The following is a 51243-nucleotide window of genomic DNA, read 5'->3' as shown; positions in this document are numbered from 1 at the left end:
GCCTGCCGGTGACCGCGTCCCAGACCCGCACCGTCTTGTCGTTTCCGGCGGAGACCAAGCGTTCACCGTCCGGACTGAACGCCACCGAGTACACCGAGTACAGCAGGCCGGTGTCGCCGATGAGGAGGGCACCGAGCTGCCTGCCGGTGGCCACATTCCAGATCCGCACCGTCTTGTCGTCTCCGGCGGAGACCAGACGTTCACCGTCCGGACTGAACGCCACCGAGCGCACCGCGCCGGTGTCGCCGGTGAGGAGGGCACCGAGCTGCCTGCCGGTGACCGCGTCCCAGACCCGCACCGTGCCATCGTCTCCGGCGGAGACCAGACGTTCACCGTCCGGGCTGAACACCACCGAGTTCACCGCGCCGGTGTGGCCGGTCAAGACAGCGCGGGCGGGTCTGCTGAGAAGCACGGCCAGGCTCACCTGTGCCTCGTCGGTGTCGGCGATGGCTTGCGCCGCGATGGCGAGCCGCGCCGATGCCACCGGGTCGTCGGGCAGGGCTTGGCTGTAGGTCGCCGCATTCCGGGAGGCGGCCTGGGCGCTGCGGGTCAGCGCCCAGGCGCGTTGCCGGTCGGCCTCGGCGCGTTGCCGCTCGGCGTCCTGGCCGAAGCGCACCGCCGCCACCGCGGTGATGACCGCGACCACCAGCAGCCCCGCCAGCACCGTGAACCGGAGCTGCCGACGGCGCCGGGCCCGGGTGGCGACGCGGGTGCCCGCGTGCAGGAAGGCCGCGGCGGGGCCGGGCAGACCGAATCCGTCGTAGCGGTCCGGGTCGGCCCGCCAACGCGCGACGGCTTCTTCGGCGGCCTGCAGACGGATCCCGCCGTACAGGAACGACGCGTCCCGATCGCGCTGATCCCATTCGGCGGCGTCCTCCAGGATCTCGGTGTGCAGGGCGCGGTCGGCGCGCTCGTCGGCCAGCCAGCCGCGCAGCCGCGGCCAGGAGCCAAGCAGCACGTCATGGGCGATCTGGACCCGGCCGGCGTCGACGACGACGAGCCGCCTCCGGGCGAAGACCTCCAGAACCTCATCGACGGCGGCACGCTCGGCCTCGGAACGGCCGGCGTGCAGAGCGGCGCGCTCGACGGTACGGCGGGCCAGAGTGCCGTCGCCGGTGACGGCCGTCAGCTGCTCGAACACCCGCCGCGCCGTCTCCCGGCGATCCGGGGCCAGATCGGTGTAGGCGGAATCGGCGCTGGAGGCCACCGCCTTGGTCACCCCGCCGGTGCGGGCGTATCCCCGGCTGGTCAGCCGCTCGCCGTCGCGGTGTTCCCAGACGGTCAGCATGGTCTGCGACAGCAGCGGCAACGCCCCCGCCTCATAGCCGCCGCCCGGCGCGCGCAGCTCGCCGAGGACGACGTCGACCAGGCCCGGCTCGATTTCCAGGCCGGCTGTGTCGGCGGGGCCGGTGATCACCCGCCGCAGGTCCGTCTGCGTCATCGGGCCGACGACGAACGCCCCGTCCTGCAGGGCGGTGACCAGGTGGGGGTGGGCGGCGCAGCGGTCGACGAAGTCACCGCGCACCGCGAGCACCACCAGCGCCGCCGCGGCGCCTTGCGGCCCGCACGGGACGGTCGCGGCCGCGTGCAGCGCGGTGACGAACGCCTCCCGCTCCGCCACGGCCGGCTCGGCGGTGTCGGAGACGAGGGTGAAGACCTCCTCGAACTGGTCGACGACCAGTACGAGCCTGCCCTCGGCCACGGCAGGGAGGGTACGGCGGCGGGCGTCGGCCTCGACGGCCTGACGCACCAGCAGCGGCGCCTGTCCGGGATCCTCTCGCAGACCGCGCACCATGTCAGGGGCCGGAACACCCGCCAGCGCGGCCAGGGCGGTCGCCAGACGGACCAGCGGGGAGCCGGTCGGCTCCAGGATCTGCACCGGCCAGTCCCGGGCCGCCGCCGTCAGCTCACCGCGGCCGATCGCCGGCAGCAGGCCCGCGCGCAGCAGTGAGGACTTGCCCGCCCCCGAGGCCCCGGTCACCACCACCAGGCCCGGGGTGGTCAGCCGCCGGGAGACGGTGGTGACCAGCTGCGCGGTGGTCACCTCCCGGCCGTGGAAGATCTCGGCGTCGGCCTCGCCGAAGGGCACCAGCCCCCGGTACGGGCTCCCGCCACTCCAGCGTGCCCGGCCGGCGCCGGGCGTGCCGCCGGGGTGCGGCCGGGGAAGCTCCGACACCAGCTGCAGCAGTAGCCGGATGTCGGTCGCCTGCCGATACTGCAGATCCACCACCAGGCCGAGCTGCGCCCCTTGGACGTCCTGGCCGTCCCGCAGCACCCGCAGCCGATCTTCTACGGCGGCCAGCGTGAAGGCGAACTCGACGAACTCCCGGCCCAGGCCGGCCAGGCCACGGGTCAGATGCGCCTGCAGGTCGCGGTCCCCTGCCTCGATCGTCGCCTCGATCGCGGCGCCGACCGCGCCGACCTCCTCCAGCAGGCGCGCGATCTCCGCGCGCAACTCCTCGGCCTCGGGCCCGCCGCTCTCCAGGATCCGCTGGATGCGCTGCTCCAGCTCGGCCTCCAGCGCCTCCCGCGAGGACTCGCCGCCGACGGCATCGTCACCGCTGTTTCGGCCGAGGCGGGCGATGCCCGTCTTGACGATGTCGGTCAGCAGGTTGCCGCCGACCGCGGTGGCGGCTCCGAGCATCGCGGCCCCCGCCGTGGCCTCGCCCGGTTCCAGGAACGCCCCGAACGCCCCGGCCGACAGTATCGCCAGCAGCGCCGGAGTCGACCAGCGGCGCGCTCCGGAGACCGAGGTGCGGGCCAGCCGTGCCACCCGGGCCCGTACCCCGGCCCGCATCAGCTCTGACCGAGCCTCCTGCCCCTCCTGCCCCTCCTGCTCCTCAGCGCTCACCCCGCCACTATCACCCACCCGGGGCCGGAAAGTCCGCACAATCCCCGATCCCCGGTCAGACACCCCGAACCGGGTCGTCGTCGGCGACGTGGAAGTGGACGCCGTCCCGCATCGGGTGGCCGGCACCCGGTGACGGAAGGCGGGACGGATCGCGGATCCGGGTGTGGTGAGGCTGGTGACCGATCAGCCGCGGCGGCGCAGTTCGTCGTTGATGCGCAGGGCTTCGGTGAGCTGGTCTTCCAGGATGATGATGCGGCAGGCGGCCTCCAGGGCGGTGCCCTGGTCGACCAGTTCCCGGGCGCGGGCGGCCAGTCGCAGTTGGTAGCGCGAGTAGCGGCGGTGGCCGCCTTCGGATCGCTGCGGCTCTATCAGCTTGGCGGCGCCGAGGCTGCGCAGGAAGGCCGGGGTGACGCCGAGGATCTCCGCTGCCCGGCCCATGCTGTAGGCGGGGTAGTTCTCGTCATCGAGTTTCCGGCCGGGCCCGTCGTCGGCCGCGTCCTTGCCGCCGGCCACATCGGGTGACGTCCGGGCCGCCTTGCCGCCGGTCGCATCGGGGGGTGTGCGGACCGCCTTCGTCTTCGCTTTCTCGGCGGTGTCCCGGGGATGAGAGCCCGGGGATATGACCGATTGATCCATAAAACCTTCCCTAACGCGGACAGGGGCCCCGGCGCAATGATGCGCCGGGGCCCAGTTGAGGTTCAACACCATCTACCGGTCCTGTGACCGGTTCACTGCTTCCGCGCCGACCGCCCGAGAGGGCGGGGGTGCGGGGATCGCGTATGCGTGACCGTGAACCACCGTCCAATCCGTGGAGGTGCGGTACCCGTGCGGCGAACTGCAGCCGGCGACGGGCGATCCTGATGGCGTTCAACGCTCCCTTCGGTATCTCTACTTCTACTTCGACTTCATCCGCCACTGCTTCGGCAGCGCGTCCACGGCCAGGACCCTTCCACTTCGTCGGCCCCGGCACGTCCGACCTTCTGCCGTCCATCTACCTCGTCTTCTGCTGTCCACGTGCGTCCGGGCAGTTCGTCGTGGTGCTTCGTACTGCTCTGCCCTCGTGGATCCGTCCCTTGCGATGGCAGAAACCATACCGTCCCTCATCGCGAATGTCTACCGCCGTCACTACAGATTTTCGGCACCGAGGAGAGCAGGCCCTCCATCCGGATCCGCGCGATCAGGGGCGACGTCGGCGGCATGGCCGCCATGCGAGCCGAAGCCGACGAGGACCGCCCCCCGATCGCCCCCATTCTTCGTAAGCCGCCTTGCAATATATTCGTAAGGCGGCTTACGATTTTCGCATGATGGACGTCTCCACGCCTTCCGCCTACACCGCCCTGGTCAACCGGTACGGCGCCCCGCTCGGCGTCGAGGAAGCCCGCACCCACTGGGGGGCACTGGTGCGCGCCGCCCGGGAGGGCCGCACCACGCTGATCACCCGCGAACACTGGGAATGGGCCGCCCTCGTCCCCATGAGCGAGGTCACCGGCCCGATGATGGGCCTGCCCACCTGGCCCGCGACCTCGGCCCGCGCCAAGCTCGGCGACCTCGTCCGCCAGGCCGGCCGCCCCAGCGGCTCGGCGATCCTGCTGACCCGCCACCGCACGCCGATCGCCGCCCTGTGCCCCGCCGACTCCCTCGCCCCGCGCCCGGTCCCCCCCGACCTCCTGGACGCCGAGGCGCTACTGCGCGACGGCGCGCAGATCGTCCTGCGGTTCGGCCCCGAGCGGACCGGTCGCCTCGATGACGACGGAGCGGCGGCCGCCGGGCCGGTCGAGCCGGTCTACCACGCCAGCGTCCGCGGCCCCGCCGGCATCGAGGTCGCCGCCGGCTCCGGCGCCGGCATCAACGAGGCGCTGCAGAGCCTGCGACCGCACCACCGCCCCGGCATCACCGACCACCCGTCCCTCTGAGCGCCTTCGATCCACCCGGACTCCGGCACATCCGCGTGATCGCCTCGGAGACCAGCCGTCTGAAGAATGGGCACCGCGGCTTCCGCCGCATCCACCATCTCCCCCGTGAAAGGCCACTCCCTCCCCCGTGAAAGGCCACCCCCGCATGATCCCCGCCGACGGCTCACAGCCCAGCGCCGCCCGCATCTACGCCTGCCTGCTCGGCAGCAAGGACACCCACCGCGCCGACCGCGAAGCCGCCGAGACGCTCGTCAGCGCCTTCCCCAGCGTCCGTGACAGCTGCCGCGCCAACCGCGGGTTCCTGCTGCGCGCCGTCCGCGACCTCGCCGCCGCCGGCATCACCCAGTTCCTCGACCTCGGATCGGGACTGCCCGTCCACCCCAACGTCCACGACCTCGCCCGCGAAACCCATCCCGACGCCCGCGTCGTCTACGTCGACAACGACCCCGCCGTCGTGTCCCACAGCCAGGCCGTCGTCGACGGCGGCGGCGTCGTCACCGTCTCCGGCGACCTCCGCGACCCCGAGGCCGTCCTCGGCAACGCCGACGTACGAGCGACCCTCGACTTCACCCGGCCCCTCGGCGTGCTCGCGGTCGGCGTCCTGCACTTCATCCCCGGCGACGTCCACGCCGTCATCGCGACCCTCCGCGACGCCCTCGCCCCGGGAAGCTGCCTGGCCGCCACCCACGCCTGCTCCGACACCATGTCGGAGCAGGAACTCGATCTCGGCAAAGCCGTCTACGCCCAGACCGCCAACCCCGTGCATCCCCGCACCCGGACCGAGATCCACGACCTGTTCGACGGCTTCGACATCCTTCCTCCCGGCATCGTCTTCCCCGCCGACTGGCGGCCCGCCCCCGACATCGAGCTCTATCCCGAAACGGCCCACGAGATCCTCGCCGGCGTCGGCCGGCTCCCTGCCCGCTGAACCTCCGATGAGCGGGGCGGGCCGACAGCGAGGTCGGTTCACCATCGTCGGACGGGGATGGAGCCGGGGCCCGCTATGCCGAGGCGGCGCGCAGCGTCGCGGTGACGGCCGCCGCGTGACCAGGATCGAACATGACCTGATCCCCGTAGACCAGGGCGAAGTGGGTGCCGTAGGCGGCTTGCCTGGCGTCGGGTGACAGGGCGCGGCGTGTCGCCGTCGCGGCCTGCCAGCGCGGCCGGATCGCCTCCCGCTCCCGCTCGTCCGGGCGGTGATGCCACCTGCAGCTCGGGCAGTACGGCATGCCGGTCGCGTTCTCGAAGGAGAAGATGTTGCGCCCGCCGTCCAGGGAGCGGTGCGGCTCCTCGGACGGGTTCGCGGACGGGTTCGCGGACGGGTTCGCCATCCACTCGCCGGTGGTCTCGTCTATCGGATGGCCGGTCAGCTCCGACACGTAGCCGCGGATGAGCTCGGCGAGCAGGGAGTCATGCCCGGCCGTCGTCTCGTCCGGCCCCGCCGAAGCCGGCCCAGCCGGTTCCGGCCCGGCCTGCACCGGCTGCACGACGCCGTCCTGCCCGGCCGCGCCGGCGTCAGCCGGTGCCGGCTGGATGACCCCGCCCTGCTCGGCCGATGCCCGCTCAGCCGACGCCAGTGCGGCGGCGAGCACCGGGTGATCGGCCACCCCGGCCAGCTCGCACTGGCGGCGGGCTTCGGCGACCGCCACCCGCCGCTGGAGGCCGGGGGAGGCGTTGTCGATGGCCTCGGCGAGCTCCCGGTTGATGACCCACAGGGCGTGCCGGGTGGGCCGGCCGCCTTCCCGGGGGTCGTCGGGCACCGGGTCGGTGATGACCCCGCCCAGCAGCGGCCCCTTCAGCAGCGCGGGAGTGAACAGCACTCCGGTGATACGGGAGGCCAGGGCGAGGGCCGCCGGAACGGAGCCGGACAGGTACTGGAACTCCTCGTCCGGTTCGGGCTCCAGGCCCAGCTCGCGCATGTCCTCGTTGAGCGCGTCGGGGTGGCCGCCCCAGCGGTCCTGGGGTGTCTGCGGGCGGAAGGCCGTCCGGATCCGGCCGTCCGCGGCGTGTCCGAAGTGATGCGAGGCCGCGTAGTCGTGGCGCATGACGGAGACGGCCTCACCGCCGTCGCGGGTCAGTTCACGCAGGGTCTCGGGCCGGGTGCCCGCCCAGCCGCTGTGTTCGAAGGCGATCGTCCAGTCGCCGGCCCGGGTCACCAGCACCATGTCACAGCAGCCTTCGTTCACTCCGATGCGCTCCATGACCTCCCCGTCTTCCACCGGGTGGATGTTGCCGTCGACCACGCCGAACCTCCGGAGCGTCTCGCGCTCGTCCGGGCCGCGGACGAAGGTGACGGTGTAGATCTCCTCATGCCAGTCGTCCTCCCAGGCGTAGTCCGCGAGCATGATCTTGCGCATGGGTCTCCCCGGCTCTCCCCTTTTCATGATCGCGGTGAGTGTGGCAGGCGGATCCGACATTCCCGGCGGCAGGAGGGATCGGCTCGCCGTACGTCCGGTTCAGGAGTCGCCGCCCGGCCCCTCGGGGACCAGGCGGCCCGTTCCCTCCGGCACGTTCAAGGAGCGCGGCGCCGGGCGGACCCTCCGCGCCGCTCCCCCGGCCATGCTCCGGGCCCGATCGGCGGGAGCTCGCGGGGCATTGATTTTGTCGCAAGTTATGACGCACACTGTTAATACAAATATTGCGACAAAAGGAGGCGCCATGATCCGCGAGTCATCGCCGGACGCCGGCCCGCCGGCGCGTGCGGCAGATCTGCGGTCGGCCGCCGAATGGCTGGCCGGGCACGACCTGGGCGACTCCCAGCCGACCCCGCTGCTGGCCGGCCGGCTGGCGGTCCGCAGACGCGCCCGCCTCGCCACCCACGTCGTCCTGGCCGCGCTGATCCTCGTGAGCGCGCTCGTCACGGCCCTCAGCGGCTTCCAGCCGTATCGCCCGCTGCCGCTGCTCGCCCTGACCGCGTCGATGGCCGGGCTGCTGCTGGCGCAGTCGCTGCTCGACCGGTGGGTGCGGCGCGTCGACCAGCGGGCGGGCGCGACGCTGTCCCGCAGGGCCACCCACCTGGTCCAGCCCGGCTGGCGCGCCGTGCTCGGCCGGCCGTACGCCGTCTTCGCGGTCGCCACGTCCGCCGGCGCGGTGGTGCTGGCCGGGAGCGCCCTGGCCGTTCCCGACCCCGCCGTACGGCAACCGGCCGTCGTCCTGCTGATCGGCCTGCTCGGCGTGACGGCCATCATCGCCGTGCAGCTGCGTCACCTGCTCGGGCACCCGGTCGTGGCCGAGGACGAGGAGTCGCTGACCGCCGACGTCATCATGCGCGTCGAGGACGCCCGCGACCTCAACCTGCCGGCCGTGCAGTGGGCGCTGCCCGTGGTGCTGCTGTTCGGCACCGCGCCCGGCTGGTGGAGAGCCGCCGCGATCGCCTACCTGATCCTGAGCCTGGTCACGGGCGTCGCGCTCCACGCCAGGACGCCGTCGAGCGCGACGACGGCCCGGCGGGCCATGGGCGTCCGATGATCGTCATCGACGCGGCCTCGCCGGTGCCGCCGTTCGAGCAGCTGCGGGCCCAGCTCGCCCGGCAGATCCAGGACCGCACGCTGGCCGTGGGCGCCCGGCTGCCGACCATCCGCCACCTCGCGGCCGACCTGGGCCTGGCCGTCAACACGGTCGGCCGGGCCTACCGGGAGCTGGAGGAGGCGGGGCTGATCGAGACGCGCGGGCGGGCGGGCTCGTTCGTGTCGGCCGCCGGCGAGGAAGGCCGGGAGCGGGCCCGCCGGGCCGCCGCCGACTACGCGGCCGTGATCGCCAGCGTCGGCCTCGACGCGGGCGAGGCGATCCGCATCGTGCAGGCGGCTCTGGCGTCCGGCACGACGGCACCGGCCTCGCCATGACCGCGACCCCGGTGACGGGGTCACGTCGCCGGGCGCACGACGCCGGCCCGGCCTCGGCCATGGCCCGGGGCGACGGGCGGACGGCACGTTCGGCGTCCGGTCGTGCCGTCGATCGGTTCGCGGAGGACGTCCGCGTGGCCGACGTGCCGGCCGGCCTTCTCGATCATGGAGGTGAGCGCCCGGCGGACGCGCGCCGCCGGACAGGTCCGGCATCGTCACCCGCTCACGGCCGGATGTGTTCGGCGGCGATTTCATCGACGGTCGTTCCGGCGATCAGCCGGTCCAGAGGTTCGATCATGTTCGCGCATTCGCTGACCGGATGGTCGGCAGGGCAACCCAACGCGCTCGTCAGGAACGTCTGTGCCGCTTGTGCTTGCCGAATCAACTGCTCCAGCTTGGCGAGCTGTTCCTCCGCGGCCTGCCGCCACTGCGGTCCGGGCGCGTTCAGGACGGCGGCGGCGGCGTCCAATGGCAGCCCGAGCGAACTCGCGATCTTGAGGAACGCGAGCCGGCGCAACTCGTCGGCGGAGTACATCCGCCGTCCGCCGCGCCGCGCCCGCGGGGACACCAGCCCACGCTCGTCGTAGTAGCGAAGCGTTGACGCGGCGAGTCCGAGCTGCTCGGCCACCCGGCCGATCGGTACGAGTTCCATGCGTCCTATTTGACTTCAAGTCGGCTTGAACCTCCACCGTGGAGACATGAGCGCGATGACACACGCGGAGCGCGGCGGGTGGGGCCGCGGGCTGCCGCCAGGGTTGATCACCGACCTGCCCGTGCTGGGGTTTCTGGTGGCCTGCTGGCTGCTGGTACCGGTCGCGTGGGCTCACCTGGCGACAGGGGTCGCGTTGGCCGGCCTGGTCGGGGTGCATCTGCGGACTCGTTCGAGGCGGGTCGCACGCCTCCGCCGGCGCGGCTCCCGGCCGAAGTCGGCTCGCGCACAGGCCCGGCGGTGGGGATACCGGTTGTTGCTCGCCTCAGTGGGCGCGATGGCGGTGACCGGGTCGCTGCGCTGGGTGGGTGCGCCACCGGAGCACACCTGGCATGGAGGTTTCAGCTATCTGATGCTGACCGCGGTCGTGGCGCATCTGTGGTCGGTCCGGCGTCCGCTGCGGGCTCGCCTGCGCCCACCGGGTCACGGCGCCGAACCCGCCAAGTGGGGAGACATGGGAGCGGGGTGCTCGTGATGAGCGATGAGCGGTTCGACACGGTGGTCATCGGCGGCGGACAGGCCGGGCTGGCCGCCGGCTACCACCTGAAGCGCCGGGGTCGCGACTTCGTCATCCTGGACGCGGCACACAGCGTCGGGCAGAGTTGGCGTAGCCGATGGGACTCCCTGCGGTTGTTCACCCCGGCGCACTTCACCCACCTGCCCGGCCTGCCGTTTCCCGCCCCCCGCCGGCACCTGCCGTCCAAGGACGAGATGGCCGGCTACCTGGAGGCGTACGCCACACGGTTCGAACTCCCGCTCCGGCTGGGCCGGCGGGTCGATCGGCTGCGCCGGGCCTCCGACCGCGGCGGTTACGTGATCAGCTCCACCGGCCGGATCGTGCGGGCCGGCAACGTGATCGTGGCGACCGGACCGGCGATGACTCCGCGGCTGCCCGGCTTCGCGGGGCAGGTGGATCCGGCGACCGTGACGCTCCACTCCAGCGACTACCGCAACCCCGGCCAACTGCCCAACGGTCCGGTCCTCGTCGTCGGTGCCGGGAACTCTGGTGCCGAGATCGCGCTCGATCTCGCACCCGCACGCCGTACCCTGCTCGCCGGCCGCTCCACCGGCCGCTTCCCGATCGGCATCGGAGGGCCGGTCTACCGGGTCATGAACCGGGTTCTCAGCACGGACACCGCATGGGGCCGCAAGATCGCGGCCAAAGGGTCGGGGAAGGGCACCCCGCTGGTGCGCGTGCGCGAGGAAGACCTGGCCCGTGCCGGCGTCGAACGCCTTCCCCGGGTGACCGGCACGAGCGACGGATGTCCCGCGCTGGAGGACGGGCGCGTCTGCGATGTCGCCGCGGTCATCTGGTGCACCGGTTATGTCCCGGACTACTCATGGATCGAGCTGCCGCGGTTCCCCGCTGCCGGCCCGCCCGACCACCACCGCGGCGTCGTGTCCGGCCAGCCCGGCATGTATCTCATCGGGCTGCCGTTCCTTTCCTCCATGGCCTCCTCGCTGGTCGGCGGCGTGGGACGCGACGCACGGCACATCGTCAGCCAACTCGACGCCAGGAGGGCCGGTTCTGGTTGGAGGTGATTCCGGCAGGAATTCAGGCGTCACCCACGGAGCGGCTCAGCCCCGAGAGCCCCGGCCGCGGGACGAGCATCTGACGGATCACCGCGGAATCCCGGCCGGCGGCACACTGGGCGGGTGTCCGCTCCCGACACCGGGTCACCCTGGCCGATTTGACCTCAATCATGGTTCAGGTTGAAGAGTGGACCGCACGTTCTCCCCTATGAAGGGTGTCTGCTCATGCGTGCGATCCAGGTGGCCGCGTTCGGCGGTCCTGAGGTGCTGTCCCCGGTGGAACTGCACGACCCGGCGCCCGGCCCCGGCCAGGTCGTCGTCGGCATGGCCGCGGCGGACGTCATCTTCCTCGACACCCTGCTGCGCAGCGGCTGGGGCCGGGACTTCTTCCCGCGCGAGCTGCCGTACATCCCGGGCGGCGGCGGATCGGGGGAGGTCGTGGCGGTCGGCGAGGGCGTGGACCCGGCGTGGGCCGGCCGGCGGGTGGTCGCCCGTACCGGCACCGGCTACGCCGAGCGGGTCGTCGCCGACGTCGATGAGATCATGCCGATCCCCGACGGAATGACCTTCGAGACGGCGGCGGCGCTGGTGCACGACGGCACGACCGCGATCATGATGGAACGGCTGGGTGCGGCGCAGAAGGGCGAGTGGGTGCTGGTGACCGCGGCGGCCGGCGGAGCGGGCTCGCTGCTGGTGCAGCTGGCCGTCGACGCCGGCGCGCGGGTGGTCGCCGCCGCGTCCAGCGACGCCAAGCTGGCGCAGGCCCGCGAGCTGGGCGCGGAGGTCACCGTCGACTACACGCGGCCGGACTGGGTCGAGCGGGTCCGCGAGGCGACCGGCGGCGGCGCCGCGCTGGTCTACGACGGCGCGGGCGGCCCGCTCGGCACGGCCGCGCTGAACGCGCTGGCCGACGGCGGGCGGTTCGTCACCTACGGCACCGCCGAGGGCTTCGCCGCCCCGGACCGGGAGCTGGCCGCGCGCCGCGACCTGCGGGTGTTCACCCCGCTGGCCGACGGCCGGCCGACCCGGGAGGCCGCGCACGAACGGCTGGCCCTGGCGCTGGAGCTGGCCGCGGAGGGACGGCTGCGGCCCGCGATCGGCGCGACCTACCCGCTGGAGCGGGCCGCCGACGCCCACCGCGCACTGGCCGCCCGCACCACGGTGGGCAAGTCACTGCTGCTGCCCGGCGCCACCGGGGCCTGACCGGCCGCCGGACCGGGGGTCGCGTGACGACGACGGCACCGGGGTGGCGGGAACGACGGCGGAGGCCGGCCCGCACTCCGCGGTGAGCGGTGCGCGTTCCCGGGTCTGACCGACCAGGTCCTCGGGGCCGGCGGAAGCGGGAAACCCCGTGCCGGCCCCCCACATCTCCGCGAAGCGGCCGTCCTCGAAGCGGAAGATCTCGAACAGTGCGGGCCGCGCGTCGCCGTCCGGGACGGCGATCCCCTCGACGACCGAGCGGACGGCGGCCCGGTCGCCGTCGACCAGGATGTCCTCGGCGACGACGCGCATGCCGGGGAACCGGGTGGTGACCGCCCGCCATGCCTCCCTGCCCGCCTCGAACCCGGCGACGCCGAGCGGGTGGCTGAAGAAGCCGGGGGTGTGCAGGTCGGCGGCCTGGTCGAACCGCCGGCTGTTGAAGCACTCCTGCATCCGCCGGATCAGGTCGGCGGCGTCCTCGCGTGTGGTCATCGGCGTGCTCTCCTCGCGGTCGGCGGATCGGGGCACGGGAAACGGCGCGCACTCCAACCGGTGCGCCGCCCCGCTTACGACCACACTATACGGTGCGACGCCCCGGTTATACTGATCCCGACATGTCCAACCAGCCACCCGAGCCCGTTTCAGCGTCGACCCCCGGCAGCGACCGGGAGCTGCGGGCCGACGCGCGCCGCAACCGCGAGCGGGTCCTGCGGACCGCGCAGCGCCTCTTCGCGACCGAGGGTCTCGGCGTCCCGCTCGACGAGATCGCCCGCCGCGCGGGCGTCGGCCCCGGCACCGTCCACCGGCACTTCCCGACGAAGGAAGCGCTGTATCTCGCCGTCGCGACCGACCAGATCCGGCAGTTGGTGACGGAGGCGGAGGCACTCGCCGCGTCCGGCGATCCCGCGGCCCTGTTCACACTGCTGTCCGCGATGATGACCAGCGGCGCCGAGAACGTGGCGGTGAAGAGCGCCCTCGTGGCCGCTGAGTTCGACCTGCGCACCGCCGCCCCCGACCTCGCGGCAGACCTCACCCGCCACGTCTCGGACCTGCTGGACCGCGCGCACGCGGCCGGCGCCGTACGGCCCGACCTCGCCGCCGACGAGGTGATGGCGCTGGTCGCCGGGGCCTTCGCCGCGATCCGCCACGCGGGCGCGGAGACCAGCCGCGAACGCTCCGCGCACCTCGCCCGTCTCATCCTCGACGGGCTCCGGCCCCAGGCCCGGTGAGCGGCCCACGACCCACGGCCTCAGACGCGGTGAGCGGCCCACGAGCCGTCCGCCCGGCGACACCGGCGTGCCCGGCGTTCTCCCCGCGAGCCCCCATCGGACCTCTTGCGAGTCGGCCCACCTGACACGCCGGTCCGCGTGCCCAGGAAAGCCGGCGCCCAGATGTACGGCGGGCCGTACGCGATCTGTGGCATTTCTGTGCTTTTCTGCGGTGGGGCCCGAGTTTCGGCTCGGCGGCCGGCCTCCTTTCGGACGTCGGTGACCGACGGCTTCGGGGACCGGAGAAAGGCACTCAGGGGGCGGAGAAAGGAACGAACATGTCCGAACGAGAAGTCAGCCGGCGTCGGCTCCTGGCCTCGGCGGCGGGGGTCGGCGGTCTGTCATTAGGGCTTTCACTCGTCCCCGCCGGGGCGAACGCCGCGTCCTCAGCCGGCAGCCATATCCGCCGGGCCGGCGGCTCGTGGGAGAACGTCATCGAGCGGTCCTCCTTCAGTAGTCCCTCGGCCTTCAACCGGAGCTGGAAGCATCTCTACCCCTGGAACGACAGAGTCGACACCCACAACGGCGCCGCCAGGATGCACGCCGACAAGGTCTCCCTCGCCCAGGGTGTGCTGACCCTGACGGCGACCAGGCTGACCGCACCTGATGGATTCAGCCAGAACGCGCCGTACGCTCCGCTGTGGTATCTCTCAGGCGCCGTCCACTCCAAGGAGCCGATCGTCGTCGACGACAGGTTCCCCGAGTACGACATCGAGGGCGAGTTCCGCACGCAGACCGGGCCGGGCATCTGGCCGGCCTTCTGGACCACCGGGATCTGGCCGGTCTTCCCGCCGGAGAGCGACATCCTCGAATACGTGGGGGATTCCACCAACCTCTTCAACACCTGGAGCAAGGGCGCCAACGGCGAGGAACTCGTCGAGCGTGAGCGGGTCAGCGTCCGCGACCCCGATGCCTGGCACCGGTACCGCGTCCGGATGTCCAAGCAGGGAGACGACGTCGTGCTCGACTACTACTTCGACGGGGCCCGGAAGGCGACCCACCGGGGGATCGGCTGGGCCGGCGCCCCGCAGTGGCTCATCATCAACCTGCAGATGGGCTCCTGGGCTTCGGGACTCGAACCCCTCGGTCCTGACTGGAGTCGCCAACCGGGCCCCTCCGGCGACACCTACTTCCGTGCCCGCAACGTGTGGGTCCGCCGCATGCGCGCCCGGTGACACGTCGCCCCGGGGGTCCACCGGGGTGACGCGTCACCGGGCTTCTCTGGCTATCGGGGGCCGGTCCGAGCCCCGGGGGAACGGCTTCGGGAGGCCGGTTCGGGGTTCGGGGAGCAGAGCCGCGGATCGCAAGACGAGGTGTCCGTCCCACGAGGAGGAAACTCACGGCGGGCCGTACGCGATCTGTGACGTTCATGTGCTTTTCTGCGATCAGGCTCGGGTCCGGCTCGGCGGCCGGCCTCCCTCCGGACGCCGGTGACCGACGGCTTCAGAGTCCGGAGCCTTCGAGGCCGGAGACTTCGGAGTCCGGAGACTTCAGGGGCCGGAGGCTTTGGGGGCCGGAGACTTCGGGGGCCGGAGAAAGGAAAGAACATGTCCGAACGAGAAGTCAGCCGGCGTCGGCTCCTGGCCTCGGCGGCGGGCGTCGGCGGCCTGTCGTTAGGGCTTTCGCTCGTCCCCGCCGGGGCGCACGCCACGTCCTCAGCCGCCGGCCGCCCCCGCCGGACCGGCGCCTCGTGGGAGAACGTCATCAAGAGGTCCTCCCTCAGCAGCTCCTCGGCCTTCGACCGGAGCTGGAACCACCTCTACCCCTGGGACGCCGACGCCGACACCCATAACGGCGCCGCCAGGATGCACGCCGACAAGGTCTCCCTCGCCAAAGGTGTGCTGACCCTGACGGCGACCCGGCTGGCTCAGCCCGACGGAGACAGTCCGCACGCGCCGTACGCTCCGCTGTGGTACCGCTCGGGCGCCGTCCACGCCAAGGAGCAGATCCTCGTCGACGACCGGTTCCCCGAATACGACATCGAGGGCGAGTTCCGCACGCAGACCGGGAAGGGCATCTGGCCGGCCTTCTGGACCATCGGGATCTGGCCGGACTGGCCGCCGGAGAGCGACATCCTGGAATACGTGGGGAATTCCACCAACCTCTTCAACACCTGGAACAGAAGCGCCGACGACAATGAGCTCGTCGAGCGTAAGCGGATCAGCGTCCGCGACCCCGATGCCTGGCACCGGTACCGCGTCCGGATGTCCAAACGGGGAAAAGACGTCATGCTCGACTACTACTTCGACGGGGCCCGGAAGGCGACCCACCGGGGAGTCGGCTGGGCCGGCGTCCCCCAGTGGCTCATCATCAACCTGCAGATGGGCGCCTGGGCTTCGGGAATCGAATCCGACGACCCCGGCTGGGACAAGCAGCCGGGTCCCGCCGGAAACACCTATCTCCGCGCCCGCAACGTGTGGGTCGGTCGCACGCGCGCCCGGTGACGCGTCACCCCGGCCGGCCGCACGCGCGCGCCCGGTGGTCACCCGGGCCGGCCGCATGCGCGCCCGGCGACGCGTCAACCCCGGACGTTCGCCCGCGGTGAGCGGCCGGCAGGCGACCGGCCACCCGTCAGCTGGTGAAACGTCCCTCACGGGTGTACTTGCAAGCCCCACTGAGGCAGTTGGGGTTGGACCCCCAGTTGTCGTCATAGGTGACCTTGCGGTGGTACTTGGCAATGCCCTTGACCTCTTCCGCCTGAAGCCCGGGGCCGACCTTCTCCTCCTTCTGCTTCCACCAGCTTGTACCGTTCCAGTAGTACAGCCGGTGCCGGGCCCACAGGTGGCTCGGCGAGCCCTCCGGCAGGCAGTTGAAGATGAAGCTCTCCGCGCGACGCTCCTTGAAGCCGCCGAAGTCGTGGGTGGTGTACGACTTGGGAGCCATGCCGGCCTTGGCGTTGTCGTGCCAGAGGTACCAGCTCCAGTATTCGGCGGTGCACGAGGCGGAGAGCACGGCGCCGGCCGGAGCGGTCAGGCCCCGTACGGTGACCGGCTCGCTGGTGATCCGCCGCCGCTGTAACTCGGCGGGAAGGTCGGGGCCGTGGTCGTCGACGAGACGCTGGGGCACCGGCACGTCGGGCGGGGTGATCTCCAGGTAGGTCTGCAGGTAGCTGTTGCTTCGGTCCCAGGCGATGAGCGGCGCGCGGCCGATGATCCCGAGCTGGGACATCCCCACTTCGTTGGAGGGCTGGCTGTCGGAGAAATCCACGGTGAGACCGCTCGTGTATTCGATGTGCGCCAGGGGGATCTCCCGGTCGCTCTCCTCGGATTCGGCCGCGGCCGGGGAGGAGACGAGCACCATTGTGGCGGCGATTGCTGCGATTGACCTCATGTCACTCCTTGCGGTTGAAGTTTCCGCGCAGAACGTTAGGAATCGCCGCTTTCAGCGGCCTTGAACATGAGCTGAACACATACTTTCAACGCGCTGACACCGGATCGGAGCATATGTCGAGCCTGTCCCTGTCGGCGTCTTCCGTACTCGGCGGCCTCGCGCTCGATCTCCAGGGCCTACGCTCGGCGAGCCGGGACGCCGGCTGACCCCGGCAGGCCGCGCGGGTCCGCTCCATCCTGCTTTATCCTGCGCGCATGCTGATCACAGACGGGGAGCTGGCCCTGACCGCCGCCCAGGCGGGAGCCACCGTCGTGCACGCCCGGTACGGCGCGCCGCTGACACGCTTCGAGAAATCCGCGGGTGACTTCGCCACGACAGCGGACATCGAAGCGGAGAAGGCCATCCTCGACGTCCTCCGTACGGCCCGGCCGGATGACGCCGTGACGGGCGAGGAGAGCGGGCGCACCGGCTCGGACGACGCGGAACGCATGTGGCTGGTCGACCCCCTGTGCGGCACGCTGAACTACGCCGCGCGGAACATGCTGGTCGCGGTGAACGTCGCCCTGCGCACGAGCTCGGGCATCACGGCGGCGGCCTGCGCCGACCCGTTCTCCGGCGAGGTGTTCTGGACCGACGGCGAGCGCGCCCACGTCCGGCGCGACGGCACGGACCAGGAACTCACGCCGTCGCCCGACTCACGGCTGGTGGACGTCAACCTCGACCCGCCGTTCCCGAACGAACCGCGCTTCCGGGCCGTCCGGCTCCTCGCCGAACCGGGATTCGCCGAACGGTTCCGCCCACGTGTCGTTTCCACCACCCTGGCGCTCGCCTGGGTGGCCGCCGGACGGCGCGCCGCGTACGTCACCGACGGCCGGCTGCGGGACAACGTGCACTTCGCCGCCGGCATCGCGGTGTGCCGGGCCGCCGGATGCGTGGTGACCGGCATCCACGGCCAGCCGTTGCACACCGGCGCGGGCGGCCTCGTCGTGGCGGCCGACGCGGAGACCCACGCGGCGCTGCTGAACCTCATCGCCGACCAGTCCCCACCCGACCGGTAGGCCGCGCGTCCACCCGGCCCCCGCCACGGCTGGGCTCTCGCCCCTGCCACGGCTGGGCTCTCCCCCGTCCTGCCATGGCGGTACGCTCCGCCGTCCTGCCTCGTGTCCTGCCCCGGTGGGACGTCTCCCCGTCCGGCGCCGCAGCCCGATGACGAAACACCGCGGCACCGGTCAGGCGGGGAGGCCCCAGCTCGGACCATCCGGGTCGCCCAGCCAGACGTACTGGCGGCCCGGGGTGACGGTGAGCCCGAAGGCCATCCGGTTGCGCCCACAGGAGGGGACGGTGTGGATCACCGCCGGACGCCCGGCGGACTGGCCGTCGGGCGAGACGTACCACCTGGGCACCGACGACATCATGGTGGTCTTCACCGCCGAGTTCGCGGGGGCGCGGCCATTCGCGCGCGAGGAATCAAACTCGGTCAGAACTTCGAGATGCCGGGACCGTAGCCCAGGCTAGAGGATCTATTCGTCCGGCTGGATAGGTGTGCCGGCAATGGGCGGTGCGGTCTCTGATCCCGCGGCCCCGATCGCGCCCTCCACGCCGGCCGTCCGGCCGCCCGAATCCATGGTTATGGGTTCCGGCCCGTTGCGGAACCGGTAGCCGACCGACCGGAGGTGCCGGTACTCGAACGCAGCCAGCACCAGCACCGTGGCCGCGCCGCAAAGGTTCAGCGTAAGCCACAGCCCGTCGGGCACGCCATTGGTGTCGTGAGTGATGATCTCCTGGCCGCTGATCAGCAGCATGAGACTCACTGCGCCGATCGGTGCGAGCAGCGGATGCATATGGCCCATCCAGAATCCGGTGCGCGCCGCCCAGTAGAGCGTGCAGTACCAGAAGCAGCAGAACCAGAGAACGAGGACGATCGCCAAGGCTATCGCGACGAGCAGCCAGAATCCTGCTTCCCCCTGGACGTTGAGGTCGATGTCATATCGAAGCTGGATGTCACTGTCAGCGAGGGGGTCGGTGTTACGCTCATCGGCCGCGACGATGAGCAACCCGATCGGCAGGTAGATGACGGCCAGTGTGAGCAACGCACGTCTCATCAGGAGCAGCACGCCGGGCAGAAGGCTGGCGCGGCGGCCGGAGCGGGTCACGATGAATATCGCGAGGATCGGCAGCGGCAGCAAAAGGAAGGCAAGCCACCCGGTGTCCCCCATCTTTCGGAAGGTGTTGACCCAGACGTTCTGGTAGCGGGAGGTCGCCACCAGGACCACGCCGAGACCGATCGTCGATCGCCAGAACGCGAGCCGATCCAGCATCCTGTCTTCGCGCGATGGGCCGACCCGGGGTTTGAACAGGAACCTGGCGGCCATCCATGGAAAGAGCACGGTGACGATGACACGCCTGAAGCCGTTGCCATTATCCGGTTCGAGGCTGCGGCCGTGTTTCGATCGTACTGCGGACATCCGGCTCCCTTGTGTTATCGACTCGGTGCCGTGGACGCTCCGATGGTCGCGCTGCGGGGTCAGAGTTCGCAGGAGGTCGGAGCGCGGCCCCACCAGGGTCAGACGATATCGACGGCTGTGAGCACGCCGAGGGTCGCGAGAAGGCCGAGGCCCGTCAGGATCCACCCCATGGTGGAACCGCGCTGACCGCCGGTGTCGATGCGAGCATGTCGCGGCTTTTGAGGGTCGTAGAGAATCATGACGCGATCTCCTGGTCGAGGGGGTTGGCTTCGTCGAACTTCGAGGTGACCTCGACCTCGTGGCCTTCGAGCGCGGCGAAGCGGAAGATCGGACTGCACGTAGAGCTATCGGGGTCGCGACTCCGCACCAGGTCAGACTTCTCCTTCGGGCACGTGGTGTGCAGATGTGAAATGACTTCTTCAGCTGGTCGACTGAGGTATCGGAGGGTTTGTCCATAAAAGTGATCAGAGCGCGGAAGGAGTCTCAATACTTTTCCGGGCTAATCGATCCGGACCAAAAGGAACTTTTCGCTGAAATAGGTCAGCTCTGGGAGGCGGTCCGGCACTGATGGCCATGTCAATCTCCATGGCGACGGCATATACGTTTCTCATCACAATACGTCTTCACGAGGGTGAACGAGCGCCGATGAGCCGGATGAAGACGCCCTCGTCGCGCCGGACGGCGAAGTACCAGCCCACGGAGCGCTTCCCATCCTGAGTAGCGGCCCTTTTCGATGAACTGCGGGACGACGATGGCCTGGACCGCGGTGGCGCGGCGCGGGCGGCAGCGCGACCAGCCGGCACCTTCCAGGTCTTCAAAATCACGGCGACGCGTTCCCCGACAACCCGGATACGGGCGTGGGAACGGTTGACGAACTTCTGGTGGCGCGACAGGCGCGACAGGCGCGGCCGGTGCCGGTGGTGCTCCACCCCGATCAAGCACCGGCCCTCGGACCGGACCGTCCCGAACCGCTGGGCCCGGGCCGCTTCCCCGAGCAGCCGGACGACGCGGCCGTAGCGGACGCCTGGCGGGGTGTCCCACCAGCGGGGACGAACACGTGCCGGGGGACGTTCATTACCGGCTGCCGCCACCGTGAACTGCGTGGAGTGGCGGTCACGGCCAGCTCGGCGGCGTGAGACTGCCAGGCCATGCGCTACTCCTTGCTGAGCTTGCCGGGCTCCTCTGGCTTTCGGGAGCCGGTTCGAGCCCCGAGGAACGACTTTGGGTGGCTGGTTCGAGCCGTTGCCAGGCCGGCTGCGGAGGCCGGTGACCGCGACGGCTCCGCCGTACCGATCAGGCGGGGAGGTCCCAGTTGGGGCCGTCCGGTTCGCCCAGCCAGACGTACTGGCGGGCCGGGGTGACGGTGAGCCCGAAGGCCGTCTGGTCCGGAGTCCCGGCGGCCCGCCAGGTCAGCACGGCGTCCTCCACCGCGTCCCACAGCCGCAGCGGCCCGCGCTGCCGTACGGTCCCGGAGGTGACCTCGGCGAGCGAGCCGGTGCCCACGTCCCACAGCACGACCTCGTCTCCACCGCCCAGCCGTACGGCGGACGGTACGGCGAGCTGCGCCACGAACACCCCGGTCCGGTCGTCCAGGACCCGCGGGTCCACCCGGCCGTCCCGGACCTCACCCATCCCGAGGTGCGGGGAGGCCACCGGAGGACGGCCGTGGGGCCGGGCGGTCATGAAGTGGAGGTCGTCCGGGAGGAACCGCCCGCAGGCCGTACCGTCATCGGCGAGCGTGAGGTGCGCGAACGCGCCGCCGCCCAGCCACCCGGACAGCGGCGCGGTGATCGTGCCGCCGTCGCGGACCTGCCACAGCCACGGCAGGGGGACGTAGCGGATCGAGCAGGTGGCGATCAGCCGGTCGTACTCGGCGTTCCCGTCGTACCCGGCGAGGCCGTCCCCGGTCACGAGCGTCGGCGCGTACCCGACGGCGGCGAGCGCCTCACGTGCCCGGCCGGCCACCACCGGGTCGTACTCGACGGAGGTCACGGCGGCCGGGCCGAGCCGGTGGCACATCAGCGCGGTGGAGTAGCCGGTGCCGGTGCCGATCTCCAGCACCGTGTCACCGTCGGAGATCTGGGCGGCCTCCAGCATCCGTACGACCAGGTTGGGCATGGTGGATGAGGAGGTGGGCCGGCCGGAGACGACTTCCCGGCTACCTCGGGTTTCCGATGCTCCTTCGGTTTCCGGTACGGCTTCGCCCTCCGGCCCGTCCTTGGCCATGGCGGCGCCCCCGGCCCTCGGTGCGCTCTCGACCATGGTCTCGTCGAGTTGGGTTACCCAGGTCTCGTCGCGGTAGACAAGCTCCAGCCACTCATCGGCCATCACATCGTCCCGCCGCACCACTTCCCACCGATCACCGTGCCCGGTGGGCCCGGCGATCGCCGCCCCGAGGAACACCTCCCGCGGCACGGCCTCGACGGCCGCCCGCCACGCGGGGTCGGTGAGGCAACCGCCGCGGACGAGCTTGTCGGCCAGCATACGGCGAAGCCGCACGGCCAGGTCGGATGTCCCGTGGTCCGTCACGTCTCTCCTTCGAGGAGCAGGCCGGCGAGTGCGGCGGCGATGGGCAGACCGGTGGCGTCTTCGAGCCACCCCCACTGACCGTTGGGGTTGCACTCCAGGAAAACCGGGATGTCATCCTCGCCGAGAGGGAGCGCCCTGAAACGCAAAACGCGCTCATTCGTGCGCTCAACACCGCGTTGAGGCGAGAGGAGCTTCGGGACTCCCGAGGCTTGACCCGCCGCCTGCACGCCCTGACTGGCTACCTCCGCCTGAGTCATCCGCCATAACGCTCGAAGGAATCATTCCCCAACTTGGGCCGCCCTGGTTCCAACGCGTCAGGCTTCCTCCCCCAACTCTTCTTCCTCCTCCATGATTTCGTCATCGGGCTTGATCGGCCCTTCGGAGGGGTCACGCTTAGCGGGACCCGTGTGCCAGACCACTTCAGAGCCTTCCTTCCGCCACCAGCCTGTGGCGCTCTGGTACGTCTCCTCTTTCCGGTAGAGGGTCACGTAGCCAGGCAGTGCGGTGGCCTGCCAGCCGCTGGGGAGTGCTTCGAGGATGATCTGGATGATCTCCCGGAAGGTCGTCGCCGTGGGCGGGATGGTCACGCTGTGGGCGTTCATGATGGCCTTGCCCTGACCGCTGGTGTCGTACCGGAGGTTGAACGGCAGGGCTTTCTTGAGGCTCTTCAAGACGGCCGAGACTGTCGGCTGGGTGAGTGGCTTGATCTGGATCTTCGGGTCGATGGGGTACTCGATCCGAGTGTCCAGGTCGATGGGGTAATCGGCGTCGAAGTGATTGATCTTGACGAGGCTGTGATCGCGTTTGGCGCCCGGGTCCTTGTTCCCGAAACCGTTGTTGTTCCACGGCACGCCACCTCTTGCGGCGTACTTGCTGATCAGCATCTTCTCCGGAGCGACGGAGTCCATGTCCCGGTCGACGTACACGCACACGAAACTCATGTGGTCCACGGAGATGCCGGTCCGGCCGGAGATCTTCCTCCAATGCTGCTTGAGTCGCGCGGGCAAGGTTTTGGCGGTCTTGCCGACGTAAACGCGCCGACCGTCGAGGAAGAGCATGTAGACACCCGGACGGCCCTCCACCTTAGCCAGGATCTCCGGACTGAGGGGAGACGGAGTCAGCGGGTCCAGGGTCTCGGCCAACTGGTCCGCGAGCGCCTTGGTGATGCTCAACTTGAACTCGGCGACCGAGTTCAGTGACATGGGTGCTCCTCGACGTCGAGCGGTTGGGGGTGCGCCGTTCGGGATCGCGGTGTGATCCTCGCAGAGTCTGGGACGCGTGGTGCGCGTTAGACGTTGTCCGACGTGCGAGATCTCGGAGGCGATGGGTGGTCGGCGTGATGTTGATTGATCGTGTGTTCGAAGATTCTCATGGGAAAGAAGGTGAAGATCCCCAATTCCGCGGTACGCTTTTCACATGGTTGAACAGTCACATCGCAGCTCAAGTGACCGGACGAGCGTCGAGTTGTTCGCCGGCGGTGGCGGCCTGGCGATGGCGGTGGAGGGGGCGGGCTTCCGACCGTTGCTGTTCAACGAGTTCGCCAAACGCGCTTGCGAGACATTGGCGGCGAACAAGGCTGTCCCGTTCGAGTTGGACGGCGAACGGCCACCCATTCCCGCTCCGGGCGAGCGTCCGCCACTGATCGTGGGCGATGTCGCCAAGGTTGACTTCGATCACCTGAAAGGCGAGGTCGACTTGCTCGCGGGAGGCCCCCCATGTCAGCCCTTCAGCCTAGGCGGCGTCGCCAGAGGCGACGAGGACGACCGCAACGGGTTCCCGCACATGTTCCGGGCCATCCGAGAGATAGAGCCCAAGGCCGTGATCTGCGAGAACGTCCGCGGGCTGCTGCGCCCGTCGTTCAAGCCGTACTTCGATTACATCAAGCGAGAGCTGTCGTTGCCGTTCGAGGAGCGCGCGGAGGGCGGGTCCTGGCACGGGCACGATGAGGTCCTGCGGCACATGCTGGAGACGGCGACGATCGATCCTCACGAGCGTTACGACGTCGAGCACTTCCCTGTCAACGCTGCGGACTACGGTGTTCCCCAGATCCGAAACCGCGTGATCATCGTCGCGTTCCGTCGAGACGTCGGCGTCGACTGGGCGCGTTTCAAGGAGCTCGTGAGGCCCCGATTCTCCGAGGCGGCCCTGCATGAGTCGATGCTTGATGGCTCGTACTGGGAACGGCATCCCGAGGTCCCCGCTGAGGTCAGGGAACGCGTGGTGGCTAGGATCCCCATGCGTATGAGCGTCTTTCCCGACGAGGACAAACCGTTGCCTTGGCGCACCCTACGCGACGCGCTCAAAGGCATCGACGGCCAACTTCCGCTACCGCCGGTCGAGAAGCTAGATCGCAAGGAATACAACCTGGGCGGGTTCACCGACCACATCGGCTGGCCTGACGCCCGGATCTATCCCGGCCACACCCCCAATGAACTCGACCGACCCGCTAAGACTGTCAAAGCCGGCGTCCACGGCGTTCCGGGCGGCGAGTCGGTCATGCTCCTGGACGATGACACCCACCGCTACATGACCGTCCGAGAGACAGCCCGAGTCATGACCTTCCCCGACGAGTGGAAGCTCATCGGGCCGCGTGGGGAGAAGATGCGCCAGCTCGGCAACGCGGTCCCCGTCCTTCTCGGTCGAGCCTTCGCCGATGCCGTCGCGACCGTCTTGGACAATGCCGAGAGAGCGAAGTGACCATCCCATCTACCCCTGAACCCAGACGTTGGAAGGACAAGCCTCCACCCGCTCGCGCGTGGAAGGGCAAGCCCGGCCTTGATCGAGCCGCGCGCACCGCCGAACAAGACCGTGCCGCTGGTGGTCGTGACCGGCGGCTTGTCAACCTGGGTGACGGGCGCACAGCTTGCGCTTCAGTTGAGCTGAAGGTTCTTCCCAATACTCGTCGTATCCGCGCCTATCTACGATGGTCGGACCGGGGAAGGTCCCCAGGGGTCTACCTCGGTGAAGTCAGCGAGATCACTCGCGCACGCAATCTCGCGGAAGCCTGGCGCATGGCCTTCGAACAAGGCCTCGTCATCCCGCTGAATCCAGACACCTCCTGGGCTAGCTCCCCGGCTATCCGCGCCGTCATGCAAGCCAACCGCAGCAGGGATACCAAACCCGAACTCGCTCTACGCTCCGCCGCTCACCGTCTTGGCCTGCGCTACCGCGTTGACATCGCGCCCCTCAAAGGGCTAAGACGCCGTGCTGACCTCGTATTCTCCAAAGCCAAGGTCGCGGTGTTCTTGGACGGCTGCTACTGGCATGGATGCCCTGACCACCACCGTCCCGCTGAACGCAACCGTGAATTCTGGAGCGAGAAGATCGCCAAGAACCGCGACCGGGATCGTAACACTGACGAGACCCTTACGGCTGCGGGCTGGCTCGTCATCCGTGTCTGGGAACATGAGAATCCGGTGGAGTCTGCCAATCGGATCGCCTCCGCTGTCCGGGAGCGGAGCAGTTCTTGAAGCCTTCAAGCGGTCGGCGCAGCCCGCGTAGCACTGGCCGCCCTCGCTCGTGGGAGCTTCCCAGTTCGCGAACGACGAGCGATCCGCAACGCTCATCACGCTACTTCTTGAAAGATCCTCATCAGGGCTGGGAAAGTAATCCCTTCCACGATCGAGGAGAATGGTGCAAAATGCCCTCATGGCTAGGATCAGAGAGTTCTTCCGCATCACTAGAAACACAGGCGCGCATCCCACAGAAGTTGAATGCGGCTATCAGGTAATCTTCACAAAAGATGGAAACTTACTACAACTCAGCACTTACGGATCAGACAGCCGTCAGTCCGAGAAGAAAACCAGCCAAACCCTTCAATTGGACCGGGAGCGCGCGAAGGAACTTCTTAAAATAATCAAAGAAGCTTTCCCTGAGTTGAAATGAACTAATCAACTTCGGCTTTTATAAGTGATGCGCCTAGGGCCTGTACGGAGTTGAGATCAGAATGATTCGCCTGCGCATCGGCCTCCGATCCTGATAGGCCATCGCCATGGCACGCGGAGACCTCACCGATGAGGAATGGCCCTTGATCGAGCCTCACCTGCCCGTGGGCGAGCGAGGCCCGATCCCGAACCCGCCAATGCCGTTTAGATAGATCATTCGGGTCTGGTGGTGCGGAGGTCGAGCAGGAGCTGGACGGTGGGTGGCCCGGCGTGGCGGGTGCCCCTGTCGCTGGGGCGTCGTTCGCGGTAGCTGCTGCGTCGGGTGCGTTTGACGGAGCGGGGGTAGGTTCGGTGGCGGCGTTCGGGATTGCGGTTGCGGGGTCGGCCGACCTGGTGGATGGTGCGGGCCCAGAGATCATGTGGGGGTTCAGGGGGGGGAAGGCCGCTCGGTCGGTGACCGAGCGGCGCACGATCCGGAGCGTGGCCAGGAACTTGATCCGGTCCGGGTCGACCCCGGCCGCAGTGGCTGCGATGCAGATCAGGGTGGCCAGGGCCCAGTGGGTGAGGAGGTAGGCCCAGATCTCCTGGCGGACCAGGTCCGGGGTCCGCGACCGCAGGACCCTGCCGGGACCACGCAGGTGAATCTTCAACTGCGCGAATCCGGTCTCGGCCTCCCAGCGCTCCTGGTAGCAGGCGGCGAGCTGGTCCGCGCTCGCCTCCGCAGGATCAAGGATGGTGGTGAGGAGGCGGATGTGCTCGCCCTTGCGGTCGGGCACCGTGTAGTCGACCACTCACACGATCACCGCAAGGTCCGGATCGAGGTCGCGCTCCGAGCGGGCATCGGCACGCAGGCGAGCCTTCTGGCCGCTGCGCAGTTTGGTGGGCTTGGTGATGACCGCGAGCCAGGATCCGTCGTCCAGGTCTTTCAGCCGGTGCGGGTGCAGGCCGGCCTGGACACGCCACAGGAGCTGCGCGCCGGTCGAGGAGGCGTACTGCCAGGCGCGGAAGCTGTAGAAGCCGCGGTCGGCGGTCAGCAGCATCTCGGGCGTGAGCCGCCCGTACAACGAGTAGGCGAGGGTCTGCTCACTGTCCCAGCAGCCCGAGGTGTCCGCCGCGACGATCGCATGCGAGGCACACTCACTGATCGCCACAACTCTGGCCTGCGGATACACCGTCTCGTACCCGCCCGCGCTGTCGTTGGGGAACTCGGCCAGGTTCGCCGCCGTGTCCGGCAGATCGAGGGTGAACCCGTCGATCGCCATCAGCCGCCACCGCCCCAGCCACGCCCCCGAGGTCATCTCCGTCGCGGCCGACCTCGCGAGGCGCTCGAACACCTCCCGGACGACCCCGGCCCCCAACCGCTGCCGGGCCTGGGTGACCGCTCCACGCGTCGGCGGCTCCCACCGCGCTCCCGGCACCGCCGTGAGCAGGCCGGTCAGCTTCCGCGACCTCCTCATAGTCGTCGTCCGCGAACAGGCACAACGCCATCAGCAGGTAGAGCATCACACGCGCGGGGAGTTTCCGCACCCGCTCCTCACGGCATCCGTTCAGCTCGATCGCCCCGTCCAGGACCTGCCGTGGCACCAGCGACGTCAACGCCCCCAGCTCGACCAGATCCGTCAGCCGACCCGACCCAGCACCCTTGATCCACTCCACCACCCGGCGGACGCTACCAGCACAAACCCCTACCTAAACGGCATTGGAACTCTGGGGATAGAAGTGTCTGCCCCTGACAGCTGGGTGCAGGCGATCCAGAAGCCAAGCGATCGGAGCTCGAGTAGCGCCAGTAATCATGGCGCCGATAGCTCTCTAAATGAGTCGCTCCGGCTTCGGTGAAGGCTTCACCGAAGCCGGAGCGACTCAGAAGCTCCCCGCTGACGGCGTGGCGGCCCACGTCCGCCGGGCTGGGCAGGTGTCCGGCGCGCAGCCGTGACCGATACGCGCGGTGTCTTCGTCGAGGCGTAGGAAGACGGCGAGTACGCAGCCGTCGACGACCTCGAGTTCGAGCGCGTGGCGGCGGAGGCTGGAGAGCTGGGCGCTGTTGGTGCCGCGGCGGCGGACGACGAGGGGCGGGTGGTCGCCGGGAGCCGTGAACGTGCGGCTCGAGAGGGACTGGCGGAGTCCGAGTCGCCAGGCCAGCCAGGTGTGTACGTTGACGCCGCTGCCGCGCAGGATGTCCCGGGTGACAGAGATCCGCACGCCTAGGACGTCGCCCTCGATGGCCATCGAGTCGGGCTGGGCCGGCTCTTCCTCCTTCATGGGGCGGGCGCCGCGGGAGACGAGGTCGACGAGACCATATGGGGTCTCACCGAACTGGCCACTAAACAGGCACTGTTTCAGGCGCCACGGGGTGACCGGGTACAGCTCTGTCACACTGGCGAAGAGTCGCGCCCGGGATAGGGGGCCCAACTCGGTGACCACTGCGGCCATCGCCTCCACCGCAGTGGCGTACGTGGACGCGCGCAGGTGCGTCCACTCGGCCAGCGCCCAGGTGCCCTCGGGGCGGATCTGCCGGAACCGGTCGTCACGACGCAGCGCCTCTCGCACGGCCGCGACGGTCGTCGCGGCCATCGGGACGAGCAACTCGTCGGTCCGACACGGACGCCCGGTGTTTAGTAGCCATAGGTACGCGGCGTCGCGTCCCCGCGCCTTGCGGCGAACCCAATGCCCGTCGAAGCTCAAGGCGAGCCGCGACTCGGAGTGGCTCAAGAGCCAGGCCAGAGGGAGACCTGTGGGCAGCCCTGCTTCGGAGGCCACCCGGCCGAGATCGTCACCGCAGAATGGAGCGGCGTCGACGAGACGGTGCAGGATGCCGCCCAGCGCGCCGGGATCAGCACTCCACCAGCCGCGCAGGGGCCCCGCCCACGTTTTCGGCGCCTCCAGCTCCGCCGCAGCCAGCAGCTCCTCCAGTGCCACGTGATCGACGACCCCGAGCGCGGCGGCGAAGGCTTCTCTCGGGGTGGCCGGGCTCGCGCCCGTAGCACGGACAGTGTCTCGCCAGCCATCCTGGACGATGTCCGCCATCTCCACGAGCCGCTTCCGTGCCTGATTCTGGATCTGACGCGCGCGCTCGCGGCTCAGCTCAAGCGTCGCTCCGACCTTCTCCAGCGTCTGCCCCTTGGCCCGGCCAGTAATGACGGCCCGCTCACGCGCGTCGAAGACTCCGGTTTCCCACGCCCTGACCAACCAATCGCCCATCGATCGCTCGCCCCCCATCGGTTCTCCCTACATCTCGTTGAAATAGACGACCCGCACGCCAAGGAACTCGGCCATGTGCCGGTGCTCCTCCTTCTGCTCGGGTGTCACAGGGGCGCGGAACGGATCGACAACGCAGATCATCCAGGGCCAGGTCTCCCCGGTGGACCGGTCGAGGATGGCCGGCCACACGAGGTGCTTGAGGTTCGCCACCGTGCCAGCCACGAAGTGCTGTTCCTCATCCTCAGCCCCGACCTTGCGAATTCTCGCGCGCATCGGCTTCTGCTGGGTGGTCCCTGGGATGACCTCCCAGTCAGGACCGAGCGTCGCCGCGACCATCTGCTCGAGCGTCGCGGCCAGCCGCTTCACGTACTTGGCGTACTTGCCCTGCCCTCGCCGCGCCCGCTCGTACTCCTTCATGGGGCAGTCCTTCAGCCAGGGGCGGATGTTCGCCCGCTGCTCCACGAAGTCGAGGAGGCGGCCGCCGATCTCCGGGTCCTCCGTCCACTCCTGGTACAGGCGGGTGCGGTCCGCGTCCTGGAGGTGCGGCCACTGGGCCTCGTCGGCCTGGGCGTAGATCCGCGTGACCACTGCCTTCTCGACGGCGGGCGGGATCTTATAGTCGGTCACAGGATTCCTTTCGGTAGGGGGAACTGGAGGCGGACCTCGTCCGCCGCGGTCTCGAGGTTGGCGGCGTCCCGGATCCACATGTCCACCAGTGAGCCGACCGTCTCGTCTTGAAACTCGATCCGGGATCCGTGTGGAAGTTCCAGGTGCTCGATCTCCTCGGCTTCCAGCGTCCGGCGCAGGTTCAGTACCGCTGCGGCGCGGCGGATGTCGGTCACAAAGTCGAGGACCTTCAAAGCCTTCTTGCCGGGGCTCAGCCGCAGTCCACGGCCGAGTTGCTGCACGAAGATCCTCCGGCTGTGGGTGACGCGCAGGAATGCGATCAGGTTTACGTCAGGTACGTCGACGCCTTCGTTGAACACGTCCACACAGGTGATCACCGGTACACGGCCGAGGCGAAACTCGTTGAGCAGGACGTCACGTTGGCGCTTAGGCAGGCCACTGTGCAAGTGAGAGGCGTTGATCCACGCCGGGTCCGAGATGGCGAGGAGACCTGCCATGTGCTCGGCGTGCTCGATTGTCTGGCAGAACACGATGGCGCGGGGCTCGGCGGTCTCCCGCCACGCCGTCCGCAGGTGCTCGACGATCTCCTCGTCCCGTTGGGGAAGGAATAGACGCCGGTTAAGGTCCTTGATTGAGTAGCCCTGGCGGCTGATGTCCTGGACGGCGTCCCAGTCGACGCCATCCGCGTACAGTTTGTAGTCGACGGCCGACAGATAGCCCGTCGTCATACCCTCAGCGATGCCCATCTTGAAGCTGGGATAGCCGAAGCGGGCGGTGACGTCGAACTTGTCACCGCGCCAAGGGGTCGCGGTGACTCCGAATCTTCCCGCACTCCCACACAGATCGAGGAGTTCCGCAAACCTGCCGGTCTCGGCCACGTGGTGGGTCTCGTCAATCATGACGAGGTCGGGTTCGTAACCCGCGCGCACGGCGGACAGCGCCGACTCAACCGTCGCGACGACAACGCCGTTGAGGGCTTGGGGCTTGCGTTCGCCAGTCAGGAGGCGGGTGGGCACGCTCTTCGGGAGGTGCCGCCACAGCGCCTTCTCCAGCTGTCCGACTAGGTCACGCATGTGGGCGACGACCAGAACACGCGCGTCCGACCGCGACGCCAACAGGTTCCCGATGACCTCGCCGCCGACGACTGTCTTTCCCAATCCTGTCGCCAGGACCAGCAGCGCCGTCCCCTTAGTGTCGAGGTCTCGCTCGATCGCGGCCACGGCCTGTTCCTGGTACGGCCGCAGGGAGTAGGAGGCGGGCACACGATCGGGCATCCTCTGACCGATCGCGTGCAGGGTGGCCCCGTGCCATAGGGCGATGTCGACACCGATTCCCGCCAGCGCCTGGCGCCGCGCCTCGGCCGACGCGGTGATGTCCGTGTTGGTCACCAGCACGGCCTTGTCAGCCCGGTAGTGGGTGCGCGCGCGTTCGAGGTCGTCGACGCCCGCGTGGTCGGCCGTGCCGTGCGACTTCCACTTGCTCTGAAACACCCACTGCTCGCGGGCGCGGACCGCGAGCAGGTCGGCGCCGTGGTCGTAGGCACCGTCGATGATGCGAACGTCCTGGAACCCTAGATGCCACAGGGTCCGTTCGAGCGCCTTGACTAGTCCTTCTGGGCCGCCGTCGCGCAGTTCGGCGGCCGTCAGGAATGCGGCGCTCACCTCTCGCCGGCCAGCTCGTCACGCAGCAAGGCGATGCTCAGGCGAGCCCGCCGCAGTTGCTGGGCGGTCGCCCCACCCGCGAACGTGCCGAGCGTCGCCACGTCCGCGAGGCAGCCCGTGACCCGGGCCAGGCTCAGCGCCTTCCCGGACGGTGACGACACCCCGGTGTACGGACCACGGAAGACGGCACCATCCATGAACGACTCCGGCATCGCTTGGACGAGCCGGACTAGGGCCAGTGCGGGCATGTGGTGGACGAAACTGGAGTCCTGGCCGAGACGGCTGACGAGGCCGACGCGTCCGGCGGCGATCATCTCCTCCTCGGTCGCGACCTTCTCCTCGTGGGTGAGGTGACCATAGGCGGTGGTATAGCCGCCGCTCTGGTCGAGGATCTCGGTCACACGCTCGCGGATCTCCGCGAGAAGGTCGCGGGCCTCCGCGCCGACGGTGGTGCCGTCGAGCGCGCTGTCCTGCAGGGACTCGGCGTGGATCGCGGCGACGAGCTGGGACGGGCTCCAGTCGGAGCGCGCCCGAACTTTCAAGATGGCGGCAAGTTCGACTAGGAGCAGGTCGGCGTAGTCCGCGCCGAACCGCCGGAACGCGGCGTGCTCGGGGTCGATGAGGGTCGTGAGTTCGTTGCCGGACCGCTGGTCGAGGAGGACGGGAACGTGTAGCCCGTTGTCGTCTATGAGCCGCTCGCCGGGCTTCAGCAGCAGGGTTCGCACCTTCAAGTAACCGAGCTCGGGGTGGCCGAACGACCGACTCAGATACATGTGAGGCGTTGCCGCGCTCTCGTAGCGTGCCAGGCGCTCGCTGCGGGTCTCCCTACTCTCTTTCACCGACACGGGGGCCGTCAGGGTGGGCGTGGCGGAGGCGGTGGACGAGGTCTCCGGCCGGGTCATGCCGGAGGTGGGCATGTCCATCGGGAAGCCGAGCGCTTCTCCGACGGCTTTCTCATCGGGCTGGAGCGGCACGCTGTCCGCCGTCTTGACCTCCTTGCCCCGGTTTTTGATTTCCTCGTGTCGCAGGACTTGCTGCCACCAGTGCTCGTCGGTCTGGAACGCCGCGTCGCCTGCCTGGAACTTTCGCCCCCAGTCGCGGGTGACCGCGTGGAGCGGCTTGTGGCCGTCGCCGGGGACGAGGTAGCGCAGGCCGGCGTCGTTGCGGCGGAAGCCTTTGAACAAGAGGGCCAGCGGGCTCTCGTTCTCCGGGTAGCCGAGTTTGCGGGCGCGCTGGGGCTGGAGCGGCGCCAGACCGCGCAGCAGCTCGACGGCGGTGAGCCAGCTGCGGTCCCCGTACTCGAAGGCGTCCTTTTGGTAGGTGACAGGGACGTGGTCGAGGTGGATCTCACCGATGAGGCGGCCGCCCTGATGAGCGAGTTCGACCGGGTACTCGGGTTCCTCATTACCCGCGATCCCGTCGGGGTTGTTCCAGGTGAAGAGCTGCTTGTCCCAGCGCAGAATCTTCCGGCCGTTACGCAGGAAGTCGATGCCGTATTCGGTCTTGTCGAGGTAGCGCTGGACGCCCAGCCAACCGTGGATCCGGCGCTCACGCACGGTCAGGTTGCCACTGCCGCAGATGGAGCAGACCTCACCCGAACCGATCTGCCACTCCCCGCAATCCCGACAGGCAGTCCCATCCTGGAGTTTCTGGTCGATTGAGATGTAGGCAGGGATCCGCTCTTTCCCGTTGTAGAGCACGTAGCGGTCGTCGCCCCAGCGGCAGTGGCGGACCGGCTTGACCCGGGTCCCGCCGACGTAGAGGTGGAAAGGGTGCTCGGTGAGGATCCACGAGTACACCGAACCGAGGGTGTTGCGGAGCGAGGCGCCGTTGCGGCGCAGCCACTCGGCACGCGCGCTGTGCAGACGGTCGATGATGATCCTCGTGCCGTGCTGAGATGGGTCGGTCTTCGGCTCGGTGATGTCCTTCGCCTCGAAGTCGTCCTTGATCTGGTCGAGGTCGATCTCGACGCCGATCCACTCCTTGTCGCCCGCACGGGTCGTCAAGACTCGAGTACGCCTACCGAGGCGGGCGGTCGAGATGTTGAAGCCCATGCCGAACAGACCGAGTTTGTCGTGCATGTCGTTTCCGGACCAGCCAGCCCGCACCGCGCGTGCCAGCCGGTCGTACGACATGCCCCGCCCGGTATCGCGAACCTCCAAGACTCCCCGCGACGACGACGGCAGAGTCACGCTGACCGTGAAGCCGTCCGGCCACTCTGTACCCGAGCGGAGGACATCAAGGAAGTCATCGAAGGGATTGTCGACGAGTTCGGCCACGCACTGCCACTCGTCGAAGTCGATCTCGCCCAGCATGCTCAGCACGCGGACGGAAGGGGTGATTTTCACTCCGGCGGAACCCTCCTGGCGGATCGGGACGCTGTCACGGCGGCTGCGGCGTACGTGGGTACGGCGAAGCCACCCGGCTCTCATGAGCCGAGCATTCGATCTCGAGACTAAAGGGGACTACTGGCGATTCAGCCGGAATTTGCGAACCTCGACGAATTCTGTGGTCACTGGAACCGGGGCAAAAGCGTTGAACCCTCACAAACGGAGATGATCCGGTCACGGATGGGTGAGGGGAGCGGGTAGCCGTCACGGCTGTAGTCTTCTCACGCACCAGGTTTGCGACGCGTTCCGCAGTGGCCTCAGGGCCAATGCCGTTTAGATAGATCATTCGGGTCTGGTGGTGCGGAGGTCGAGCAGGAGCTGGACGGTGGATGGCCCGGCGTGGCGGGTGCCCCTGTCGCTGGGGCGTCGTTCGCGGTAGCTGCTGCGTCGGGTGCGTTTGACGGAGCGGGGGTAGGTTCGGTGGCGGCGTTCGGGATTGCGGTTGCGGGGTCGGCCGACCTGGTGGCTACCTAAACGGCATTGGCCCGGACCTGCGGCGACGGACCTACCGGCGATCTCCCACTGCTTCCCGGCGAGTCGCGACCAGGTCCGGCGCGCCCGTAACTTCGTCGCCGAACTGCTCGGCGACGGCTACCCCTTGCGCGACGACGCTGCACTACTGACCAGTGAGCTGACGACCAACGCCGTTGAGCATGCGATCGGGCCGAACAGCGAGCCGCGGCGGTTCCTCGTCACCGTCGCCTTCGTCGAGCACGGCGTGCTGGTCACCGTCCAGGATCCCGGCTCCTCCCGGATTCCCTGCCCCCGCGATCCCGGCCCCGACGCGGTCGGCGGGCACGGGCTGGCCCTGGTCAACACCCTCGCCGCCCGCTGGGGTTTCCACCGCGGCTCCATCAGCACTGTCATCTGGTTCGAGCTCCACTCCCCCGGCTGACGGCACGCCCAGGAAGAACCTGTGGGCCGCTCGCCCCGCTCGGGTGAGCGGTTCACAAGTCTGTCCGTGATCAATCCCTGGACGGGATGAAGGCGAAGGCGTGCATCGGCCATACCGCGCCCTTCGCCTCCTGCGTCTTGTCACGACTCGGGCCGCGCAGGTATCCGGCGCGCAGCGCGACCCGCTGGGAGGCGAGGTTGTCCCGGTGGGCCCACAGCCGTACCTCCACCAGGCCGATGTTCCGGACGGCCCACGAGGTGAGCAGGGTCAGAGCACGGGTCGCCGCGCCACGACCGCGCGCTTCGGCCGTCAGCCAGTACGAGATCTCGCCTACCCGGCCGTCATGGCCGAGCGCGATGTTCCCCAGCTTCGCGCCGGTCACTGCGTCGCAGACGACGAACCCCACCTCGCCGTCGGAGGCACGCATCCGGTTGATCGCGATGAGCACCTGCGCGGCGTCCAGCGTGGGCGGGTCCGTGGTGAAACGCTGGATCTCCGGATCACGCGCGTTCTCGGCGTACCAGGCCGCGTCGTCGTCCGCCCAGTCACGAAGCCGAACCACTCCGTCGTCTAAGCCCTGATCATTCATGAGCCATAGCATGGCACCCGCCACGCTCACGGCCGGAACCCATGACCACTCTTCTCAACCCCAGCGGCTGTCGCATCTCAAATCGCATCTACCGTCGAGCGGTAGAAGTCCTCGAACCGCTGAACGGCGACGGTCCCCGTGAAGGGACGCAATCGGGAGCGGACGACCTCTATGCGGTCGGTGACGCGGGCCGAGTTGATGGTGAGTGACAGCCTCAGGGACGTTGAGGCGGCCTCCGTCGCCCGCTCGATCTCGTGGGCCTGGGCGTAGGCGTCGGCGAGCCAGCTCAGGTAGAGGGAGACCTCCCGTACCCGGGTGGTGTCGTAGGCTCCGATGGCCTGGCTGAGCAGCGGCTCGGCCTTGAGCGGGCGGGCGAGTTCGGTGAAGCACCGGCCGGCCATCACATCGACCTCGGTCCGGTCCAGCCAGTAGACCCATTTGGGGTCCTCGTCGCCTTCCCGATGCTGCCCGAACGCCTCGTCCACCTCGCCGAGTGCCCGTTCAGCGGACGTGGACTCCCCCGCCTTCGCATGCGCCCAGGCCACCCGTTCCAGCAGCAGCGCGCGGGTGAGCGGTGTGCTCGACCGCTCGGCTCCCTTCACCGCCGTGCGGGCCATGACGGTGGCCTTCCTCGGATCTCCGACGCTGGCCATCTGGTAGCTCAGCGAGGACAGAAGGTTGGCGGCCACCGGCTCGTTCCCCGCGGCGTGGGCGGCCTGGATGCCCTTGACGTAGTACGCGCGGCCACGGCCGTACTGTCCGGCGTCCGAGATGACCCATCCCGCGAGTTGGCAGAGCTCCCCCACCGCGCTCAGCAGGCGGCGGCCCACGTCCTCCTTGTAGGCGGCCTCCCGGAGCACCGTGGCGGTCGCGCGCAGTTCTTGAGAGATGAGGGTGTGCAGGTCCGGACCGGTGACGTAGTCGTCCAGATGCCGCAACCGGTCGATGCGGGCCTCGATCCGGTCGACCAGTTCATGGCCGACGCGGCGCCCCGCCCGGATCTCATGGAGCTGAGGCGGCTCCACGATGAGCCATTCGTGGGCGATCCGCAGGGCGTTCTCCTCCGATATGGCATCGTCTTCCACGGTCAGTCCTTCCGCCATGGCCGCATTGCTCTCCTTCGTCCAGCCGTCGCCGAAGAGCGACAGGTGGTCATCATTCGTGTCGGGGACGGTGACGCCCAGCCGCTTGGCGCGCGACAGGACGGCCGCCTGGTCGAGTACGGCCAGCGGAACATCGAGGACGATGCTCAGCCACGGCAGCCAGGCCATGGGCAGCCGCCGACCGCGCTCCCAGCGGGAGACCTCGTTGCGGGTGATCGTGGACTGCCCCGACACTCTGGCGAGCCGATCGGCGAGGCCGGCCTGGGTGAGGTCCTTGGCCTGCCGTGCCTGTCTGACCAGCTCTTCGAGCGTCAGGCCGTCCGTCGCCATGCCGGCTCCCCTCGTTCATCGCGTGTAGGCCGGATCGTGGCCCCTCAATGGGTGTGCGGGGCCTCCCGGAGGCCCCTGTTGCCAGGCCCCTTCAAGGCTCCTTCCATCGTCGGCCACCTGCGGTTTTCTTGGAAGGGAATTACGCGGAGTCATCAAGTCTCACCTGGGGGCGACATGTCGGACGGTGCCTCGTCCTCACCCTTGACAGAGCCGTACGGCGCCGCCGAGCGGTTGCGGCGGGAGTTTGGGGCGCTGGGTGTCGTGGCCGATGTCCATGACGGTTACGGGCTGGCGCTCGTGTCGGTGCGGGACGGCTTGGTGGTGTGGTGCAACGGGGAGCGGTTCTGGTGGCAGGCCGGGTGGGACGAGCGGGGCGGGCGGCCCGCCTACGCCTCGCGGCCGGTGTCCGGGGCCGAGGAGGTCGCCCGCCTGGTCGTCGCTCGATGCGCGGAGCTGCGGCGGATCCGGTTCGGAGAACGGACCGACCCGGGGCGGGTCCGGTCCGGGGAGCAGGCCGAGTGGCCGCGAGCCCAGGCCGACGAGCGGGCGACGGCGCCGGAGCCTGAGCGGCCCCAGGGGCCCGTCTGACGATCCGCGCACTTATCCACAGCCTGTGGAAACAGGCTCCAGGCAAGCCCCGGAACCCTCATAGTCCATGAAGGAAACGGCCCCGCCAGGCGAGGCTAGTCACCTGGCAGGGCCTTGATCGCACGCGGAGGTGCGACCCGTGCCCAACCCTAACCGAGCCCTGCGGATCATCCGGGTCCGCTGGCACGCCGAACACCCACCCACCCCGTTGGGGTGCCGCTGGTGCGGCCACCCGCCCTACGCCCACGACACCCACGGCCTGCCCCACCGCCCCGGACACCTGTGGGAGCAGCCCACACCCGCCCAGGTCCACGCCCGGATGACCGCCCGCAGGCGGCTCGGCCTGTGCGACCGCCCCTTCCCCGGCACGGCGAAGCCCACCACGGCCCGCTCCCCCAGGCTGTTCCACCCGGCCACGGGATTCCCGGCCGGCAGGCCGGCCGCAGGACCCCCCACGAGCCAAGGGCGGCACACACGACCGGCCGCGGCCGCCGTCACACCGTACGGACGAGGAGGGCCGCACCCGCAGGACCCGTACGTGGGGGACTCACCACCGGGACCGCGTTCGCCGTACAGAAGCAGGCGCGGGGCACGTCATGAAGGGGTGCCGGCATGACTTCGAAGCGTCAGACCGACGAACCGATGGACCCGACCCCGCGTTCCCGACCGGATGGAGAGGTGGAGAGAGCGGCACGACTGTTGTCGCGGCTGCTCGGCGTGCTCGTCCGCCGTTCCGGAATGACACAGCCGAACAGCACCGGCCCAGCCCGGCCGAAGCCCGCGCGGGGAGAGGCGCGAGCCGCCTGGCCGCCGCGTCCCGGCCGGACCGGGACTGACCTACCGGTGATCTCCCACCGCTTCCCCGCGAGCCGTGACCAGGTCAGGCACGCCCGCGACTTCGTCGCCGGACTGCTCGGCGACGGCCACCCGCTGTGCGACGACGCCGTACTGCTCACCAGTGAACTCGCCACCAACGCCGTCGAACACGCGACCGGACCGAACAGCGGACCACGGGAATTCCTCGTCACCATGGCGTTCGTCGGGCGCGGCGTGCTGGTCACCGTCCAGGACCCCGGCTCCTCCCAGATCCCCTGCCCCCGCGACCCCGGACCCGACGCCGCCGGCGGACGCGGACTGGCGCTGGTCGACGCGCTCGCCGCCCGCTGGGGCTTCCACCGCGACTCCATCGGCACCGTCATCTGGTTCGAACTCGGCCCGCCCGCCTGAAGACCCGGTGCTCCCGTGCGGTGGTGCGGCGGAGGGGGAGCCGCACCACCACGTCAGCGGCGGGCCCACCGGTGGCCGGGACACGGATGTCCGTGCCCCACGCCACCGGCGGCCCTCCCGGACGGATGGCGGTCCGGGGTCGCCTGCTTCTCGCGCTCGGCCGAGACGGCTCAGCCGAGATACGAGACAGCTCAGCCGAGGTAGAGGTGCAGGTCGTTCAGGTTGTTGCTCGGGTTGTAGGTGCAGTAGTACCGCAGGCCGAGCGGGTTCTGAGACCGCTTGTACGCCTCGGAGACGCAGGTGTTGCAGTTGCTGTAGCTCTTGATGAACTTGCTGGGCACCCTGGCCTGGGTCGGCAGGTTGCAGCCGTTCGACCTGATGGAGACGGAACCCGACGCCGAGGCGGAAGCCGGCGACGCCGCGATGGCGGCCGGAACCAGGATCGCCGACGTGCGCAGAGCCGCCGCCGCGATGATTTTCTTCGTCAGTGCCATGAATCCTCCTGTCAAAGGTGGCCCGGAAGGCGCAGTGACCGTGGCGACCACCAGGACGGGAATCCCGGACTTCGGTCGCGCACGGTGGCTGGCCTCTCTTCCCGCTGTCGGGGTGAGCCGATGCGCAGGGCCTTTTCAAAGATCACCGCCTGGCAGGAATTTGGGAACCTGTAAGGTTCCAGGGCGGATCTTCGAGGGCGACCGCGCCGTCATCTGGTTCGAGCCGCACTCCCCCTGCCGAGTGCCGGGCGTGGTGACGATCGCACCGGCCGCCCTCGGCGGCCGGTTCGCCGTTCTCGGCGAACCGCGGGCGACGAAACGGTGTCTGTGGGCCTTCACCACGCGGGTCGGTCGGCCGGGTTCGCCACATCGGTGCAACCTGACCACCGACCCGGCGAATGTTTCCGGCCACAGCGTCAGCTGTCGGCGGTGAGACCTTCGGCGATCTTGGTCAGCTCGCGGTCGACGGCCTTGTCGTCGGGGAATTTCTTCACGTACACGGGGCTGAACGTGATCTCGGCTCGCCGTTGCTCCCCCATGTTCAGGATGAGCGTGGGGGTGCCCTTCATGCCGTCCTCGCCGACGTTCGCGAGGACCGAATAGCCGGTCCGGTCGCCGATGGTCACCGCTTCGCCCTCCCCCTCATCGCGGTACGCCCGCACACGGTCCTCGACCTCCTGGACTGCCTCACCCTCGTACACGAAGATCTGCACGCAGTAGAAGCCCTTCTTGTCGCCGTCGAAGTTCCACGAGGTCGAGTAGCTGTCGCCGTAGTCCACCGACCAGTTGCTCCACCGCAGGCGTTCGGGCAGGTAGCCCACCTTGACGTGCTTGAGCGTCTTCCCGTCGCCCAGGTCCCCGAGGCTCGGGGGAGTGGACGGCACGGGCGGGGTGTCGTCGATGGCGGGCGGTCCCTGCGTCTCGGACACGGCAGCCGTCTCCGACGCGACGGGCGACTGCACAGCGCCCGGACCCACCGTCAGGTAGAAGGGGCCTGCCACGAGGGCGGCCACCGTCGCGGCCAGAGCCGCGACCCTGCCCGGTGTCCTCTTCCGCCTCGTGGGCCCGGTGACCCGGTCCATCAGGTCGGGCGCGGCGTGCAGCTCCGCGGTCTCGTCCGCCATGGCCTGGCGGAGGCGTTCCTCAAGTGTGGGCATTGCCGATCGCTCCTTCCACGGGTGCCTCGCCGAGTGCTACACGCAGCTTGGCCATCGCCTTCGACGTCTGACTTTTCACCGTGCCGACCGTGCAGCCGAGCACCTCCGCGGTCTGCGCCTCGGTGAGGTCCTCCCAGTACCGCAGGACGACCACCGCGCGCTGCCGGGGAGGCAGGCCGCGCAGCGCGTCCATGAGCAGGTGGCGCAGATCGACGTCGGTCGAACGCGCCGCCCTGTCCGGCAGGATGCGCATCGGGATGATGTTCAGAATCGCCCGGCGGCGGGCCTGGCTGATAGCGGTGTTGATGATGATGCGGCGCACGTAGGGCTCGGGCCTTTCGTACCGCACCCTGTCCCAGTTCTTGTAGGTGCGCTCCAGCGCCGTCTGCAGCAGGTCCTCCGCTTCCGCCTTGTTCCCGCAGGCGAGGTAGGCGACCCGCAGCAGGGCGGTAGCCCTTGCGGCTACGAATGCGCCGAAGTCACCCTCCGCGCTGCTCACGTTTGTCCATCCGGTTTCACGCCACCTAATACGCTTTCGATCCTCCAACAGTTGCCCTGGTTTCGCGGGCAACCTTGTGCGGCGCTCAGGCGTATTGGGAGGCATCGCTTCGAACCTCTGGAGGAGACACATGAAGCTCGCGACCGCATCGGTCCGGCTGCTGATCGCCGTCGGCGCCGGCCTGGCCGCCGTGGGCGCCACCGCCCTGCCGGGCCTGCCGAGCGTCGTTCAGGCACCGGAGACACGGCTCGCCGCCGCCGCGTCAGATCTACCGGAAGGCGCCTACTGGCATACGAGGGTGCTGACCCAGCGCACCGGTCCCCGCCAGATGGGCAGCGGCGCGAATCGCTACTGGGTGGTGGAGCGGGGGCTCATCGAGGAATGGACCGCGCCCGACGGCAAGGCCTGGTTCGGATACCGGGAGGCGGGGGCGTATCCGAAGAGCGCGGCGGACCGGAAGGCGTGGCGTCGCGACGGCTCGCCGGCCAAGTGGACCCGCACGGCCGACGGCCAGGTCGTGAAGCTGTCGGCCGAGCCGGGCAAGGGCCACGTCGGGCCCGTACGCGGCAACGACGACACGTTCTCTCTGGCCGGACAACGGCTGACGTACGACGAGGTCCAGCGGCTGCCCGCGGACCCGAACGCGTTGAAGTCCTGGCTCTCCGAGGCCGCGCGGGTCTCACGGGTCAAGCAGGACAAGGTGGACGGGTACATCACCGGAGCGCTGCCGGAGATGCTCTATTGGCTTCCGGCGCCCAGGAACGTCCGCGCCGCGGCCTACCAGGCCTTGCTGACGATGCCCACCGTCCGTGCGCGGGGAGAGTCCAAGGACGGCATGGGCAGAGCCGGCGCGGCCCTGTCGATCGACCGCCCGAAGACCGTTCAGAGGAACGGACTGACGGTCAAGGACAAGGTCGACCTGATCGTGGACACCGGCACGATGCTTCTGCTGTCCGAGAGTCAGGCGACCACGGTCAGAGGCAAGTTGTCTTTCAACGAGACCAGCACCCGGACCATGCTCGAGGTCGGCTGGACCGACACCGCGCCGGCCGTGCCCGCCCTGCCGTAGCGGCGCACGCGGGAGCAGTGCCGGCGGGACAGCGGTCCGCCGGAGAGGGCAAGGGGGCGTCTCCCGCCCGCAGGCGGGAGAGCACGTCAGTCGGCGAAGGCCGCGAGCGCGATGCCGAGGCCGCGTTCGTTCTGGCCCGCGGCCTTGGCGTCGGTGGAGTTGATCGAGTAGGCGACCGTGCGGCTCAGGTCGCGGGTGGCGCCGACGCCGGCCGCGCTGCCGTACCTCGCTCCGGTCTTGCCGTACGCGATGATGCCGCCGGGCATCTCCAGCCTGGTCAGGCCCGAGGTGTAGACGGCGGGGTGGTCGTCGCCGTACATCGTGACCTTCGGCACGGTGAACATGGGCTCGATCTGCGCGGCGGGCACCACCTTGCCGCGGAACAGGGCCTTGATGAACCTCTCCAGGTCGGCCGTGGTGGAGATCAGGTCACCGGAGGCCCAGGTGGAGGTCGCACTGCCCTCGGTCATGTCCACGACGTGGCCCTCGCCGTACCTGATCGCGTCCGGGAAGCCCTCGGGGACGACCTGGTAGCCGTGGTTGTGCCGTCCGCGGATCCTGACGGACTCGCCGGGCAGGTAGCTGTCGCGCATGCCGACGGGCCGCAGGATCCGGGTGGTCACCTCATGCTCGTAGGAGCGGCCGGTGACCTTCTCGATCAGCAGGCCCGCCACGAACGTGTTGATGTTGAGGTAGTGCTGCCGAGTGCCCGGCTCGAACTCGATCGGGTTCTTCACGGCCTCCGCGACGTACTCCTCGGGGTTCACCTTCTCGAACCGGGTGGCGTAGACCTGCTCGAAACCGCCGTCGTTCGTCGGCGCGGGCAGGCCGCTGGTGTGGTTGAGGAGCTGTCCGACCGTGATCACGGGATAGCCGGCGGGCAGCAGGCCGGGGAGGCGGTCCTGCACCGTGTCGTCGAGCGAGACCCTGCCCTCGGCCACGAGCTGCAGCACGACCGAGACGGTGAGGATCTTGGTCACGCTGCCGGCCCGGAAGCGGGCGCCCTCCCTGGCGGGCCGCTCGGTGCGCAGGTCGGTGATGCCCGCGACGCCGTGCCAGGATCCGGCCGAGCCGCCGACTCTGACCTCGGCGGCGGTGGCGTCGGCCGCGGGCAGGCCGGCGATGCTCCGCCTCAATGCCGCCTCGTTGATCGGCGGCACCGCGGTCCGTACGGCGGACGGCCCCGCGATGGCGGAGAACGTCCCCGCCGTGACCGCGGACGGTCCCGCGGTGACGGCGGCGAGCGCCGGGGTGCTCGCGGCCGAGAGCGCGGCCGGAAACAGGGCGGCGAGGGCGAGACCGGCGGCGGCGACGCGGGTGCGCTTCATCGTGGACATCTCCATGGGTTCGGGGGGAAGTGCTGGTGATGTCGTCGATCCTGCCGATCCGGCCCCGCCGTGCGGATCGCCGACGCAGGCGATATTCCCGCTCCCTCCGGGGAGGGAGATCCTCCCCGGCCTCTCCCCCGCCGCGTGGCGCCGTGCTCGGCGATATGGGTCGTGGAGAGCCACCCCTGCGCGATCGGCGCCTCCTGCCAGACCCGATGGACCCTCACCGCTTCGGCCGTTTCACGACGGTGCCGCGTAACAGTGGACGGCCACCGTCCGGTGCGGGTTCCACCGTTGCCCGACGGTGGCCAGCCGTTCCCAGCCCAGCCGTTCGTACAGGGCCGTCGCGGCGGTGTCGGACGCGACGACGTCGAGCACCGGATGCAGCCCGTGACGTCGCGCCTCCTCCACCACCCGGCCGATCAGCAGCGCGCCGATCCGATGCCCCCTCGCCCGCGGAGAGACGAACAGCCTGCCGACCACGGCGGCCGAGTCCGGCGTCGTCCCGTTCCGCTCGCTCCACAGCGCCGGGGCCAGGTCACCTTCGCCGCCCCATGACAGACCGACATGGCCGACGAGGCGGTCGTCGAGTTCGGCGACCCAGCAACCCAGTGAGGCGTCGGGCGACAGCCACTCGCCGGGCCGGTCGGGCCAGTTCACCGGGTAGCCGTCCCGCCGGTGGACTTCCGCGAGGAGCCGCGCGCACTCCTCGACGTCGTCACCGGTCCTCCGCCGGACGCGGTGACTCGGCCTCTCTTCAGGCACCATGAGGTTCTCGACGTTCATCCCGCGATGAAAACACGAGACGTGTACCGCACCGTGCCCCGGGAGTCAGGGTGCGGGCAGGAAGGGCAGGACGCAGAGCGCCAGGAACAGGGCGGCGGGTACGGCGCGCCACGGCCAGGCGAGCCGCGGCGCGGTGATGAGGGCGGCGAGCGGGTAGGCGATCACGCCGCTGAGCAGGATGAGGGCGGAGGCGCCGTCTCCCGCCCAGGACGACTGGGCGAACCGCCAGATCGCCACCAGGAAGAGGAGCGCCGCCACGGCGACGGGCCAGGCCGGCCGTACGCGCAGCAGGTGCAGCAGCGGCCAGGCGAGGACGACCGCCACCCAGCGGCCCACGAACCAGGTCAGGCCGATGGCGCCGAGGCAGGCGAAGGACTGGTCGCAGGTCCCCGAGCCGATGAGGGACCGCATCATCAGGAAGGCGGCTCCCACCAGGAGGGCGGTGAGGATCACCCCGGTCAGCGCGGCCAGGAGCAGCCGCCGGGGAAGTCTCCGACCGGCCGCCGGCCCGCTCTCCTTGATCGCTGTCACCTTCCGAGGATGGCACGCGGAAGCCCCGCCGTCCCAGCGGCGTCCCCCGAATCCGTCCGTTCGCTCCCAACTTTTCGGCGCCGAGGAGCGTCGAAGTTCAAAACGCGATGGGAGAGCGAACATGACCAAGACAGCACACCGGTTCGCGGTAGCCGCGGTGGCGGCGATCACCGTGACCACCCTCTCACCGGGGACGGCGATGGGCGCCGTGCGGTCCTCGACGGCCTCGCAGTCCCAGGAGGCGATCTCACAATCCCGGGAGGCGGCCTCACATGCCGCGCGGCCCCGGGAGACGGCCGTCAACCTCAAGGTAACCGCGAAGGTCCGCCACGCGCTCGCCGACGCCTACTGGAAGGGGTACTACAACAGCCCGTACCACCCGAAGGCCGACCGCAAGAATGTGGACGGGCCGAAGCACGTCTACTACGGCAAGGTCAAGAGCGGCGGCAGGGACGTGTACTGGGCGGTCGGCTCCATCGGCGTCAAGGGCGACCCGATCAGCTACCAGGACGGACCTCACGTGTGGCGCAGGAGCGCCCACGGCGCCTGGTCCTACCGCGGTGACACGGGCGGCTGCCTGGACAAGGCGCCGAAGGCGCTGCTGAAGATCTGGCGCCTGCGCTCGTACTGCTGAGCCTCGGGCCGGGACCTCGCCCGGGGGCGCCGATCCAGGTGGACGCCGGAGGGGAGCCGTCAGATCAGGACGGTGATCCAGGTGGTGACCACCTGGAACCCGAGCCTCTCGTACACGCGCCGTGCGGGGTTCCCCTCGGTGACCGCCAGGCCGATCTCGGTCAGCCCGTCGGCGGCGGCCCGGGACAGGACCGCCGAGAGCATGAGTGAGCCGAGGCCGCGGGGCGACCGGTCCGGATGCCGGAAGACATCCGTGACCCACGGGCCCTCGTTCGGGGCGGTGACCAGGACGCCGCCCACCACCTCGTCCTCTCCCCCCGTGTCGTTCCGCACGGCGAGGACGGCGCACGGGAGCACAGGGCCCATCAGCTCACCGCGCAACAGAGGGACGAGCTCCTCGTCGAGGGCCTTGCGGGCGTCCCTGGGGCGGTGGTCGGGATGTCCGGGCGGGTAGGCCGCGAACCACGCGGGGAAGACGTCGGCGGGCGGACGGTCCCAGGGGACGAACCGGAAGCCGTCCGGGGCCGCGCCCGCGGCCGGCCGTACGGCCGACAGGTCGCATCGCATCCGGTGCGCGTGCCGCAGCGTCCCGGCGCCTCGCGCGACGAGACGCCGGGCGAACTCGACCGGCGCCGACACGGCCCAGCCGGACAGGTTCGACATGACGGCGTCGACGGCTCCCGGGCCGAGCTCCTCGACGTGACGGGCCCAGGGACGCCCGTCACGGACGTCCTCCACATAACCGATCACCGGGGCGCCGTCGGGCCCGGTCAGTGTCTTCCGTTCGCCACTCGTCGCGGGAGGATCTTCACCGCTCGTCGCGGGAAGGTGTTCGCCGCTCGTCGCGGGAGAGTGTTCATCGCTCATCGCGGGAGAGTCTGCCACCCGCGGTGGCGCGGCGGAACAACGGACCACCGCTCCGGGCCGTGGCCGACGGACGCCTTACGGCATGCGGCCGGTCCTCCGGGTCCTCCGTCGTCACCGGGCGCGGGCGGCGGCGAGGAGGTCGCGGAGGGCGTCCAGCACCGCGTCGGGCTGCTCGATGTGCAGGTACTGGTGGGAGGCTCCCGGCAGCTCCCGGCGCTCCCCTCGTGGGACGGACGCGGCCAGCGCGGCGTGCATGGCGCGGATGCCGTCGTGCGCGGCGCGCATCTGCTCCTCGGTCATGAAGTGCGCCCAGTACGGGTTGCGCCCGCCCGCGGTGAGGAGGACCAGCGGCACGTCGGGGAGCGGCCCGCCGTTCCGCAGCTCGCCGTAGATCTCGGTCTCGAAGTTGGCCGTCTCGTGGAGCTGGGTCCGCCAGTCGGTGAGGTGGTGCTCGACGAGCGCTTCGCGGACTCCGTCGGGCCATCCGGCCAGCAGCCCGGTCAGCGCGGCGCGGGCGGAGGCGAGTTGCTCGCCGGTGAGGTCCGGCATCGTCTCCGGGTCCTGCTTCATCCGCTCGTTCAGCTCGGCGGACCCTTCGGGCAGGTGGTCGAAAATGTCTTCGTGGCCGGGGTCGAGCAGCAGCAGTCCGGCGACCTCGCCGGGGAAGAGCTGCGCGTAGCGGCGGGCGTAGAACGCGCCCAGCGAGTGCCCGGCCAGCAGGTACGGCGCGGGCACTCCGGCGGCGCGCAGCAGGTCCCGGAGCTCGCCCGCGACCTCGGCGGCGGAGCGGGGCAGGCGGGCCGGGTCGCTCCAGCCGGTTCCGCCGCGGTCGTAGACGACGGCGGTGGTGAGTCCGGCGGCCCGCTCCTGGAGGTTCAGGAAGTCCAGCCCGACCAGTCCGGCTCCGGGCAGGAACACCACGCTCGGACCGCCGGTGCCCGCGCGGTGCAGCAGCAGCCGCCTGCCGTCCACGTCGTGGAGGCGTCCCAGCGGCGGCGCCGTACCGGCCGCCGTCGCGGGACTCGCGGGACTCGCGGGGGCGTTCTCGACGGGCTGACCGTGCATCGTCGCTCCTTCGGGCGGGGACCGGACCGGGTGCGCGATCCGGGCGGAGGGTCGAACCGGGCGCGCGGCCTGATCGGGAGGAGCGGGCCGGGTACGCGGACTGACCTTTCGCATATTTGAGAACGGTAGACCCGATCGGCACCGTTCGCAAGATTGCGAACGGTCGGGCGCTCTGCGAGCATGACGCGGTGGACGCGTTGGAACTGCTCGCACATCCGGTACGGCTGCGCGTCGTGCACGCCCTGTCGGGCGACCGGACCCTCACCACCGCCCAGCTGTGCGAGCGGATACCCGACGTCTCCAAGGCCACCGTGTACCGGCACGTCGGCCTGCTCGCCGAGCACGGCCTCCTGGAGGTGGCCGGCGAGCAGCGGGTGCGCGGCGCGGTGGAGCGCCGCTACCGGCTGCACCGGGAGCGGGTGACCGTGGACGCCGGGGCGGCCGCGTCGCTGTCCCCCGAGGACCATCGGCGCGTGTTCGCCGCCGCCATGGCCACCCTGATCGCCGAGTTCGGCGCCTACCTCGACCGGGACGGCGCCGATCCGGCGGCCGACCTGGTCGGTTACCGGCAGCACGCGGTCTGGCTCAGCGAGGAGGAGCGCGCCGGGCTGATCGAGGAGCTGCGCGCCGCGATCCTGCCCCGGCTGGCGTACGGCCCGGCCCCGCACCGCACCCGGCACCTGCTCAGCCCGATCCTGTTCCCGGCCGAGGACCCGCCACGGAAGACGTTCCCGGCCGAGGATCCGCCACGGAAGAAGCCGTAGACGACCTCCGGGCCGAGGACCCGCCACGGAAGACCGCAGAGACGGCCGCCCGGCCGATGGCCGGCCGCGGGAGACGCCGTAGAGGGCCGCCCGGCCGGGAACCCGCCACACCCATCGCGTCCGCCGCGCCCGACGTGCTCGCCGCGAGCGGCGGCCAGGCGCCTCCGTTCACGTGCCCGCGACCTCACCGCGCCCTTGCTATTCGGCGTTGCTAAGTACCGGTAGTCAGTGTTACTTTATACCGGTAGTCAGCGACACCAAGTAGTTGGAAGAAGGGAGGTGTTCCATGGGCAAGCTCGTGACGGAGATGCTCAAGGGAACGCTGGAGGGCATCGTCCTCGCGATCCTGGCCGGCCGGTCCGCCTACGGCTACGAGATCACTGCCTGGCTGCGCGACCAGGGCTTCTCCGACATCGCCGAGGGCACCATCTACGCCCTGCTGGTCAGGGTCGAGCAGCGCGGCCTGGTCGACGTGGAGAAGGTCCCGTCCGAGAAGGGGCCGCCGCGCAAGGTGTACTCCCTCAACGCTCAGGGGCGGGAGTACCTCGAAGAATTCTGGACGACCTGGAGCTTCCTGGCCGGAAGGCTCGAACAGCTCCGCGAAGGAGGCGAGTAGCCATGGCGGCAGAGTCGAACGAGCCGAAGAACCGCTACCTGCGCTACCTGGAGGTGGTCACCGGGTCACTGGAGGACAAGCGGCGCTACCGGCGGTACAAGGCGCGGATCAAGGAGCTTCCCCCCGACTACCGTACGGCGGCCGAGGCGATGGAGCGCTACCTGCTGCACCTCGGGCTGACCGACGGCGCCGACGTGACGATGTACGAGGACATCGCCGACCTGTTCGAGCAGAGCGCGGCGGACGGGATCCCGATCCGCGGCCTCTTCGGGGAGGACCCCGTGGAGTTCGTGGAGGCGTTCACGGCCAACTACCCGGCCGGACAGTGGCGGATCCGGGAGCGCAACCGTCTCACCGACGCCGTCAAGCGTGCCGCCGGCGAGGAGCCCGCGGGAGAGGACAGGACCGGGCGATGACGACACAGACGACACAGCAGGCCCCGGCGATCCGGGTGCGGGGGCTGGAGAAGTCCTACGGGGAGCTGCGGGTGCTGCGCGGCGTGGACTTCACCGTGGCGCGGGGCAGCATCTTCGCCCTGCTCGGCTCCAACGGCGCCGGCAAGACCACGGCCGTGAAGATCCTGTCCACGCTGCTTCGGGCCGACGCCGGCACGGCCCTCGTCAACGGCTTCGACGTCGCCACGCGGGCCGCGGACGTGCGCGAGTCGATCAGCCTGACCGGGCAGTTCGCCGCCGTGGACGAGATCCTCACCGGACGGGAGAACCTCGTGCTGGTCGCCCGGCTGCGGCACGTCAGGAATCCGGGCGAGGTCGCCGACGACCTGCTGGAGCGGTTCTCGCTGACCGACGCGGGCGGCCGGAAGGCGTCGACGTACTCCGGTGGCATGCGCCGCCGCCTCGACATCGCGATGAGCCTGGTCGGGAACCCTCCGGTCATCTTCCTGGACGAGCCGACGACCGGGCTCGACCCCCAGGCGCGCATCGAGGTGTGGCAGACCGTCAGGGAACTCGCCGCGCGCGGCACGACGGTGCTGCTCACCACGCAGTACCTCGACGAGGCGGAACAGCTCGCCGACCGGATCGCGATCCTCCACGAGGGCCGGATCATCGTCGACGGCACCCTCGCCGAGCTCAAGCGGCTCCTGCCGCCCGCCAAGACCGAGTACGTCGAGAAGCAGCCGACCCTGGAGGAGATCTTCCTCGCACTCGTCGGCGCCAGAGGCGCCGGCGGCCATGACCGCGACGCCGGCACGAACGCGTGAAGGAGCGACGATGAGCAAGCATTTCCTCGGTGACACCGCCGTCCTGCTGGGACGGTCCCTGCGTCACATCGCACGCAGCCCGGACACCATCATCACGACCGCGGTCATGCCGATCGGCATGATGCTGATGTTCGTCTACGTGTTCGGCGGCGCGATCGACACCGGGTCGCGGTCAGAGCCGTATGTGAGCTACCTGCTGCCCGGCATCCTGCTCATCACGATCGCCTCGGGCATCGCCTACACCGCGTACCGGCTGTTCATGGACATGAAGGGCGGCATCTTCGAACGGTTCCAGTCCATGCCGACCGCACGCTCGTCGGTGCTGTGGGCGCACGTGCTGACCTCGCTGGTCGCCAACCTGATCTCACTCGCGGTCGTCGTGCTCGTCGCCCTGCTCATGGGCTTCCGGTCGACGGCGGGTGTGTCGGCGTGGCTCGCGGTCGCCGGCATCCTGATCCTGTTCACCCTGGCGCTGACGTGGATCGCCGTCATCCCCGGCCTGACGGCCAAGACCGTGGAGGGCGCGAGCGCGTTCTCCTACCCGCTCATCTTCCTGCCGTTCCTCAGCTCGGCGTTCGTTCCCACCGGCACCATGCCCGGCCCGGTGCGCGCCTTCGCCGAGCACCAGCCGGTGACGTCCATCGTCAACGCCGTCCGCGCCCTGTTCACCCGGCAGCCGGTCGGCGCCGACATCTGGATCGCCCTGGCCTGGTGCGCCGGCATCCTGGTCGTCGCCTACGTCCTCGCCATGAACACCTACCGCCGCAGGATCTCCTAGAGGCCCGGTGGAGGACGGGCCGCGACGCGCCCGTCCCGACGGCCTCGGCCCCGGCCCGACGCCCGGCCCGCCCCTGACCTTCCGTGAGGCGAGCCGTGCGGGACACCGGCCGGTCTCCCCTATCGGCAGGTCTTCGTCTCCGGGGAGCAGAAGGCGACCTCGGGGTAGCGGGGCGACGGCCTCTCCAGCAGGGGCTGCGGCTTCGCGCGCAGGTGCCGGTCGAAGAAGGCCCGGACGTACCCGCGGGTGATCTCCACCGTGCGGGGGCCGGAGAGGGTGCCGCCGAGGTCGACGCCGATCTGCCGGGCGAGCAGGTCGTAGTCGGTGAAGGACGCATGCACCGCCCCGGCCACCACGAGCCAGCGCCTCCAGCCGGTCAGGTGCCGCCAGTCGCGGTCCCACGTGGGGTCCTCGGCGCTTCCCGGGCTGTGCGGTCCCCGTACGCCCAGGAACATGAACGGCCGCGCCAGCCCGCTCGCGGGGATCGGGGCGAACATCTGGCCGTCCATGTTGATCCCGGCGCGTACCCGGGGGTCCTTCAGCATGGTCTCGGCGACGCTCGCACCGCCGAGGGACTGGCCCGCCATCGCGATCCGGGTCGGGTCGATCAGGGCGCCGCCCCTCCACTTCGGGTGCGGGCCGGCCAGCTCGTCCAGCACGAAGGAGGTGTCGGCCGCCCGGCTCCGCACCGCCTTCCCGCCGAAGTCGTCGGTTTCGAGTTCGCACGCGGCACAGGTGGTGACCCGCCCGTCGGGGAAGGTCGTCGCGAAGTTCTCGTAGGTGTGGTCGATGCCGGCCACCACGTAGCCGCGGCTCGCGAGGTCCTCGGCCAGGGCCGTCAGCGAGCTCCTGGGCCAGGTGAAGCCGGGGGAGAGCACCACCAGGGGCAGGCCGCGCCGACGTCCGGCCGGTTCCGCGCCGACGAACGCGTTGGTACGCGTCCCGCTCAGCGCGTCCGGCGGCACGCCGGTCATCCCCGTCCCCTTCAGGACGAGCTCGGACTCCTTCGCCGTCATGTACGGCGCCCGCCGCCCGCCCGGCGACTTCGCCGGATACCAGAGGGAGACCATGAGCTCCCTCGCCTCCGCCCCGGGCACCCAGGGGTCCGGCCGGGAGGAGTCCGTCAGGTGCAGGGACGTGGTGCCGACCGGATGGCGACCGGTCGGCCTGGGCAGGTACGGCGTGCTTCGCGACGTGCGGTCCGGCACGTCGCCCGGCGTGACCGGCGAGTCCGCGGACGCGGGCCCGGGTGTGGCGGGTCCGGGTGTGGCGGGTCCGGGTGTGGCGGGTCCGGGTGTGGCG

The 51243-nt window shown here is 69.9% G+C and carries 53 protein-coding genes and 4 pseudogenes; 25 read left to right on the top strand and 32 right to left on the bottom strand.

Going from position 1 to position 51243, the window contains the following annotated elements:
* Both AB0D67_RS09210 and AB0D67_RS09205 read right to left on the bottom strand, forming a co-directional pair.
* On the bottom strand, positions 1 to 2851 hold a 2851-nt coding region (locus AB0D67_RS09210), incomplete at its 3' end, for a WD40 repeat domain-containing protein (RefSeq protein ID WP_362931655.1).
* A 183-nt stretch (positions 2852 to 3034) separates the two neighbouring features.
* On the bottom strand, positions 3035 to 3289 hold the full coding sequence (locus tag AB0D67_RS09205) for a MerR family transcriptional regulator (protein ID WP_362931691.1): 255 nt from the start codon (positions 3287 to 3289) through the stop codon (positions 3035 to 3037).
* An 863-nt stretch (positions 3290 to 4152) separates the two neighbouring features.
* On the opposite strand from AB0D67_RS09205, the gene AB0D67_RS09200 reads away from it, so the two are divergent.
* A complete protein-coding gene (locus AB0D67_RS09200; RefSeq protein ID WP_362931653.1) occupies positions 4153 to 4764 on the top strand; it encodes a hypothetical protein in 612 nt (203 codons plus the stop codon).
* Positions 4765 to 4909: 145 nt separating this feature from the next.
* Entirely contained in the window at positions 4910 to 5692 is a 783-nt protein-coding gene (locus AB0D67_RS09195) for an SAM-dependent methyltransferase (RefSeq protein ID WP_362931651.1), read from the top strand.
* Positions 5693 to 5765: 73 nt separating this feature from the next.
* Here AB0D67_RS09195 and AB0D67_RS09190 read toward each other — a convergent pair whose 3' ends face one another.
* Positions 5766 to 7121, bottom strand: coding sequence for a DUF6461 domain-containing protein (locus tag AB0D67_RS09190; protein ID WP_362931649.1), 1356 nt, complete (start codon positions 7119 to 7121; stop codon positions 5766 to 5768).
* Between the two features lie 301 nt (positions 7122 to 7422).
* Here AB0D67_RS09190 and AB0D67_RS09185 point away from each other — a divergent pair, with 301 nt between their 5' ends.
* Both AB0D67_RS09185 and AB0D67_RS09180 read left to right on the top strand, forming a co-directional pair.
* Complete coding sequence (locus AB0D67_RS09185; protein ID WP_362931647.1) at positions 7423 to 8232, top strand: hypothetical protein; 810 nt, start codon at positions 7423 to 7425, stop codon at positions 8230 to 8232.
* Positions 8229 to 8606, top strand: a complete 378-nt coding sequence (locus AB0D67_RS09180; RefSeq protein ID WP_362931645.1) for a GntR family transcriptional regulator — start codon at positions 8229 to 8231, stop codon at positions 8604 to 8606. The genes AB0D67_RS09185 and AB0D67_RS09180 overlap by 4 nt, the downstream gene beginning before the upstream one ends.
* 20 nt (positions 8607 to 8626) lie before the next feature.
* On the opposite strand, the pseudogene AB0D67_RS09175 reads toward AB0D67_RS09180, so the two are convergent.
* Both AB0D67_RS09175 and AB0D67_RS09170 read right to left on the bottom strand, forming a co-directional pair.
* Positions 8627 to 8794, bottom strand: a pseudogene (locus AB0D67_RS09175) (DUF664 domain-containing protein); the annotation flags it as partial.
* Positions 8795 to 8829: 35 nt separating this feature from the next.
* A complete protein-coding gene (locus tag AB0D67_RS09170) occupies positions 8830 to 9258 on the bottom strand; it encodes a MerR family transcriptional regulator (protein WP_362931643.1) in 429 nt (142 codons plus the stop codon).
* 46 nt (positions 9259 to 9304) lie between these two features.
* On the opposite strand from AB0D67_RS09170, the gene AB0D67_RS09165 reads away from it, so the two are divergent.
* The 3 genes from AB0D67_RS09165 (at position 9305) to AB0D67_RS09155 (ending at position 12051) form a co-directional block, all read left to right on the top strand.
* Positions 9305 to 9790, top strand: coding sequence for a hypothetical protein (locus tag AB0D67_RS09165; RefSeq protein WP_362931641.1), 486 nt, complete (start codon positions 9305 to 9307; stop codon positions 9788 to 9790).
* Positions 9790 to 10857 (top strand): FAD-dependent oxidoreductase, encoded by a 1068-nt coding sequence (locus tag AB0D67_RS09160; protein WP_362931639.1) that lies wholly within the window; start codon positions 9790 to 9792, stop codon positions 10855 to 10857. The genes AB0D67_RS09165 and AB0D67_RS09160 overlap by 1 nt, the downstream gene beginning before the upstream one ends.
* 216 nt (positions 10858 to 11073) lie before the next feature.
* Positions 11074 to 12051: a zinc-binding dehydrogenase gene (locus AB0D67_RS09155; RefSeq protein ID WP_362931637.1), complete on the top strand. Its 978-nt coding sequence runs from the start codon at positions 11074 to 11076 to the stop codon at positions 12049 to 12051.
* Here the strand turns inward: AB0D67_RS09155 and AB0D67_RS09150 are convergent.
* A complete protein-coding gene (locus tag AB0D67_RS09150) occupies positions 12019 to 12540 on the bottom strand; it encodes a nuclear transport factor 2 family protein (RefSeq protein WP_362931635.1) in 522 nt (173 codons plus the stop codon). The genes AB0D67_RS09155 and AB0D67_RS09150 overlap by 33 nt on opposite strands.
* 122 nt (positions 12541 to 12662) lie before the next feature.
* On the opposite strand from AB0D67_RS09150, the gene AB0D67_RS09145 reads away from it, so the two are divergent.
* The 3 genes from AB0D67_RS09145 (at position 12663) to AB0D67_RS09135 (ending at position 15760) form a co-directional block, all read left to right on the top strand.
* Positions 12663 to 13277: a helix-turn-helix domain-containing protein gene (locus AB0D67_RS09145; protein WP_362931633.1), complete on the top strand. Its 615-nt coding sequence runs from the start codon at positions 12663 to 12665 to the stop codon at positions 13275 to 13277.
* 317 nt (positions 13278 to 13594) lie between these two features.
* Complete coding sequence (locus AB0D67_RS09140) at positions 13595 to 14491, top strand: family 16 glycosylhydrolase (protein WP_362931631.1); 897 nt, start codon at positions 13595 to 13597, stop codon at positions 14489 to 14491.
* A 372-nt stretch (positions 14492 to 14863) separates the two neighbouring features.
* On the top strand, positions 14864 to 15760 hold the full coding sequence (locus tag AB0D67_RS09135) for a family 16 glycosylhydrolase (protein WP_362931629.1): 897 nt from the start codon (positions 14864 to 14866) through the stop codon (positions 15758 to 15760).
* Between the two features lie 127 nt (positions 15761 to 15887).
* Here the strand turns inward: AB0D67_RS09135 and AB0D67_RS09130 are convergent, their stop codons facing one another.
* On the bottom strand, positions 15888 to 16646 hold the full coding sequence (locus AB0D67_RS09130) for a hypothetical protein (RefSeq protein ID WP_362931627.1): 759 nt from the start codon (positions 16644 to 16646) through the stop codon (positions 15888 to 15890).
* A 254-nt stretch (positions 16647 to 16900) separates the two neighbouring features.
* On the opposite strand from AB0D67_RS09130, the gene AB0D67_RS09125 reads away from it, so the two are divergent.
* The gene (locus tag AB0D67_RS09125) at positions 16901 to 17704 is read left to right on the top strand and encodes an inositol monophosphatase family protein (RefSeq protein ID WP_362931625.1); all 804 of its coding nucleotides are present in this window, start codon (positions 16901 to 16903) and stop codon (positions 17702 to 17704) included.
* A 171-nt stretch (positions 17705 to 17875) separates the two neighbouring features.
* Here AB0D67_RS09125 and AB0D67_RS09120 read toward each other — a convergent pair whose 3' ends face one another.
* The 8 genes and pseudogenes from AB0D67_RS09120 to AB0D67_RS09085 all read right to left on the bottom strand — a co-directional run bounded on the left by AB0D67_RS09120 (position 17876) and on the right by AB0D67_RS09085 (position 22842).
* Positions 17876 to 18049, bottom strand: a complete 174-nt coding sequence (locus AB0D67_RS09120) for a hypothetical protein (RefSeq protein ID WP_362931623.1) — start codon at positions 18047 to 18049, stop codon at positions 17876 to 17878.
* 117 nt (positions 18050 to 18166) lie between these two features.
* On the bottom strand, positions 18167 to 19111 hold the full coding sequence (locus AB0D67_RS09115; protein ID WP_362931621.1) for a hypothetical protein: 945 nt from the start codon (positions 19109 to 19111) through the stop codon (positions 18167 to 18169).
* A gap of 98 nt (positions 19112 to 19209) precedes the next feature.
* Positions 19210 to 19350: a hypothetical protein gene (locus AB0D67_RS09110; RefSeq protein WP_362931619.1), complete on the bottom strand. Its 141-nt coding sequence runs from the start codon at positions 19348 to 19350 to the stop codon at positions 19210 to 19212.
* Positions 19347 to 19478 (bottom strand): hypothetical protein, encoded by a 132-nt coding sequence (locus AB0D67_RS09105; protein ID WP_362931617.1) that lies wholly within the window; start codon positions 19476 to 19478, stop codon positions 19347 to 19349. Before AB0D67_RS09105 ends, AB0D67_RS09110 begins: the two co-directional genes overlap by 4 nt.
* Before the next feature lie 344 nt (positions 19479 to 19822).
* Positions 19823 to 20037, bottom strand: a pseudogene (locus tag AB0D67_RS09100) (IS5/IS1182 family transposase); the annotation flags it as partial.
* Between the two features lie 367 nt (positions 20038 to 20404).
* Positions 20405 to 21640 (bottom strand): rRNA adenine N-6-methyltransferase family protein, encoded by a 1236-nt coding sequence (locus AB0D67_RS09095; RefSeq protein ID WP_362931615.1) that lies wholly within the window; start codon positions 21638 to 21640, stop codon positions 20405 to 20407.
* The gene (locus tag AB0D67_RS09090) at positions 21637 to 21786 is read right to left on the bottom strand and encodes a hypothetical protein (RefSeq protein WP_362931613.1); all 150 of its coding nucleotides are present in this window, start codon (positions 21784 to 21786) and stop codon (positions 21637 to 21639) included. Before AB0D67_RS09090 ends, AB0D67_RS09095 begins: the two co-directional genes overlap by 4 nt.
* 168 nt (positions 21787 to 21954) lie before the next feature.
* Positions 21955 to 22842, bottom strand: coding sequence for a GIY-YIG nuclease family protein (locus AB0D67_RS09085; protein WP_362931611.1), 888 nt, complete (start codon positions 22840 to 22842; stop codon positions 21955 to 21957).
* Positions 22843 to 23056: 214 nt separating this feature from the next.
* Here AB0D67_RS09085 and AB0D67_RS09080 point away from each other — a divergent pair, with 214 nt between their 5' ends.
* From AB0D67_RS09080 to AB0D67_RS09070, 3 genes are all read left to right on the top strand, one after another.
* A complete protein-coding gene (locus AB0D67_RS09080; protein WP_362931609.1) occupies positions 23057 to 24337 on the top strand; it encodes a DNA cytosine methyltransferase in 1281 nt (426 codons plus the stop codon).
* Positions 24338 to 24651: 314 nt separating this feature from the next.
* Positions 24652 to 25110 (top strand): very short patch repair endonuclease, encoded by a 459-nt coding sequence (locus AB0D67_RS09075; protein ID WP_362931607.1) that lies wholly within the window; start codon positions 24652 to 24654, stop codon positions 25108 to 25110.
* Between the two features lie 178 nt (positions 25111 to 25288).
* Complete coding sequence (locus AB0D67_RS09070; RefSeq protein WP_362931605.1) at positions 25289 to 25525, top strand: hypothetical protein; 237 nt, start codon at positions 25289 to 25291, stop codon at positions 25523 to 25525.
* 1 nt (position 25526) lies between these two features.
* On the opposite strand, the gene AB0D67_RS09065 is transcribed toward AB0D67_RS09070, so the two are convergent.
* The 6 genes and pseudogenes from AB0D67_RS09065 to AB0D67_RS09040 all read right to left on the bottom strand — a co-directional run bounded on the left by AB0D67_RS09065 (position 25527) and on the right by AB0D67_RS09040 (position 33358).
* Positions 25527 to 26315, bottom strand: a complete 789-nt coding sequence (locus AB0D67_RS09065; RefSeq protein WP_362931603.1) for a transposase — start codon at positions 26313 to 26315, stop codon at positions 25527 to 25529.
* Positions 26316 to 27108, bottom strand: a pseudogene (locus AB0D67_RS09060) (IS4 family transposase). It lies immediately after the preceding gene.
* Positions 27109 to 27384: 276 nt separating this feature from the next.
* On the bottom strand, positions 27385 to 28740 hold the full coding sequence (locus tag AB0D67_RS09055) for a sigma factor-like helix-turn-helix DNA-binding protein (protein WP_362931601.1): 1356 nt from the start codon (positions 28738 to 28740) through the stop codon (positions 27385 to 27387).
* A 9-nt stretch (positions 28741 to 28749) separates the two neighbouring features.
* Positions 28750 to 29349 carry a hypothetical protein gene (locus tag AB0D67_RS09050; protein ID WP_362931599.1) on the bottom strand — a complete coding sequence of 200 codons (600 nt, stop codon included), beginning with the start codon at positions 29347 to 29349 and terminating at the stop codon, positions 28750 to 28752.
* Positions 29346 to 31010: a DEAD/DEAH box helicase family protein gene (locus AB0D67_RS09045; protein WP_362931597.1), complete on the bottom strand. Its 1665-nt coding sequence runs from the start codon at positions 31008 to 31010 to the stop codon at positions 29346 to 29348. Before AB0D67_RS09045 ends, AB0D67_RS09050 begins: the two co-directional genes overlap by 4 nt.
* Positions 31007 to 33358 carry an ATP-binding protein gene (locus tag AB0D67_RS09040; RefSeq protein ID WP_362931595.1) on the bottom strand — a complete coding sequence of 784 codons (2352 nt, stop codon included), beginning with the start codon at positions 33356 to 33358 and terminating at the stop codon, positions 31007 to 31009. The genes AB0D67_RS09045 and AB0D67_RS09040 overlap by 4 nt, the downstream gene beginning before the upstream one ends.
* Positions 33359 to 33842: 484 nt before the next feature.
* On the opposite strand from AB0D67_RS09040, the gene AB0D67_RS09035 reads away from it, so the two are divergent.
* Positions 33843 to 34295 carry an ATP-binding protein gene (locus AB0D67_RS09035; protein ID WP_362931593.1) on the top strand — a complete coding sequence of 151 codons (453 nt, stop codon included), beginning with the start codon at positions 33843 to 33845 and terminating at the stop codon, positions 34293 to 34295.
* A gap of 70 nt (positions 34296 to 34365) precedes the next feature.
* Here AB0D67_RS09035 and AB0D67_RS09030 read toward each other — a convergent pair whose 3' ends face one another.
* Together AB0D67_RS09030 and AB0D67_RS09025 are read right to left on the bottom strand one after the other, a co-directional pair.
* Complete coding sequence (locus AB0D67_RS09030; RefSeq protein WP_362931592.1) at positions 34366 to 34857, bottom strand: GNAT family N-acetyltransferase; 492 nt, start codon at positions 34855 to 34857, stop codon at positions 34366 to 34368.
* A 104-nt stretch (positions 34858 to 34961) separates the two neighbouring features.
* Positions 34962 to 36317: a helix-turn-helix transcriptional regulator gene (locus AB0D67_RS09025; RefSeq protein WP_362931590.1), complete on the bottom strand. Its 1356-nt coding sequence runs from the start codon at positions 36315 to 36317 to the stop codon at positions 34962 to 34964.
* A gap of 201 nt (positions 36318 to 36518) precedes the next feature.
* On the opposite strand from AB0D67_RS09025, the gene AB0D67_RS09020 reads away from it, so the two are divergent.
* Positions 36519 to 36905 carry a hypothetical protein gene (locus tag AB0D67_RS09020; protein WP_362931588.1) on the top strand — a complete coding sequence of 129 codons (387 nt, stop codon included), beginning with the start codon at positions 36519 to 36521 and terminating at the stop codon, positions 36903 to 36905.
* An 843-nt stretch (positions 36906 to 37748) separates the two neighbouring features.
* Positions 37749 to 38132: an ATP-binding protein gene (locus tag AB0D67_RS09015; protein ID WP_362931586.1), complete on the top strand. Its 384-nt coding sequence runs from the start codon at positions 37749 to 37751 to the stop codon at positions 38130 to 38132.
* Positions 38133 to 38323: 191 nt separating this feature from the next.
* Here the strand turns inward: AB0D67_RS09015 and AB0D67_RS09010 are convergent, their stop codons facing one another.
* The 3 genes from AB0D67_RS09010 to AB0D67_RS09000 all read right to left on the bottom strand — a co-directional run bounded on the left by AB0D67_RS09010 (position 38324) and on the right by AB0D67_RS09000 (position 40282).
* Positions 38324 to 38626 carry a hypothetical protein gene (locus tag AB0D67_RS09010; protein ID WP_362931584.1) on the bottom strand — a complete coding sequence of 101 codons (303 nt, stop codon included), beginning with the start codon at positions 38624 to 38626 and terminating at the stop codon, positions 38324 to 38326.
* 416 nt (positions 38627 to 39042) lie between these two features.
* Positions 39043 to 39783 carry a hypothetical protein gene (locus AB0D67_RS09005; protein ID WP_362931582.1) on the bottom strand — a complete coding sequence of 247 codons (741 nt, stop codon included), beginning with the start codon at positions 39781 to 39783 and terminating at the stop codon, positions 39043 to 39045.
* Positions 39770 to 40282: a SigE family RNA polymerase sigma factor gene (locus tag AB0D67_RS09000; protein WP_362931580.1), complete on the bottom strand. Its 513-nt coding sequence runs from the start codon at positions 40280 to 40282 to the stop codon at positions 39770 to 39772. Before AB0D67_RS09000 ends, AB0D67_RS09005 begins: the two co-directional genes overlap by 14 nt.
* 130 nt (positions 40283 to 40412) lie before the next feature.
* On the opposite strand from AB0D67_RS09000, the gene AB0D67_RS08995 reads away from it, so the two are divergent.
* Positions 40413 to 41351, top strand: a complete 939-nt coding sequence (locus tag AB0D67_RS08995; protein ID WP_362931578.1) for a hypothetical protein — start codon at positions 40413 to 40415, stop codon at positions 41349 to 41351.
* A gap of 86 nt (positions 41352 to 41437) precedes the next feature.
* On the opposite strand, the gene AB0D67_RS08990 is transcribed toward AB0D67_RS08995, so the two are convergent.
* The 3 genes from AB0D67_RS08990 to AB0D67_RS08980 form a co-directional block, all read right to left on the bottom strand.
* The gene (locus AB0D67_RS08990) at positions 41438 to 42679 is read right to left on the bottom strand and encodes a serine hydrolase domain-containing protein (protein WP_362931576.1); all 1242 of its coding nucleotides are present in this window, start codon (positions 42677 to 42679) and stop codon (positions 41438 to 41440) included.
* A 240-nt stretch (positions 42680 to 42919) separates the two neighbouring features.
* Complete coding sequence (locus AB0D67_RS08985; protein WP_362931574.1) at positions 42920 to 43465, bottom strand: GNAT family N-acetyltransferase; 546 nt, start codon at positions 43463 to 43465, stop codon at positions 42920 to 42922.
* 45 nt (positions 43466 to 43510) lie between these two features.
* Entirely contained in the window at positions 43511 to 43996 is a 486-nt protein-coding gene (locus AB0D67_RS08980) for a hypothetical protein (protein ID WP_362931572.1), read from the bottom strand.
* Positions 43997 to 44117: 121 nt separating this feature from the next.
* Between AB0D67_RS08980 and AB0D67_RS08975 the strand changes: the two genes are divergently transcribed.
* Positions 44118 to 44630, top strand: coding sequence for a hypothetical protein (locus AB0D67_RS08975; RefSeq protein WP_362931570.1), 513 nt, complete (start codon positions 44118 to 44120; stop codon positions 44628 to 44630).
* 59 nt (positions 44631 to 44689) lie between these two features.
* Here the strand turns inward: AB0D67_RS08975 and AB0D67_RS08970 are convergent, their stop codons facing one another.
* Entirely contained in the window at positions 44690 to 45496 is an 807-nt protein-coding gene (locus AB0D67_RS08970) for a GNAT family N-acetyltransferase (protein ID WP_362931568.1), read from the bottom strand.
* Positions 45497 to 45607: 111 nt separating this feature from the next.
* Positions 45608 to 46561: an alpha/beta hydrolase gene (locus AB0D67_RS08965; protein WP_362931566.1), complete on the bottom strand. Its 954-nt coding sequence runs from the start codon at positions 46559 to 46561 to the stop codon at positions 45608 to 45610.
* A gap of 188 nt (positions 46562 to 46749) precedes the next feature.
* Here AB0D67_RS08965 and AB0D67_RS08960 point away from each other — a divergent pair, with 188 nt between their 5' ends.
* The 5 genes from AB0D67_RS08960 (at position 46750) to AB0D67_RS08940 (ending at position 49941) form a co-directional block, all read left to right on the top strand.
* A complete protein-coding gene (locus tag AB0D67_RS08960) occupies positions 46750 to 47325 on the top strand; it encodes a helix-turn-helix domain-containing protein (protein ID WP_362931564.1) in 576 nt (191 codons plus the stop codon).
* Positions 47326 to 47611: 286 nt separating this feature from the next.
* Complete coding sequence (locus AB0D67_RS08955) at positions 47612 to 47941, top strand: PadR family transcriptional regulator (RefSeq protein WP_362931562.1); 330 nt, start codon at positions 47612 to 47614, stop codon at positions 47939 to 47941.
* A gap of 2 nt (positions 47942 to 47943) precedes the next feature.
* The gene (locus AB0D67_RS08950) at positions 47944 to 48357 is read left to right on the top strand and encodes a DUF1048 domain-containing protein (protein ID WP_362931560.1); all 414 of its coding nucleotides are present in this window, start codon (positions 47944 to 47946) and stop codon (positions 48355 to 48357) included.
* A complete protein-coding gene (locus tag AB0D67_RS08945; RefSeq protein WP_362931558.1) occupies positions 48354 to 49163 on the top strand; it encodes an ABC transporter ATP-binding protein in 810 nt (269 codons plus the stop codon). Before AB0D67_RS08950 ends, AB0D67_RS08945 begins: the two co-directional genes overlap by 4 nt.
* A gap of 10 nt (positions 49164 to 49173) precedes the next feature.
* A complete protein-coding gene (locus tag AB0D67_RS08940) occupies positions 49174 to 49941 on the top strand; it encodes an ABC transporter permease (protein WP_362931556.1) in 768 nt (255 codons plus the stop codon).
* A gap of 119 nt (positions 49942 to 50060) precedes the next feature.
* On the opposite strand, the gene AB0D67_RS08935 is transcribed toward AB0D67_RS08940, so the two are convergent.
* Positions 50061 to 51011 (bottom strand): alpha/beta hydrolase, encoded by a 951-nt coding sequence (locus AB0D67_RS08935; RefSeq protein WP_362931554.1) that lies wholly within the window; start codon positions 51009 to 51011, stop codon positions 50061 to 50063.
* Between AB0D67_RS08935 and AB0D67_RS08930 the strand changes: the two are divergent.
* Positions 51010 to 51243: pseudogene (locus tag AB0D67_RS08930) on the top strand (hypothetical protein); the annotation flags it as partial. The gene AB0D67_RS08935 and the pseudogene AB0D67_RS08930 overlap by 2 nt on opposite strands.

Source organism: Streptosporangium sp. NPDC048047 (genome assembly GCF_040653115.1).
Lineage (GTDB): Bacteria > Actinomycetota > Actinomycetes > Streptosporangiales > Streptosporangiaceae > Streptosporangium.
The sequence above is the reverse complement of the archived record's forward strand: the minus strand, read 5'-3'. Positions and strand labels throughout refer to the sequence as shown.

Coding starts and splice junctions, on each gene's coding strand:
- AB0D67_RS08975 (WP_362931570.1), top strand. CDS start 44,118: ATGACCAAGACAGCACACCGGTTCGCGGTAGCCGCGGTGGCGGCGATC.
- AB0D67_RS09025 (WP_362931590.1), bottom strand. CDS start 36,317: ATGGCGACGGACGGCCTGACGCTCGAAGAGCTGGTCAGACAGGCACGG.
- AB0D67_RS08995 (WP_362931578.1), top strand. CDS start 40,413: ATGAAGCTCGCGACCGCATCGGTCCGGCTGCTGATCGCCGTCGGCGCC.
- AB0D67_RS08955 (WP_362931562.1), top strand. CDS start 47,612: ATGGGCAAGCTCGTGACGGAGATGCTCAAGGGAACGCTGGAGGGCATC.
- AB0D67_RS09070 (WP_362931605.1), top strand. CDS start 25,289: ATGGCTAGGATCAGAGAGTTCTTCCGCATCACTAGAAACACAGGCGCG.
- AB0D67_RS09195 (WP_362931651.1), top strand. CDS start 4,910: ATGATCCCCGCCGACGGCTCACAGCCCAGCGCCGCCCGCATCTACGCC.
- AB0D67_RS08965 (WP_362931566.1), bottom strand. CDS start 46,561: ATGCACGGTCAGCCCGTCGAGAACGCCCCCGCGAGTCCCGCGAGTCCC.
- AB0D67_RS08970 (WP_362931568.1), bottom strand. CDS start 45,496: ATGAGCGATGAACACTCTCCCGCGACGAGCGGCGAACACCTTCCCGCG.
- AB0D67_RS09150 (WP_362931635.1), bottom strand. CDS start 12,540: ATGACCACACGCGAGGACGCCGCCGACCTGATCCGGCGGATGCAGGAG.
- AB0D67_RS09190 (WP_362931649.1), bottom strand. CDS start 7,121: ATGCGCAAGATCATGCTCGCGGACTACGCCTGGGAGGACGACTGGCAT.
- AB0D67_RS08940 (WP_362931556.1), top strand. CDS start 49,174: ATGAGCAAGCATTTCCTCGGTGACACCGCCGTCCTGCTGGGACGGTCC.
- AB0D67_RS09075 (WP_362931607.1), top strand. CDS start 24,652: ATGGCCTTCGAACAAGGCCTCGTCATCCCGCTGAATCCAGACACCTCC.
- AB0D67_RS09165 (WP_362931641.1), top strand. CDS start 9,305: ATGAGCGCGATGACACACGCGGAGCGCGGCGGGTGGGGCCGCGGGCTG.
- AB0D67_RS09205 (WP_362931691.1), bottom strand. CDS start 3,289: ATGGGCCGGGCAGCGGAGATCCTCGGCGTCACCCCGGCCTTCCTGCGC.
- AB0D67_RS09200 (WP_362931653.1), top strand. CDS start 4,153: ATGATGGACGTCTCCACGCCTTCCGCCTACACCGCCCTGGTCAACCGG.
- AB0D67_RS09005 (WP_362931582.1), bottom strand. CDS start 39,783: ATGCCCACACTTGAGGAACGCCTCCGCCAGGCCATGGCGGACGAGACC.
- AB0D67_RS09155 (WP_362931637.1), top strand. CDS start 11,074: ATGCGTGCGATCCAGGTGGCCGCGTTCGGCGGTCCTGAGGTGCTGTCC.
- AB0D67_RS08945 (WP_362931558.1), top strand. CDS start 48,354: ATGACGACACAGACGACACAGCAGGCCCCGGCGATCCGGGTGCGGGGG.
- AB0D67_RS09145 (WP_362931633.1), top strand. CDS start 12,663: ATGTCCAACCAGCCACCCGAGCCCGTTTCAGCGTCGACCCCCGGCAGC.
- AB0D67_RS09010 (WP_362931584.1), bottom strand. CDS start 38,626: ATGGCACTGACGAAGAAAATCATCGCGGCGGCGGCTCTGCGCACGTCG.
- AB0D67_RS09140 (WP_362931631.1), top strand. CDS start 13,595: ATGTCCGAACGAGAAGTCAGCCGGCGTCGGCTCCTGGCCTCGGCGGCG.
- AB0D67_RS09170 (WP_362931643.1), bottom strand. CDS start 9,258: ATGGAACTCGTACCGATCGGCCGGGTGGCCGAGCAGCTCGGACTCGCC.
- AB0D67_RS09055 (WP_362931601.1), bottom strand. CDS start 28,740: ATGGGGGGCGAGCGATCGATGGGCGATTGGTTGGTCAGGGCGTGGGAA.
- AB0D67_RS09130 (WP_362931627.1), bottom strand. CDS start 16,646: ATGAGGTCAATCGCAGCAATCGCCGCCACAATGGTGCTCGTCTCCTCC.
- AB0D67_RS08990 (WP_362931576.1), bottom strand. CDS start 42,679: ATGAAGCGCACCCGCGTCGCCGCCGCCGGTCTCGCCCTCGCCGCCCTG.
- AB0D67_RS08985 (WP_362931574.1), bottom strand. CDS start 43,465: ATGAACGTCGAGAACCTCATGGTGCCTGAAGAGAGGCCGAGTCACCGC.
- AB0D67_RS09080 (WP_362931609.1), top strand. CDS start 23,057: ATGGTTGAACAGTCACATCGCAGCTCAAGTGACCGGACGAGCGTCGAG.
- AB0D67_RS09180 (WP_362931645.1), top strand. CDS start 8,229: ATGATCGTCATCGACGCGGCCTCGCCGGTGCCGCCGTTCGAGCAGCTG.
- AB0D67_RS09160 (WP_362931639.1), top strand. CDS start 9,790: ATGAGCGATGAGCGGTTCGACACGGTGGTCATCGGCGGCGGACAGGCC.
- AB0D67_RS09185 (WP_362931647.1), top strand. CDS start 7,423: ATGATCCGCGAGTCATCGCCGGACGCCGGCCCGCCGGCGCGTGCGGCA.
- AB0D67_RS08935 (WP_362931554.1), bottom strand. CDS start 51,011: ATGGTCTCCCTCTGGTATCCGGCGAAGTCGCCGGGCGGGCGGCGGGCG.
- AB0D67_RS09135 (WP_362931629.1), top strand. CDS start 14,864: ATGTCCGAACGAGAAGTCAGCCGGCGTCGGCTCCTGGCCTCGGCGGCG.
- AB0D67_RS09085 (WP_362931611.1), bottom strand. CDS start 22,842: ATGTCACTGAACTCGGTCGCCGAGTTCAAGTTGAGCATCACCAAGGCG.
- AB0D67_RS09110 (WP_362931619.1), bottom strand. CDS start 19,350: ATGATTCTCTACGACCCTCAAAAGCCGCGACATGCTCGCATCGACACC.
- AB0D67_RS08950 (WP_362931560.1), top strand. CDS start 47,944: ATGGCGGCAGAGTCGAACGAGCCGAAGAACCGCTACCTGCGCTACCTG.
- AB0D67_RS09125 (WP_362931625.1), top strand. CDS start 16,901: ATGCTGATCACAGACGGGGAGCTGGCCCTGACCGCCGCCCAGGCGGGA.
- AB0D67_RS09115 (WP_362931621.1), bottom strand. CDS start 19,111: ATGTCCGCAGTACGATCGAAACACGGCCGCAGCCTCGAACCGGATAAT.